At 34.3% G+C, this 57,671-nt stretch carries 57 protein-coding genes (2 of these 57 running past the window's edge); 19 read left to right on the top strand and 38 right to left on the bottom strand.

All coding sequences use genetic code 11. The features are described from left to right. The 5 genes from nqrE to ES675_RS10480 form a co-directional block, all read left to right on the top strand. Window positions 1-715: the 3' portion of an NADH:ubiquinone reductase (Na(+)-transporting) subunit E gene (gene nqrE, locus ES675_RS10500; protein WP_066254866.1), read on the top strand. The gene continues 23 nt to the left of window position 1, outside the view; only the last 715 of its 738 coding nucleotides appear in the window; its start codon lies beyond the left edge, outside the window; the stop codon is at window positions 713-715. A 1-nt stretch (window position 716) separates the two neighbouring features. Beyond that, the gene (gene nqrF / locus ES675_RS10495; RefSeq protein ID WP_066254860.1) at window positions 717-2,024 is read left to right on the top strand and encodes an NADH:ubiquinone reductase (Na(+)-transporting) subunit F; all 1,308 of its coding nucleotides are present in this window, start codon (window positions 717-719) and stop codon (window positions 2,022-2,024) included. A gap of 145 nt (window positions 2,025-2,169) precedes the next feature. Then, window positions 2,170-2,547 carry a Na(+)-translocating NADH-quinone reductase subunit F gene (locus ES675_RS10490; protein ID WP_066254856.1) on the top strand — a complete coding sequence of 126 codons (378 nt, stop codon included), beginning with the start codon at window positions 2,170-2,172 and terminating at the stop codon, window positions 2,545-2,547. Window positions 2,548-2,614: 67 nt separating this feature from the next. Continuing rightward, entirely contained in the window at window positions 2,615-3,598 is a 984-nt protein-coding gene (locus ES675_RS10485) for an FAD:protein FMN transferase (RefSeq protein ID WP_066254853.1), read from the top strand. Between the two features lie 207 nt (window positions 3,599-3,805). Next, window positions 3,806-3,997: a hypothetical protein gene (locus ES675_RS10480; protein ID WP_066254849.1), complete on the top strand. Its 192-nt coding sequence runs from the start codon at window positions 3,806-3,808 to the stop codon at window positions 3,995-3,997. A 301-nt stretch (window positions 3,998-4,298) separates the two neighbouring features. Here the strand turns inward: ES675_RS10480 and ES675_RS10475 are convergent, their stop codons facing one another. The 4 genes from ES675_RS10475 to map all read right to left on the bottom strand — a co-directional run bounded on the left by ES675_RS10475 (window position 4,299) and on the right by map (window position 6,907). After that, entirely contained in the window at window positions 4,299-4,679 is a 381-nt protein-coding gene (locus tag ES675_RS10475) for a DUF423 domain-containing protein (RefSeq protein ID WP_066254846.1), read from the bottom strand. Between the two features lie 125 nt (window positions 4,680-4,804). Next, complete coding sequence (locus tag ES675_RS10470; RefSeq protein ID WP_066254843.1) at window positions 4,805-5,572, bottom strand: class I SAM-dependent methyltransferase; 768 nt, start codon at window positions 5,570-5,572, stop codon at window positions 4,805-4,807. 26 nt (window positions 5,573-5,598) lie between these two features. Beyond that, entirely contained in the window at window positions 5,599-5,973 is a 375-nt protein-coding gene (locus tag ES675_RS10465; protein WP_066254923.1) for a GxxExxY protein, read from the bottom strand. A gap of 115 nt (window positions 5,974-6,088) precedes the next feature. Next, window positions 6,089-6,907, bottom strand: a complete 819-nt coding sequence (map, locus tag ES675_RS10460; protein ID WP_066254839.1) for a type I methionyl aminopeptidase — start codon at window positions 6,905-6,907, stop codon at window positions 6,089-6,091. 122 nt (window positions 6,908-7,029) lie between these two features. Between map and ES675_RS10455 the strand changes: the two genes are divergently transcribed. Next, window positions 7,030-8,301 (top strand): acetyl-CoA hydrolase/transferase family protein, encoded by a 1,272-nt coding sequence (locus ES675_RS10455; RefSeq protein WP_066254833.1) that lies wholly within the window; start codon window positions 7,030-7,032, stop codon window positions 8,299-8,301. A gap of 2 nt (window positions 8,302-8,303) precedes the next feature. Here the strand turns inward: ES675_RS10455 and ES675_RS10450 are convergent, their stop codons facing one another. From ES675_RS10450 to pepE, 4 genes are all read right to left on the bottom strand, one after another. Further along, window positions 8,304-8,717: a BT0820 family HAD-type phosphatase gene (locus ES675_RS10450; RefSeq protein WP_066254829.1), complete on the bottom strand. Its 414-nt coding sequence runs from the start codon at window positions 8,715-8,717 to the stop codon at window positions 8,304-8,306. Window positions 8,718-8,752: 35 nt separating this feature from the next. Beyond that, window positions 8,753-10,270 carry a 2,3-bisphosphoglycerate-independent phosphoglycerate mutase gene (gpmI, locus tag ES675_RS10445; RefSeq protein WP_066254825.1) on the bottom strand — a complete coding sequence of 506 codons (1,518 nt, stop codon included), beginning with the start codon at window positions 10,268-10,270 and terminating at the stop codon, window positions 8,753-8,755. Window positions 10,271-10,384: 114 nt separating this feature from the next. Beyond that, window positions 10,385-10,852: a GNAT family N-acetyltransferase gene (locus ES675_RS10440; RefSeq protein ID WP_066254821.1), complete on the bottom strand. Its 468-nt coding sequence runs from the start codon at window positions 10,850-10,852 to the stop codon at window positions 10,385-10,387. Window positions 10,853-10,854: 2 nt separating this feature from the next. After that, window positions 10,855-11,562, bottom strand: coding sequence for a dipeptidase PepE (pepE, locus tag ES675_RS10435; RefSeq protein ID WP_066254815.1), 708 nt, complete (start codon window positions 11,560-11,562; stop codon window positions 10,855-10,857). A 113-nt stretch (window positions 11,563-11,675) separates the two neighbouring features. Here pepE and ES675_RS10430 point away from each other — a divergent pair, with 113 nt between their 5' ends. From ES675_RS10430 to ES675_RS10400, 7 genes are all read left to right on the top strand, one after another. Further along, window positions 11,676-12,461: a hypothetical protein gene (locus ES675_RS10430; protein WP_066254812.1), complete on the top strand. Its 786-nt coding sequence runs from the start codon at window positions 11,676-11,678 to the stop codon at window positions 12,459-12,461. Beyond that, entirely contained in the window at window positions 12,448-13,227 is a 780-nt protein-coding gene (locus tag ES675_RS10425) for a peptidase associated/transthyretin-like domain-containing protein (RefSeq protein WP_066254808.1), read from the top strand. Before ES675_RS10430 ends, ES675_RS10425 begins: the two co-directional genes overlap by 14 nt. Continuing rightward, the gene (locus tag ES675_RS10420) at window positions 13,214-13,957 is read left to right on the top strand and encodes a hypothetical protein (RefSeq protein ID WP_066254805.1); all 744 of its coding nucleotides are present in this window, start codon (window positions 13,214-13,216) and stop codon (window positions 13,955-13,957) included. Before ES675_RS10425 ends, ES675_RS10420 begins: the two co-directional genes overlap by 14 nt. Before the next feature lie 7 nt (window positions 13,958-13,964). After that, entirely contained in the window at window positions 13,965-14,768 is an 804-nt protein-coding gene (locus tag ES675_RS10415; protein ID WP_066254801.1) for a peptidase associated/transthyretin-like domain-containing protein, read from the top strand. A gap of 66 nt (window positions 14,769-14,834) precedes the next feature. Further along, a complete protein-coding gene (locus ES675_RS10410; protein WP_066254798.1) occupies window positions 14,835-15,338 on the top strand; it encodes a DUF6702 family protein in 504 nt (167 codons plus the stop codon). Window positions 15,339-15,402: 64 nt separating this feature from the next. Continuing rightward, a complete protein-coding gene (locus tag ES675_RS10405; protein ID WP_066254791.1) occupies window positions 15,403-17,712 on the top strand; it encodes a M1 family metallopeptidase in 2,310 nt (769 codons plus the stop codon). 81 nt (window positions 17,713-17,793) lie between these two features. Next, complete coding sequence (locus ES675_RS10400) at window positions 17,794-18,081, top strand: Sec-independent protein translocase subunit TatA/TatB (protein WP_082985977.1); 288 nt, start codon at window positions 17,794-17,796, stop codon at window positions 18,079-18,081. 210 nt (window positions 18,082-18,291) lie between these two features. On the opposite strand, the gene ES675_RS10395 is transcribed toward ES675_RS10400, so the two are convergent. The 12 genes from ES675_RS10395 to ES675_RS10340 form a co-directional block, all read right to left on the bottom strand. Further along, window positions 18,292-18,849 (bottom strand): DUF2971 domain-containing protein, encoded by a 558-nt coding sequence (locus tag ES675_RS10395; RefSeq protein WP_148367427.1) that lies wholly within the window; start codon window positions 18,847-18,849, stop codon window positions 18,292-18,294. A 160-nt stretch (window positions 18,850-19,009) separates the two neighbouring features. Continuing rightward, window positions 19,010-19,234, bottom strand: a complete 225-nt coding sequence (locus ES675_RS10390; RefSeq protein WP_066251641.1) for a hypothetical protein — start codon at window positions 19,232-19,234, stop codon at window positions 19,010-19,012. 161 nt (window positions 19,235-19,395) lie between these two features. After that, window positions 19,396-20,040: an O-methyltransferase gene (locus ES675_RS10385; RefSeq protein WP_066251644.1), complete on the bottom strand. Its 645-nt coding sequence runs from the start codon at window positions 20,038-20,040 to the stop codon at window positions 19,396-19,398. Between the two features lie 63 nt (window positions 20,041-20,103). Further along, a complete protein-coding gene (locus ES675_RS10380) occupies window positions 20,104-21,186 on the bottom strand; it encodes an amidohydrolase family protein (RefSeq protein WP_197503488.1) in 1,083 nt (360 codons plus the stop codon). Window positions 21,187-21,189: 3 nt separating this feature from the next. Further along, window positions 21,190-21,726: a 3-hydroxyanthranilate 3,4-dioxygenase gene (locus tag ES675_RS10375; RefSeq protein ID WP_066251652.1), complete on the bottom strand. Its 537-nt coding sequence runs from the start codon at window positions 21,724-21,726 to the stop codon at window positions 21,190-21,192. A gap of 48 nt (window positions 21,727-21,774) precedes the next feature. Then, window positions 21,775-22,230 (bottom strand): hypothetical protein, encoded by a 456-nt coding sequence (locus ES675_RS10370; RefSeq protein ID WP_066251655.1) that lies wholly within the window; start codon window positions 22,228-22,230, stop codon window positions 21,775-21,777. Window positions 22,231-22,233: 3 nt separating this feature from the next. Continuing rightward, window positions 22,234-23,016 (bottom strand): SDR family oxidoreductase, encoded by a 783-nt coding sequence (locus ES675_RS10365; protein WP_066251659.1) that lies wholly within the window; start codon window positions 23,014-23,016, stop codon window positions 22,234-22,236. A 110-nt stretch (window positions 23,017-23,126) separates the two neighbouring features. After that, window positions 23,127-24,566: an aldehyde dehydrogenase gene (locus ES675_RS10360; protein ID WP_066251661.1), complete on the bottom strand. Its 1,440-nt coding sequence runs from the start codon at window positions 24,564-24,566 to the stop codon at window positions 23,127-23,129. A 73-nt stretch (window positions 24,567-24,639) separates the two neighbouring features. Further along, the gene (locus ES675_RS10355; protein WP_066251665.1) at window positions 24,640-25,041 is read right to left on the bottom strand and encodes a RidA family protein; all 402 of its coding nucleotides are present in this window, start codon (window positions 25,039-25,041) and stop codon (window positions 24,640-24,642) included. Between the two features lie 129 nt (window positions 25,042-25,170). Continuing rightward, window positions 25,171-26,586, bottom strand: a complete 1,416-nt coding sequence (locus ES675_RS10350) for an FAD-dependent oxidoreductase (RefSeq protein ID WP_066251670.1) — start codon at window positions 26,584-26,586, stop codon at window positions 25,171-25,173. 90 nt (window positions 26,587-26,676) lie between these two features. Continuing rightward, window positions 26,677-27,945 carry a kynureninase gene (kynU, locus tag ES675_RS10345; RefSeq protein WP_066251951.1) on the bottom strand — a complete coding sequence of 423 codons (1,269 nt, stop codon included), beginning with the start codon at window positions 27,943-27,945 and terminating at the stop codon, window positions 26,677-26,679. Between the two features lie 173 nt (window positions 27,946-28,118). Beyond that, a complete protein-coding gene (locus ES675_RS10340) occupies window positions 28,119-28,793 on the bottom strand; it encodes a hypothetical protein (RefSeq protein WP_066251673.1) in 675 nt (224 codons plus the stop codon). 59 nt (window positions 28,794-28,852) lie between these two features. On the opposite strand from ES675_RS10340, the gene ES675_RS10335 reads away from it, so the two are divergent. Beyond that, window positions 28,853-29,653, top strand: coding sequence for a class I SAM-dependent methyltransferase (locus tag ES675_RS10335; RefSeq protein ID WP_066251677.1), 801 nt, complete (start codon window positions 28,853-28,855; stop codon window positions 29,651-29,653). A 94-nt stretch (window positions 29,654-29,747) separates the two neighbouring features. On the opposite strand, the gene msrA is transcribed toward ES675_RS10335, so the two are convergent. From msrA to ES675_RS10320, 3 genes are all read right to left on the bottom strand, one after another. After that, complete coding sequence (gene msrA, locus ES675_RS10330; protein ID WP_066251681.1) at window positions 29,748-30,404, bottom strand: peptide-methionine (S)-S-oxide reductase MsrA; 657 nt, start codon at window positions 30,402-30,404, stop codon at window positions 29,748-29,750. Window positions 30,405-30,524: 120 nt separating this feature from the next. After that, the gene (locus ES675_RS10325) at window positions 30,525-31,304 is read right to left on the bottom strand and encodes a zinc ribbon domain-containing protein (protein ID WP_066251683.1); all 780 of its coding nucleotides are present in this window, start codon (window positions 31,302-31,304) and stop codon (window positions 30,525-30,527) included. A gap of 3 nt (window positions 31,305-31,307) precedes the next feature. Then, window positions 31,308-32,423, bottom strand: coding sequence for a Nif3-like dinuclear metal center hexameric protein (locus tag ES675_RS10320; RefSeq protein WP_066251686.1), 1,116 nt, complete (start codon window positions 32,421-32,423; stop codon window positions 31,308-31,310). 8 nt (window positions 32,424-32,431) lie between these two features. Between ES675_RS10320 and lpxK the strand changes: the two genes are divergently transcribed. Further along, entirely contained in the window at window positions 32,432-33,481 is a 1,050-nt protein-coding gene (gene lpxK, locus ES675_RS10315; protein ID WP_317130536.1) for a tetraacyldisaccharide 4'-kinase, read from the top strand. Here lpxK and ES675_RS10310 read toward each other — a convergent pair. The 10 genes from ES675_RS10310 to ES675_RS10265 all read right to left on the bottom strand — a co-directional run bounded on the left by ES675_RS10310 (window position 33,478) and on the right by ES675_RS10265 (window position 43,290). Continuing rightward, window positions 33,478-35,706, bottom strand: coding sequence for a tetratricopeptide repeat-containing hybrid sensor histidine kinase/response regulator (locus ES675_RS10310; protein WP_066251689.1), 2,229 nt, complete (start codon window positions 35,704-35,706; stop codon window positions 33,478-33,480). The two genes, lpxK and ES675_RS10310, sit on opposite strands and share 4 nt — an antisense overlap. Window positions 35,707-35,754: 48 nt before the next feature. Continuing rightward, a complete protein-coding gene (gene gap / locus ES675_RS10305; protein WP_066251691.1) occupies window positions 35,755-36,753 on the bottom strand; it encodes a type I glyceraldehyde-3-phosphate dehydrogenase in 999 nt (332 codons plus the stop codon). Next, window positions 36,753-37,631, bottom strand: coding sequence for a lipoyl synthase (lipA, locus tag ES675_RS10300; protein WP_066251695.1), 879 nt, complete (start codon window positions 37,629-37,631; stop codon window positions 36,753-36,755). Before lipA ends, gap begins: the two co-directional genes overlap by 1 nt. Before the next feature lie 84 nt (window positions 37,632-37,715). Further along, window positions 37,716-38,270 carry an RNA polymerase sigma factor gene (locus tag ES675_RS10295; RefSeq protein WP_066251700.1) on the bottom strand — a complete coding sequence of 185 codons (555 nt, stop codon included), beginning with the start codon at window positions 38,268-38,270 and terminating at the stop codon, window positions 37,716-37,718. After that, a complete protein-coding gene (locus ES675_RS10290) occupies window positions 38,261-39,373 on the bottom strand; it encodes a glycosyltransferase (protein WP_066251703.1) in 1,113 nt (370 codons plus the stop codon). Before ES675_RS10290 ends, ES675_RS10295 begins: the two co-directional genes overlap by 10 nt. Window positions 39,374-39,378: 5 nt before the next feature. Continuing rightward, on the bottom strand, window positions 39,379-39,582 hold the full coding sequence (locus ES675_RS10285) for a membrane or secreted protein (protein ID WP_066251705.1): 204 nt from the start codon (window positions 39,580-39,582) through the stop codon (window positions 39,379-39,381). A gap of 92 nt (window positions 39,583-39,674) precedes the next feature. Further along, on the bottom strand, window positions 39,675-40,469 hold the full coding sequence (locus tag ES675_RS10280) for an anti-sigma factor (RefSeq protein WP_066251708.1): 795 nt from the start codon (window positions 40,467-40,469) through the stop codon (window positions 39,675-39,677). A gap of 2 nt (window positions 40,470-40,471) precedes the next feature. Beyond that, a complete protein-coding gene (locus ES675_RS10275; RefSeq protein WP_066251713.1) occupies window positions 40,472-41,011 on the bottom strand; it encodes an RNA polymerase sigma factor in 540 nt (179 codons plus the stop codon). Between the two features lie 75 nt (window positions 41,012-41,086). Next, complete coding sequence (murB, locus tag ES675_RS10270) at window positions 41,087-42,100, bottom strand: UDP-N-acetylmuramate dehydrogenase (RefSeq protein ID WP_066251718.1); 1,014 nt, start codon at window positions 42,098-42,100, stop codon at window positions 41,087-41,089. Next, window positions 42,100-43,290 (bottom strand): pyridoxal phosphate-dependent aminotransferase, encoded by a 1,191-nt coding sequence (locus tag ES675_RS10265; RefSeq protein ID WP_066251721.1) that lies wholly within the window; start codon window positions 43,288-43,290, stop codon window positions 42,100-42,102. The genes murB and ES675_RS10265 overlap by 1 nt, the downstream gene beginning before the upstream one ends. Before the next feature lie 123 nt (window positions 43,291-43,413). Here ES675_RS10265 and ES675_RS10260 point away from each other — a divergent pair, with 123 nt between their 5' ends. Next, window positions 43,414-44,766: a PDZ domain-containing protein gene (locus ES675_RS10260; protein WP_066251723.1), complete on the top strand. Its 1,353-nt coding sequence runs from the start codon at window positions 43,414-43,416 to the stop codon at window positions 44,764-44,766. Window positions 44,767-44,817: 51 nt separating this feature from the next. On the opposite strand, the gene ES675_RS10255 is transcribed toward ES675_RS10260, so the two are convergent. Beyond that, the gene (locus tag ES675_RS10255) at window positions 44,818-45,243 is read right to left on the bottom strand and encodes a DUF1573 domain-containing protein (protein WP_066251729.1); all 426 of its coding nucleotides are present in this window, start codon (window positions 45,241-45,243) and stop codon (window positions 44,818-44,820) included. Between the two features lie 186 nt (window positions 45,244-45,429). Between ES675_RS10255 and ES675_RS10250 the strand changes: the two genes are divergently transcribed. The 3 genes from ES675_RS10250 (at window position 45,430) to ES675_RS10240 (ending at window position 52,085) form a co-directional block, all read left to right on the top strand. Then, window positions 45,430-48,066: a valine--tRNA ligase gene (locus ES675_RS10250; protein WP_066251732.1), complete on the top strand. Its 2,637-nt coding sequence runs from the start codon at window positions 45,430-45,432 to the stop codon at window positions 48,064-48,066. Further along, window positions 48,066-48,872, top strand: a complete 807-nt coding sequence (locus ES675_RS10245; protein WP_066251738.1) for a DNA/RNA non-specific endonuclease — start codon at window positions 48,066-48,068, stop codon at window positions 48,870-48,872. Before ES675_RS10250 ends, ES675_RS10245 begins: the two co-directional genes overlap by 1 nt. A gap of 228 nt (window positions 48,873-49,100) precedes the next feature. Then, the gene (locus ES675_RS10240; RefSeq protein WP_066251744.1) at window positions 49,101-52,085 is read left to right on the top strand and encodes a T9SS type A sorting domain-containing protein; all 2,985 of its coding nucleotides are present in this window, start codon (window positions 49,101-49,103) and stop codon (window positions 52,083-52,085) included. Between the two features lie 54 nt (window positions 52,086-52,139). Here ES675_RS10240 and ES675_RS10235 read toward each other — a convergent pair whose 3' ends face one another. The 4 genes from ES675_RS10235 to gcvP form a co-directional block, all read right to left on the bottom strand. Next, window positions 52,140-52,982, bottom strand: a complete 843-nt coding sequence (locus tag ES675_RS10235; RefSeq protein ID WP_066251746.1) for a glycosyltransferase family 2 protein — start codon at window positions 52,980-52,982, stop codon at window positions 52,140-52,142. Window positions 52,983-53,099: 117 nt separating this feature from the next. Beyond that, window positions 53,100-53,627 (bottom strand): methyltransferase, encoded by a 528-nt coding sequence (locus ES675_RS10230; RefSeq protein ID WP_066251751.1) that lies wholly within the window; start codon window positions 53,625-53,627, stop codon window positions 53,100-53,102. A gap of 54 nt (window positions 53,628-53,681) precedes the next feature. Further along, on the bottom strand, window positions 53,682-54,740 hold the full coding sequence (locus ES675_RS10225) for a 3-oxoacyl-ACP synthase III family protein (RefSeq protein WP_066251757.1): 1,059 nt from the start codon (window positions 54,738-54,740) through the stop codon (window positions 53,682-53,684). Between the two features lie 179 nt (window positions 54,741-54,919). Further along, window positions 54,920-57,671 carry the 3' portion of an aminomethyl-transferring glycine dehydrogenase gene (gene gcvP, locus ES675_RS10220; protein WP_066251760.1) on the bottom strand. The gene runs 98 nt beyond the window's last position, so the window shows 2,752 of its 2,850 coding nt (coding positions 99-2,850); its start codon lies beyond the right edge, outside the window; its stop codon occupies window positions 54,920-54,922.

Here is a 57,671-nt window from a genome sequence, read left to right as displayed (position 1 = left end):
TTTCAAGTCCATTTTTATAGATAACATGGTCTTTGCGGTATTCTTAGGTATGTGTTCATACTTAGCCGTATCTAAAAAAGTTGCAACAGCCGTAGGTCTTGGAGCAGCTGTAATATTTGTATTAGCTATAACAGTCCCTTTAAACTGGTTATTAGATCAGTATTTACTACAACCTGGAGCATTAGCTTGGATAGATGGAAGTGCCAACGGAGAAGGTTTCTCTGGAATGGATTTAGGCTTTCTTTCCTTTATTATGTTTATTGCAACTATTGCAACCATGGTGCAATTGGTAGAAATTATTGTTGAAAAGTTTTCACCATCATTATATAATTCACTAGGTATATTTTTGCCATTAATTGCGGTAAACTGTGCCATTTTAGGTGGTTCATTATTTATGCAGTCTCGTGAAATTGAAACCTTTGGTTTAGCGCTTAACTACGGAATATCTTCAGGTATTGGTTGGTTTTTAGCCATTTTAGCTATTGCAGCCATTCGTGAAAAAATTAGATATTCTAATGTGCCAGCTCCATTAAGAGGACTCGGAATTACATTTATAATTACAGGTTTAATGGGAATTGGATTTTTAAGTTTTGGTGGTATGTTAACAGGTGGAGATGAAGAAGGAGAACCATCAACAGAGCCAACAGCACAAGTACAAGAAATACAAACTGAAGACGCTAAAGAATTAGCTGCAAACACTAAAGTAATAGAGTAATATGATTTTAGCAACAGGAACATTAGGAACAGTAATAACAACAGTAATAGCGTTTTTAATCATAACCTTACTACTGGTAACTTTACTTTTAGTTGTCAAACAAAAATTATCTCCATCAGGTCCCGTAAAGATCTTAATCAACGGAGAAAGAGAAATTGAAGTAGCTTCTGGAGATACATTATTGTCTACCTTAAGCGCAAATAAAATATTCTTACCATCTGCATGTGGTGGAGGTGGAACGTGTATTCAATGTGAATGCCACGTACTAGATGGTGGTGGCGAAGCATTACCGACTGAAACACCACATTTTTCTAGAAAAGAATTAGCAGAGGGTGCACGTTTATCTTGTCAGGTAAAAGTGAAACAAGACATGGAAATTTCTATTCCAGAAGAAGTATTTGGTATTAAGAAATGGGAAGCTACCGTTGTTCGTAATTATAACGTGGCATCATTTATTAAGGAGTTTGTTGTTGAAATTCCTGAAGATATGGGTTACAAAGCTGGTGGTTATATCCAGATTGAAATTCCTAACTGTGAAATTAAATTTTCAGACATGGATATTACAGCACATCCAGAAGAGCATGAAACGCCTGATAAGTTTCAAGCAGAATGGGATAAATTTGCATTATGGCCATTAGTGATGAAAAACACAGAAACGGTTGAACGTGCTTATTCTATGGCTTCTTATCCAGCTGAAGGACGTGAAATTATGTTAAACGTACGTATTGCAACACCCCCTTTTGATCGTGCTAAAAACGGTTGGATGGATGTAAATCCAGGTATTGCTTCGTCTTATATTTTTGCTCAGAAACCAGGAGATAAAGTAATTATTTCTGGACCTTATGGTGAATTCTTCATCAACGAGTCTGAAGCAGAAATGTTGTATGTAGGTGGTGGAGCAGGAATGGCGCCAATGCGTTCACACTTATATCACTTATTCAAAACCCTAAAAACAGGTAGAAAAGTAACCTATTGGTATGGTGGACGTTCGAAACGTGAATTGTTTTATTTAGAGCATTTTAATGCATTAGAAAGAGAATTTCCGAACTTCAAGTTCTATTTAGCATTGTCTGAACCAATGGAAGAAGATAATTGGAAAGTAAAAGAAAATATTGATGCACCAGGTGATGGTTTCGTAGGATTCATTCACAACTGTGTAATTGATAATTACTTAAATCATCATGATGCACCAGAAGATATTGAATTATATTTCTGTGGACCACCTTTAATGAACCAAGCAGTTCAAAAAATGGGAGAGGATTTTGGTATTCCAGATGAGAACATTCGTTTTGATGACTTTGGAGGATAATCTGAATGTATTAATACAATTTAAAGCCGACTCTTCAGAGTTGGCTTTTTTATTGGGAATAATTGACACGGATTAAATCCGATAGTGAACTAATTTAAAATAAGATTATTCTCCTTGTTTTTTTAATAATTTGTAATTTTGCACTATGAAAAAAGAACTCACAGAACAAGAGCGTCATAATTTAGCCATGAACCATGTTGGTAAAGATTTGGAGCAGCGTGGTTTTGAATTTGTAGCCATTAATAGTAAACTAAAAAGACATCCGCAATTTGTGTGTATTGATAAAAATAGTCAGTATTTTTTTGTGATAATTCGGGCTGTTTTATTGCCTGATAATCCAAATAATTATGACATAGTTTGGATGGAAACTTTTAAAAAACACGCGGCTGAAAAAGATGCTAAAGTGCTTTATGCTGGCGTAGGATTAGGTAATCCTGATGGCGAAGATTTACCAATCTATTTAAACGAAGAATATCTTATAGAATACAACGGAATTCAAGTAATTGAAACCAACCTAAATTAAAAATAACGGTTAACTAAAATATTCTCGTATTTTGGTGAGATATCCGAAGAACTGAAATACTTTTAAAATGAAACTAAAACATATATTATTTACTTTTTCATTTGTTATATTTATGGTCTCTTGTAATCAAGAACCGACAAATACGAAGTTAACAGGTCCAGTTTTTGGAACCATGTATTCCGTTATTTACGATTCGGAAGTCAATTATCAACCACAATTTGATAGTCTGTTTGCGGTTATCAATACATCTATGTCTACTTATATTCCAGATTCTGATATTTCAAAATTAAACCGAAATGAAACTGTTTCCGTTGATGATCATTTTTTAAATGTATTCAACACTTCAAACACTATTTATCAAGCAACTAATGGTGCTTTCGACCCTACAATTGGAGCTGTTGTAAACGCTTGGGATTTTGGTCCTGAAGGAAAAATAGTAGCTTTAGATAGTCTTAAAATTGATAGCCTCATGCTCGGTGTTGGTTTTAATAAAGTTTCTATTAAGAATAATACGATTACTAAACCCACAAGTACATTTATTGATTTTAATGCTATTGCCAAAGGATATGGTGTGGATGTAATTGGTTTATTTTTGGAGTCAAAAAACGTTAAAAATTATTTAGTTGAAATTGGTGGTGAAATCCGAACGCGTGGTACCAATATAGAAAAACAAAGCAGTTGGAAAGTAGGTGTAGAAATGCCACATTTTGATGGTGAACAATCCATTTTAAATGCTATAAGCTTAAAAAATGAGTCTATGGCAACATCAGGAACCTACCGGAAGTTTAAAATTGATGACCAAGGAAATCGCTATTCTCACATTATCGATACCAAAACAGGTTATCCAAGCAAAACCAATTTGTTGAGTATTTCAGTCATTGCAGAAAATTGTATGATTGCTGATGCGTATGCTACCGCTTTTAAAGCCATGGGAATTGAAAAAGTTGAAGAATTTTTAGAAACACATCCTGAATTAAAAGTGTTTTTGATTTTTGAAAATGACCTCAATGAATTTGAAACGGTTTCTATAAATGGTTTTCCTGATAACTAGTGTTTTAGACTTCCAATCTTGTAATAATTAAGATTATAGCTTTAAAAAGTGTTTTTTATAATCTTAATTTAACATAGTAAGAAAAACTTCTGTTTACACATTTTTTCTTTTTTAAACTTCTTGCTCTTTTAGATTATAACATGTTGATATACATCTGCTCCGATATGTATCAAGTATATTTTATAATTAAATCTATTTTATAATTTTATGAAATTTCTATTTACTACTGCATTTCTGATGTTTTTTGTACTGCCTGTTTTATCACAATCTGATGCCGAAATTAGGGCTATAAATGTAGACAAGTCGGAAATAAGTTTGTTGGAAGGCGATTTAGATAGCGCATTAGAATATTTTAGTAAAGCAAGACGCTATATTAAAGATATTGAGACAGTAATGTAGCCAAAATAAATGCTTTGGTTAGTAATGATGTTCGGGATTATACAAAAGTTAAAATAATGTTTGAAATCTATTTTGATTTGAAACACTAGAAAATACCAGTGGTGCGTATTCAGGAAATTCGAAATTTGTAAAAAACACGAATGGTTCATTTCAGATTCTGCAAATGGTGCATTGTAGGCATCAACTTGTTTTTAAAGATAAAACGTTACCGGTATTGGAGGATTTTTTAATTAAAAATGATATTGGAAATTCAGGAGCTCAAAAATAAATAGCCCAAGCGCCATTTGTTTATCAAACAGTATTAAATTACTAATAAAAACGCATTCACCAATAATAAAAACCATCCAGCAACTAAAAGCAAGCCTCCAATAGGTGTAATGGGGCCTAAAAACCGCATTTTTTTTCCTTTAGCATCAGATAATACCAACCCATATATACTGAAAGAAAACAATACAATTCCAATAGTAAAACACCAATAGGTTGTGGAGGTAACATTATACGAGCTAAAACCTAAAGCTAATAAAACAATAGCATGATACATTTGGTATTTCACGCCAACTTCAAAACTTTGTAGTTGATCTGGAGATAAGATTTTCTTTAAAGCATGTGCGCCAAAAGCGCCAAAAATTACGGCTAACATTCCAAAAATAGCAGCTGTTGCAATTATAATTTGATGTGTCATTTTAGTAAGTTTTAGAAGGTCAGGTTAATTAATATTCAAATTGTTACATATAGTTTTCTAACTGTAAAAGCACTAAAAGTCGTTAAAAACGACAGATTTCTCTGTGTAGCTTTGCGAAACAACTTTTATTTATAAACTACCGGAATAATCTCACCTTTAGCCAAGCAATAGCGTTCTATTTCACCATCGGTAAGTTTAGCTGTGTAATCCATTTCTTCAGCTTTAAATCCAATATTACGGAGTTTATCAAAATAATCACGGCCATAAATTCGCACATGATCATATTGTCCAAAAATGGCAGCACGTTCTTTTTTATCGGTAATGCTATCATCTTCAAAAGTGCTATCGCGATTTAAATCTTGTGGAATCTGAAATATGCCATAACCACCTGGTTTCATCACTCTGTATAATTCTTGCATGGCTTTGGTGTCATCTGGAATATGCTCTAAAACATGATTGCATAAAATTATATCATAACTGTTATCTTCAAATGGAAGATTACAAATATCTGCTTTTACATCAGCAATTGGCGATTCTAAATCGGTTGTTGTATAGTTGAGGTTATTAAGTTTTTGGAAGCGTTTTAAAAAACATTGTTCTGGTGCAAAGTGAAGCACGCTTTTTTCAGCTGTAAAAAAATTGGTCTCATTTTGTAAATAAAGCCAAAGTAATCTATGACGTTCTAAAGAAAGGGTAGAAGGTGATAACACATTGTCACGCTGATTCCCGTAACCGTATGGTAGAAACGATTTAAAACTTTTGCCATCAATAGGATCTGTATAGGTATCGCCTTTCATAAAAAAAGCTAAAACAGGACGTGCTACATAACTCAATCGGATTAAGATTGGTCTTGGTATGGTGTTTAGGATTTTTTTGAATAGATTTTTAGACACAGATTTCACGGATTTTCACGAATCAGTTAGAGAACGATTCTTTTATATTTTAAACTTTCTTCACCAAAATTAATTAGTAAACCTAGCTTTAACTTGGAGACTGCTAAATAATTCAACGTTTGTTTCAAGTGCGCAGAATGCAAACATTCAACGGCTTTTAACTCCAGAACGATTTTGTCATCAATTATAAAATCTGCTTTATACTTGTGTCGAAGTAAATTCCCTTTATATAGAATTCCATATTTTTTTTCACGCGAATATGAAATATTATTATCCATCAATTCAATTTCTAACGCATCAGAATAAACTACTTCATTAAAACCTTTTCCAAGCTGATTATGCACTTCCATACATATGCCAATAATTTTATAAGCTTCTTCTTTATAAATTAGATTCGACATAGTTTTTTTGTTGAACATTATAGAATTGGATTCCAAACATTAGTGCAAATTAGTAAAATTCGTGTCAAAATAGTGTAAAAGCATTTATTCCAATTATTGAATCTCCGCACAATAGTTAAAGCACAATCGGTTCACGTCTAAACGCATCCTCCTCATCACTCACAATCCCTAAAGCATCATAAACATAAGCAAACGTAGAAAGCAATTCAGGTTTCCCATCTACAATAGCCACATCGTGCTCAAAATGTGCCGATGGTTTATTATCTAGAGTGGTAATGGTCCAACCATCACGATGTTGTTTTATTCTATGTGTTCCCATGTTTATCATAGGTTCAATAGCTACTACTTGGCCTTCAATAAACTTTTTACCACGACCGCGTTTGCCGTAATTTGGCATTTCGGGATCTTCATGCATTTTACGACCTATGCCATGACCTACTAATTCACGAACCACGCCATAACCTCTGTCTTCACAGTATTTTTGAATAGCATAACCAACATCTCCAACACGATTACCAACTTTAAATTCACGAATCCCTTCATATAAAGATTGCTTGGTAACATCTAAAAGCGTTTGAATTTCTGGATCTATTTCGCCAACAGCAAATGTATAGGCATGATCACCGTAGTAGTTGTTTTTTATAGCACCACAGTCTATAGAAATAATATCGCCTTCTTGCAAAGGTTCATTTGTTGGGAATCCATGGACAACTTGCGAGTTTGGACTCATACAAAGCGTATTTGGAAAATCATACAAACCTAAAAACCCAGGTATAGCAGCTTGTTCCCGAATAAAATCTTCAGCCAATTTATCTAATTGCAATGTGGTAACACCCGGCTTTACCTCTTTGGCAAGCATTCCTAAAGTTTTAGATACAATTAAAGCACTTTCACGCATTAATTCTATCTCTTCTCTTGTTTTTACTATAATCATATATTCAAAAATATGTGCAAAGATACTTAATTTATACAAGCTATGTAATCTTTAGGAATATGACTTTTGACAGGTTTTAGTTGATTCTTTTTCTCGAACTTTACACTTTAAAATTGGAACCTATGTATAAATCAGTTTCGGCAGAAGAGGCCGTAAAAGTCGTAAAATCAAATAGTAAAATTTATATTCAAGCAGCTGCTGCAGCGCCTCAAGTTTTGCTTCGCGCTTTAACAGATAGACATGAAGAATTACGCAATGTGGAAATTTGTCAATTACATACTGAAGGTGATGCGCCTTATGCGAACCCAGAATATCGCGATAGTTTTCATGTGAATTCCTTTTTTATAGGAAAAAATGTGCGTCATACCTTAAAAGCTGGAAACGGTTCATATACGCCTGTTTTTTTAAGTGAATTACCTTTGCTTTTTAAGCGCAATATTGTGGATTTACAATATGCCTTTATTCATGTGTCTGTGCCTGATAAACATGGTTATTGCTCTTTAGGTGTTTCTGTTGAAGCAACGTTAGCAGCTATTGATAATGCAGATGTTGTCATAGCACAAGTAAATGTCCAAATGCCAAGAACGCATGGCGCAGGTATTATTCACCATTCTGAAATTAATATTTTTGTAGATTGTGATGAAGCTTTACCAACACATGACATGGTAACACCTTCAGAAATTGAAAATAAAATAGGAATCCATGTAGCTGGTTTAATTGAAGATAGAAGCACGCTTCAAATGGGAATTGGCAATATTCCAAATGCGGTTTTAACACGCTTAACGAATCATAAAGATTTAGGCTTGCATACTGAAATGTTTTCCGATGGTGTTATTGATTTAATTTTAAACGATGTCATTAACGGAAACTATAAAGGCATTAATCGTGGTCGTGCTTTAACAACCTTTTTAATGGGTTCCAAGCGACTTTATGATTATGTAGACGATAATCCGTTTGTAGAAATGCGGGCTTCTAATTACACAAATGATGTATCCATAATAAAACGAAATCCTAAAATGGTCGCTATAAACTCGGCTATAGAGGTGGATGTCACCGGACAAGTTTGTGCAGATTCTATAGGAGCACACATGTACTCTGGTGTTGGTGGTCAAATGGATTTTATCCGGGGTGCCTCATTAAGTGAAGGCGGAAAAGCAATTATTGCCTTACCATCTACAACAAAGTCAGGAATTAGCAGAATTGTACCAAGTTTAAAACCTGGAGCTGGTGTGGTAACAACCAGATCACATGTGCACTATGTGGTAACGGAATATGGCATTGCCAATTTATACGGGAAAACTATTAAAGAACGCGTGAAAGCATTAGTAAATATAGCGCATCCTGATCATCAAGAGACTGTTGATAAAAGTTACTTCGAATTAATAAGAGGATAATTTTATCTTCTTAAAAAGGAAAATAATCCTTTCTTTTTTGGAAGTTTATGAGGATGGTATTTTGGGTTGGCAAGTAATTGATAAATTTCACCCCAACCCAAAAGACCACCTATATTTCTGTCATCTATAAAAATGTCCGCATGGATTTTTCGGCTTTTCGCATAATCGAATTGCTCTTCAGGAAAACTTTTATTTACAGCATAAAATTCCAAGCCATTTTCTTTACAAAACGCAACAGCTTCTGCTAAGCGAATATCGCTTCTATACGTCCAGAGAATTAATCTGTGACCTTCTTTTTGCAAGCGTTCAAGTGTTTCAAAAGCAAATAGTTTAGGCTTACCAATTTTTGGATAGGCATCTTCTACAATGGTTCCATCAAAATCGACGGCTATAATAAGTTTATCAGTGAAATTCATATACTATTTCTAATTCCTAAAATACAAAATTTAGCTTATATAATTGGATGTTGTGTCATGGCTTTCGGTTGCGGAATTCCCATGAGTTTTAAAATTGTTGGTGCTAAATCGGCTAAAACACCATCTTTAATAGACTTTAAATCGTTATCAATTAAAATTATTGGAACCGGATTTGTGGTATGTGCTGTATTTGGTGAACCATCAGGATTTATCATGGTTTCACAATTGCCATGATCGGCAATTAATAATGTGGTATAGCCATTTTCAAGCGCTGTTGTTACGACATCTTTTACGCACGTATCAACCACTTCACAAGCTTTGATAGCTGCAGCCATAACACCTGTATGTCCAACCATATCCCCATTTGCAAAATTTAAACACACGAAATCTACATCGCCTTTTTGCAATTCTGGAATTAAAGCATCACGCAATTCGTAGGCACTCATTTCGGGTTTTAAATCGTAAGTAGCTACTTTTGGCGAGTTTCTTAAAATACGGGTTTCGCCTTCAAACGGTGTTTCACGACCGCCAGAAAAGAAAAATGTTACGTGTGGATATTTTTCAGTTTCGGCAATCCGAATCTGTTTTTTATTGTGCGTTTCTAAAACTTCGCCAAGCGTATTATTTAGATTGTCTTTATGATACACGACGTGAATATTATTATAAGTGTCATCATAACTCGTCATGGTTACATAATATAAATTGAGCTTATGCATGTTTTGCTCATGAAAATTAGCCTGTGTTAATGCTTCCGTTAACTCGCGACCTCTATCTGTTCTGAAGTTAAAATAAATAATAACATCGCCATCCTTGATGGTTGCTTTTGGTTGATTTTGCGCATCAACCATGACGATAGGTTTTATAAATTCATCTGTAATATCAGCATCATAACTTTGCTGAATGGCGTCCGTAGCATTTTTTGAATGTACGCCAATGCCATTCACCAAAGCATCATAAGCTAACTTAATGCGTTCCCAGCGTTTATCGCGATCCATGGCATAATATCTACCTGTAATACTTGCTAATTCGGTTGGTGAATTAATTATAAAATTCCCAAGTTTGGAAATGAAGTCCAAACCAGAATGTGGGTCTACATCACGACCATCTGTGAAGGCATGAATATACGAATTGGTAACACCGGCCTGATTTGCTGCATCAATTAATCCGAATAAATGATTAATATGAGAATGTACACCGCCATCACTCACTAAACCTACAAAATGAACTGGTTTGTTATGGGTTTTTGCATAGTTAAAGGCATCAATTAACGTGTGTTCATCTTTGAGGGTATTATTCTTTACGGCCAAATTAATTTTCACCAAATCCTGATATACAATGCGTCCAGCGCCAAGATTCATGTGTCCCACTTCGCTATTTCCCATTTGACCTTCCGGAAGTCCAACATGCAAACCGTCAGTGCGTAAACTTGCATGTGGATATTTGGAATATAAGGAATCTATAAATGGTGTGTTAGCATGATCTATTGCAGAAACTTTAGGGTCAGGAGATTTCCCCCAACCGTCTAAAATCATTAATATCACTTTTTTATTCATAGTGAATGTGGTAAAAAATTTAAATTACAAAGATATACGTTTATTGCCTAGTTGAAAGTTATTTTGATTTGATATTAGTTATTCCGTTATTAATTAATAACTCAATAACATTAATCATTTATTAGTCATTAAAAAATGAATACCAATGCTTTCAATATTAAAGCTGTCTCCTTGAATTTTGTAGCCATGATTTGTATAGAATTTGGTGGCCACTTCGCGAGCATTAAACCATAATCTGTCAACCTTCATTTTTAATAATTCCGCTTCACCTGCCTGAATTAAAAGTGTTCCTAACCCTTTTTTTTGATGTTTTTTTAAAATAGCCATACCACGTAATTGATATTGTGATTCTTCAGGAAAAACAGCATTTTTATTCTTTATATAGGTTGCAACACCAATTAATGACGCTTTAAAATACAATCCTAAATGAAATGTTGATTCTAGCGTGTCGCCTTCAAAAACACAATCGTCAATGGGTCTGCCAGCTCTTAAAATGGATTGCCTAACAGCATACGTTTCTTCAGCAGAAATACGTTTAACACTATAATTAAAATGGTCTATTTTATGGGAATCACTTGTCATAATTATTTTAAATGCTGTAAAGTAGTATCACTTTTAATCTCATAAGGTTCTTTCTCATATTCAAAAATTCGCGCCTCTAAAGTTCCTTTTAATGTTATGGTTTTACCTTTTACTTCTAACCAACTACCTTCACGCAAGCCAATAACAGGAAATGTATTATAGGCATGAAATTCTTTAATTCGTGTTTCACGGGTTTCACCCATGTGTTTGGTATTGGGAATTGGATCTAGATAATGCGGATTAATATTAAAAGGAACAAATGCCAACGCTTTAAAACTTGGTGGATACACAATTGGCATGTCATTGGTGGTATTAATAGTTAATCCACAAATATTACTTCCTGCGCTAGTTCCTAAATAAGGTGTGCCGGAATGGATTGCATTCTTTAAAGCTTCAATACAATTGTTTTTATACAGTTGCGAAAGTAAAACAAAGGTATTGCCACCACCTGTAAAAATACCTTCAGCTTGATTTATAGCGTCTGCAGCCGATTCAAATTCATGAATACCGATAACATTTTTATTGATTTTCTGAAAAGCCTCTTGCGCTTTTTGGGTGTATGCGTCATGCGAAATACCGCCTGGTCGTGCATAAGGGATGAATAAAATAGTTTGGCAATTTTTGAAGAATACGTTTAAATCGTCCAATAAATAGTCTAAATATCCACTACCATGAATAGTTGATGTGCTTGCAATAAGTAATTGTTTCATAAGCCAATTTTTTGTAAATTTAAGTAAACATTGGATTTAACAAAAGTTTATCAGCTATTTGCATTTTAATTAAGATTTGAAATAGTTTCTTTATCACAACTAAACCTACCACTATGAAGCATCAATTACTCGGATTTCTTTTTTTATTTACAATTGGAACTGTTTTTTCTCAAAATACATCACGTGTTGAAGTGGAAGGAAAAATTATTGCGAATAGCGATGTAGAAGGTGTTACCATTTTTAATATATCATCTAATAAAGGAACCATTGCAGATATTGAAGGTAATTTCACCATGGAAGTGGCTATTAAAGATGTACTGGAAATTTCGGCATTACAATATGAAGCACGAACAGTTGTAATAACAAAAGATGTTATTGATTCTAAAAAACTGCGATTATTTTTAGTGGAAGCTATAAATACTTTAAGTGAAGTAATTTTGTTGCCTTCCAAATTAACAGGCGATTTGTTAGTTGATGTTAATAATGCAGAAACTCAAAAAGCAATTCTTATGAGTTTTGGTAATTTGAGTAATTTGGAATTTGGTGAAGACGAGTTTTCAAAACCACAGAATATAGCTACAGATCCTGGTGTTTTTTATAATGGGTTGAATTTCGCCAATATTTTTGGAATCAATAAAATATTGAATGGTCCATTAAAAAAGGAAACAATTCAAATGCTTCGTGACAATAGACCTTTGGATTTGGCCGATATTTATTCACCACAATACATTAATGAAACCTATAATATTCCTTTAAATCAGGTTGAGTCCTTTTTTGCATTCTGTGTCGAAAACGGATTTGAAGTAAGCATGTTGGGAGAAAAAAATGAAATGAATCGTATGGAATTCTTGCAAGAACAAAGCGAATTGTTTTTAAAACAAACCAATGGGCAGAATTAAATTATTTCTTTTATTGCTGTTGGTTACAGTTCAACAAAGTTACTCACAAACTATAGTGCTATCCGGGAAAGTGCAAAGTACAACAGACGTAGAGAACATTCACGTTATTAATAAAACTGCACAGAAATTCACGATTACCAATGCAGATGGTACGTTTCGGGTTTCTGCAACTTTAAATGATACGTTGATTTTTACATCTATTCAACATAAAATTACATCTATTTTAATGGATGCTGAGATTATCCAGAATAAAACCTTGGTGGTCACTTTAGAGGAGCAATTAAATGAATTGGATCAAGTAGTCGTTGGAAAAATATTAACAGGAAATATGGTGTTAGACGTTTCTAGTGTTGAAGATGAACCGATGACATCTCAAAAAGCCGGCGTTCCCAGTTATCAAGGACCACTAAAAACCCAAAGTGAACGTAAACTAAACGAAGCGACTACAGGAGGTGGGTTTATTCCGCTAAATCCTATTTTAAATGCTATTTCAGGCAGAACCAAAAAGTTGAAAAAGCAGGTGAAACTAGAAGAGAAAGACGATTTAATGTTTAGTATAAAGAACGAGCTTTCTAATGATTTGTTTACCGAAAACCCACTCCAAGAAGAATATGTTATGGAATATTTTTACTTTGCTTCTGAACAACCCGATTTTTTAGCGCGCTGCAAAAACAAATCATCTATTGAAATTCTAAATTATTTAATTGAAAAATTACAAATTTTCAAACAAAATCTAAAAATCGCTAATTCCCATGAAAGCGATTAGATTTGGATTCTTACTATTTATTTTCACCTCAAATATGTTTTCTCAAACTACAGATTTGGAAGGTCAGGTTATCACAAATTTAGATGCTGAAAATATTCATATTATTAATAAAACATCAAAAAAATTTACCATAACCAATGCTTCTGGCGGGTTTGTAATTCCGGGTAAGTTAAATGATATCATAATTATTTCATCTATTCAACATCAATTAGTTTCTTTGGTTGTAGATGCTGAAATGCTTGAAGAGACACAAATTCAGGTGTTTTTGGAGCCGTTAGTGAACATGCTGGATGAAGTCGTGGTAGGAAAAGTGCTTTCTGGTTATTTGCTTCAAGATGTTCAAGCTGTAGAAGGCCAACCCATGACAGCTAAAAAAGCAGGTATTCCTAGTTATCAAGGAAAAATGCCCACCCAAACCGAAAGACGTTTAAGCTATGCTAAAAATGGCATGATTGGGATGTTGGTAAACACCATTAATGGCAACATTAAACGTTATAAAATGCAAGCCGTATTGGAAGAGAAAGATGAGCTTTTACATGAAATCCGGGTAGCGCACGAAGCTGATTTATTTGCTAATTACCCATTAGAACCTGCTTCCCGTATGGATTATTTTTACTTTTGTTCTGAAGATTCGCAATTTTTAGAACGTTGTAAGAACAAAAATGGGATTGTTATTTTGCAGTTTTTAGTTGAAAAATTAGAGCTCTATAAGCAAGATATAAAAAAGTAAAAGTATTATGGGCAAGTTCGTATTCATCCTGTTTTTAGTTTGTAGCTTTTCGCAGGGTCATGTGGTTGCGCAAACTAAAATACTTCATGGTAAAGTGCTGACGTCTCAAGATGCCGAGAATGTTCATGTTATTAATAAATCATCAAAAAAGAATACTATTACTAATAGTTCTGGACTGTTTAAAGTTGAAGTTAAATTGCAAGATACTTTAATTTTTTCGTCTCTTCAGCATGAATTGCAAGTGCTCATTGTGGATCAAGAAACTTATAAAAACGGAACGGTAGTTATTACCTTATTGGAACACGTAAATAAACTAGATGAGGTAACCGTTGGAAAAGTCTTAACCGGAAATATGAATTCTGATGTTGCTAATGTGGAAGGCGAACCCATGACATCTAAAAAAGCAGGTATTCCTAGCTTTCAAGGGAAACCATTAACACAAGTCGAACGGCATTTAAAAGATGCTGGCGATTTAGACCCGAAGCTCGGTGGCTCATTAGGTGGTTTGGGTGCTTCAATTAGGTTGGTTCCGGTTATTAATGCTATCACTGGTAGAACAAAGGAAATGAAAACTTATGTGCAATTAGAGGAAAAGGAAGCGCTTATGTATCATTTAAAAACCCATATTTCGGAAACTGTTTTTGCCGACTATCCATTGGATGACGCTTATGTTATGGAGTTTCTCTATTTTGCTTCAGAACAACCGGACTTTCTGGAGCGCTGTAAAAACAAAACAGCGGTTAATCAATATGAATATCTTAAAGAAAAGCTGCTTATATATTATGATAATAAACATATAAAGTATCCGTAATTTTAAGATGGAATAATTTTTGAACCTATCAAATAACTACATTAGCATTTTAAAAATCACAAATAAATGAAATCATTTAAATATCTATTCATTTTAGCCATTATTCCACTTGTAGCTTTTGCTTCAGCACACAAATATTATGTAAGTATTACGCAAATTGAATACGTTAAGGAAAAGCAATCTGTTCAAATTATAACACGAATATTTGTTGATGATTTGGAACGTTTAATTCGCACGCGTTATGACGAAACCGTAACATTAGCAGCCAAGAGTGAGTCTAAAAATGTGGATCAGTATATTGAAAAATATCTAGGCGAAAAAATGGCAATTACCATTAATGGCAAGCACACTAACATGGTTTTTTTAGGAAAAGAATATGAAAATGATATTGTGTACTGTTATTTAGAAATTAAAAATGTGGCTTCAATCCAATCCTTTGAAATCAGTAATCACGTTTTATTCGATTTATTTTCTGATCAGAAAAATATTGTACGCACCAATATTAATGATGAGAATAATAGCTTTATACTGATAAAGCAAAATGATAAAGGAATGTTAAACTTTAAATAAATTAATTCATTACCTTAAAAAAGCGTTAATTTTCCAATCAATTATATAGTAATACAAACCAACTATGAAAAAACTAAAGTATCTTTTCTTATCTGCTTTATTTGTTTCTCTTGGAGCATTTGCTCAAGATGAGGAACAGAAACCAGAACGTAAACCCGGTCATACAAACAACAACAAATTTAAGCAATTGTATGATGAATTTTCAACACCGAACATGTTTCGTACAGCATCAGGAGCACCAGGTCCAGCTTATTATCAGCAGCAAGCAGATTATAAAATGGATTTGACTTTGGATGATGACAAAGCCACGATATCTGGTTTTGAAACTATTACATATACCAATAATTCACCCGATCAATTAAAGTATATCTGGGTGCAATTAGATCAAAATATGCGTGCTAAAGATTCGCAGTCGCCTTTAATTGAAGGTAGTGGTGTGGCTCCTGCACAACAAGCAGGAAGTTTTGCTTCAGCATACATGACAGATGGTTTTGATGGTGGTTTTAAAATTGAATCCGTTACCGATGCTAGCGGGAAAGCATTACCTCACATGATAAATCGTACCATGATGCGTGTTGAATTGCCAAAAGCAATGGGTACAGGTGATAAATTTGTATTCTCTATCAAATGGTGGTACAACATTAATGATTATGTAAATATGGGTGGACGTTCAGGTTATGAATTTTTCCCAGAAGATGGTAATAGAAACTATATAATTGCGCAATTCTTTCCAAGAATGGCTGTTTACAGTGATGTAGAAGGCTGGCAAAACTCGCAATTTTGGGGACGTGATGAATTTGCATTACCATTCGGTAATTATGAAGTGAACATTACCGTTCCTTCAGATCATATTATGGATGCAACAGGCGTTTTAACAAATCGTAAAGAGGTGTTTTCAAAAGATATGATGAAGCGTTATGAACAAGCGCAAAAATCGTATGATAAGCCTGTTTTTATTGTAACGCAAGAAGAAGCTGAAAAGGCTGAAAAAGGGCGCGCAACCGGAAGTAAAACATGGAAATATTCGGCTGAAAATGTTCGAGATTTTGCATTTGCAACCTCTAGAAAATACATTTGGGATATGATGGCAGTTAAAATTGGTGACAGAGATGTCATGGCTGTTTCTATGTACCCGAAAGAAGGAAACCCGTTATGGGAAGAGTGGTCAACGTATGCTGTTGCAAGTACACTTAAAACATACTCACGTATGACATTTGATTACCCGTACCACAAAGCTATTTCGGTTCATGCCAAGCAACAAGGTATGGAATACCCAATGATCTGCTTTAACTTTGGTCGTCCAGATAAAGATGGAAAATACAGCGATCGTACAAAATACGGTATGATTAGCGTTATTATTCACGAAGTAGGACATAACTTTTTCCCGATGATTGTAAATAGTGATGAGCGTCAGTGGACATGGATGGATGAAGGTTTAAATACCTTTGCTCAATATGTAGCAGAACAAGATTTTGGTGAGTGGTATCCAACTGCTTTATCTGAAGGTGATGCTAAATACCCTTCAAGTCGTGGGCCTGCTGCTAATATTGTACCTTATATGGGTGGCGATCAAGATTATATTGCACCAATTATGACCAAAGGTTTAAATACCTATCAGTTTGGAAATAACGCGTATGGAAAACCAGGAACAGCACTTAATATTTTAAGAGAAACCGTTATGGGTCGTGAGTTATTTGATTATGCATTTAAAGAATATGCGCACCGTTGGATGTTTAAGCACCCAACACCAGAAGATTTCTTTAGAACAATGGAAGATGCGTCTGCATTCGATTTAGATTGGTTTTGGAGAGGTTGGTTTTATACAACAGATTATGTAGATATTGGTGTTAAAGAAGTTAAAAAGTTCTATGTTTCAAGTGAGCCAAATGAATATGTGAAAAATATTGTGAAGCAACGTGGCATGAAAATGAGCGATTTGCCAGCTTTAGTATATATGGTAGAAGAAGGTAGTGACGAGTATAAAGACAGTATGAAAAACGGTACACTTTTAGAAAATTCACCAACTTTAAAGGAATATGTAATGGATAATTTTACGCCGGAAGAACGTGCTAAAATTAAACAACCAAAATATTTCTATAGCGTAACGTTTGAAAAGCCAGGCGGATTAGTAATGCCAATTATTGTAGAGTATACCTATGCTGATGGTACAACTAAATCAGAAAAATATCCAGCACAAATCTGGCGTTTAAATGATAAAGAAGTGAGCAAAGCAGTAGCGTCTGACAAGGAGATTGTTAAAATTACAGTCGATCCTAATTTAGAGACAGCTGATGTAGATACATCAAACAATTCGTGGCCACGAGAGATTAAGCAAAGTCAGTTTGATCAGTTCAAGGATAAGAAAAAAGACTAATTATTATAATATTTTATTAAAAGCCGACTTTTTACAGTCGGCTTTTTTTATTCGTATCAAACTACTTACTATATTTGCATCGTGATACAACAAGCAATATTCTTATTTATAGGCACAACCGAAATCATGTTTATACTATTTATAGTAGTCATGGTCTTTGGTGCCGATAAAATTCCCGAAATAGCGCGCGGAATGGGTAAAGGTATGCGCATGCTTAAAGATGCGTCCAACGACCTGAAATCTGAAATCACCAAAAGTGCCGAAAAAAATGGCATTGATACCAGCGTTACCAAAGATGTTCAAGACGAATTGAATAAAGTTAAAGACGAATTGGAGGATTTTACGGGGTCTGTGAGGCGGAAACTTTAAAAGAATATTGGGCCTTTACTTTATTAGATAAGTATTTCTTTATTTTAATTTTTTAGTTTCAGTTTCAGTTTCGTTTACGTGTTGTGTATCTTAAGTTAGCGTGATTTAGCAACTAATTTATTAAATAAAACACAGATAGAATATTCCGCAGGAATATTCGTAAGCAGGCTAGAACTAGCAATTAATTATACACGGTGTTACCAAAATTTTTTAACCCTTATAAGTTTCTATAATTATCCTATTATCAACTAATTCAACAAGTTTACTTATAATCTCTTTATCATGATTTTTAGTTTCCGCTCCAAAAATCACTTTTTTAATTTTAATTTTTATGTAATCTTGTTTTTCAGTAATTATTCGATACTCTTCTTCGTATTTCCATTCATTAAGTTTATTTAAAAATACTGATTTAAGTTCATCAACTTTTAGAGGAAGATTTTCAAAGGAACCTAATCCATTATATTCAACTTTATCAATTTTATATTCCGATTTATCTATTTCAAATCCTATGGCTATTCCTCTATGACCATTTGCATAATGCGACCACATTAAATGACTTTTGTAATTCTCAGAAAAAGAGCATATACTTATATGTTTTTCTTTATTAGGATTTAAACGGACTCTTTTTGATTCCCCAAAATTATTAGAAAAGAATTGTCCTTCGAAATTGTCATTCAAATTTATAAAACTTGATGAAAATAAGCGTTGATTTAAAAAAATGTCCAAAATATATTTATAATTTTTTAAATCTCTAAACTTATAGTACATATTGGATATTTTTGGTAACGTTATGATATGAAATCGTTTGAATGTTTTATATCATATGTATCTTGCCTTTCGGCAGACAGGAACGAAGTTCGTTATTATTTTTATGAAAGTCAATTTTAAACGTTTTCTGTTAATTGTCAAACCATCACGATTTATTACCTTATTCCAAAATCTCATAATCAATATCCAATTTTCGCAAGGCGCGTAAAGCGGAACCCGAGTTTTTATCGGATACGGCAATAGCAACAGCATCGCCTTCTAAAAGAATATCGGTGAGTTCATTGGCTAGGGAGTCACTTATATTAGCTGAAATTTCAACAATACATTTGGCTATCGCTCGTCTATCTGGTCTTGGAGCATCACATGATAATAAGTTTAATTTCATAATTATATAATTTATAAATGCAATATATTAGAATCGAGACGACACATCAACATAATATGAATATCGATTAATTAGTTTATTTGAGACAGAAACCAAGTTAGGTAAAATTAAATAAAGAGATTAGCTTCGCTGAACCTTCGGTTTCCTGCATTCGTAGGAATTTAGCGTTTTCTACTAATCGTTAACCCATCACGAATGGGTAATAAAACAGTTTCTACGCGTGGATCGTTTTTTAATAGTGTGTTATATGCAATTAATGCGGGTGTGGACGTATCGTCCTTTTTAAAGCTTGTATCGAGTATTTTACCACTCCAAAGTACATTATCTGACAAGATGATGCCTCCAGGATTTAAACGCTCTACAATCAGTTCAAAATACGCAGAGTAGTTTTCCTTATCGGCATCTATAAAAACCAAATCGTAGGTTTTATTGAGTGTTGGAATAATATCCAAGGCGTTCCCTAAATGCTGATGAATCTGCTTTCCAAACCCAGATTTATTAAAATAGTTGCGCTGAAAATCTACAAGCTCTTCGTTAATATCAATGGTATGAAGTTCGCCTACTGTTTGCATACCTTCAGCCAAACACAAAGCAGAATACCCCGTGTAGGTGCCTATTTCCAAAATGTTTTTTGGGTTGACTAATTTAGAAATCATACTCAACACACGACCTTGATAATGCCCGCTCAACATGCGTGGTTGCAATATTTTCTGGTAGGTTTCTCGTGTTAACTGTTGTAGTAATTCGGGTTCGTCTTCCGAATGGTTTACCACATAGGTATCTAAATCTTCTGAAAGGAAATGCATGTTTTATTGTTAACTGTTGCGAGTTGTTTGTTGTTGAGCTGCTTGCCTGTTTATAGTAGCATTTTATCCTAAAATCCGATTAACTAATTTCTGTTTCGCTACTTCATCATCACCGCATAACCACTGGATAACGTTGTCTTCCCAAATGGCATCGCGTTCGGTTTCTGAAATTATTTTTTGTTCCATGGCTAAATCCAAAATCTTCCCGGGATAGGATGATTGTTTTTCACTTTCCATTTCGCCTAAAGGATATGGATCATCAAGTCCCATCAATACTTGTTTGGAGCCTTGATTTTTTATTAATAATTGCAAGCCACCAGTGTCATGAACCAAAGTGTCAAAAAAGATATTTTTATGTCCAACGGCTTTTCTCGGGTGACTTTTGCCTTCAAATAAATCAGGTCTGCCATCAAATCCTTGAATTCGGCGGCCTAAATTAATTTGTGCTAATTGGCCTCCATGTGCAAAACAGGTTCGCATATTTGGAAACTTATCTTGGTACCCATTTAAGGTTAAAAAATGATAGGCATCCGCACATTGCGCCAACATCCAAATTAAGTGAAAACGCCAAGAGGTGTTTTCTAACTTAATGAACTTTTCACCATCATAAGGATGAATTTCTACGGCTAAATTATATTTATTGGCCAATTCAAAAATGGGCTCATTTTCTTCATCAAAAATACAACGCCACGTACCAATGGTATCCATATAGTGCGTTGGTAAGCAAAGCAATTGCATGCCTAATTCTTCCACACAACGTTCAATTTCCCAACAGGCACCTTCTACAAAACCAGGGTGAACAACAAAACCACAAGTAAATTTACTTGGGTTTTCGCGTTGTGCTTTTGCATTAAAATCATTTTGAAAACGCAAAGCTTTTCGCATTTCTTCCACACGTAAACCATTTCCGTACAACTGCGATAAATTTAAAACTACGGCGTGGTCAATATTAAAACGCTCCATCCATGCTAACTTTTCATCTAAAAAGAAACTAGAATCCGTAATGGGTCTGTTCCAATCTTTCTGAAGCATAAATTTCCGGTCTTTATCTACCCAGAAAATACCCTTGTCTTGCATAAACTGGGGAATTTCCTCTGGATAGGGAAGTAGGTGTGAGTGGCCGTTAATTCGAAGTTTTCGTTTCATAATTTAGTCTTCTATCTGTACTTTTTTAGGTGGCTCCATGGTTTCGCCACAATTAGGACATGTTCGTTTGGCTTGATCGCCATAATATTTATCAAAAATTACAGGCATATCCGTTTCAATATTTTCAACTGTAAAATCCTCTTCGTATAATTTAGTGGTGCAGTTTTCGCAGAACCAAAGTAAGGCATCTTGAACACCTTTTTCTCGTGGATATTCAATTACTAATCCAACGGTGTTGGCACCTCGTTGTGGAGAATGCGGCACTTTTGGTGGTAGTAAGAAAATGTCTCCTTCATTTATATGAATATCTTTTGGTTCGCCATTTTCTATAACCTTTAAAACCATGTCACCTTCTATTTGATAAAAGAATTCAGGTGTTTCGTTATAATGGTAGTCCTTTCGGTTATTTGGACCGCCAACAACCATCACAATAAAATCGCCATCCTTCCAAACAACTTTATTGCCAACTGGTGGTTTTAAAAGATGTCTGTTTTCTTCAATCCATGCTTTAAAATTAATAGGTGGAAATATGGTGCTCATTTTGTATTTTTTTAAGAAATGAATGATATAAAGTTACAAACTTTGGTATCAATTTGTATCATATTCACTCGTGTTTATTTTTTTCTTCTTGCCAAACCGAAGGTCAATTATTCTATAAGAGTCGTTGATAAATTCTACGGTAAAGTAAATTTGATAGCGTGGTTTTAATTTCGACTTGCTGTTTTTATAAAAGTTGCGTTCATACCAAACAATGTTACGATCATCTACTACTGTGGTATGTGTATTGGAATCAATTCGATCTCTTGTATACTCAAGGGATAAAAATGTTGTTTCTGAATCCAAATACGTTTGATCAATAACATTTTTATTGGCTAATAAAGGTATAACGTAATCAATTTGATTATACTGAATCCAATTAGCAATTTCTTTAACTATTGGCAGTTTATCAATTTCTGCATTGGAATAGTTTTTCAGCGTATATTGGGCATGACCTATTCCTGAAAAAAGCATGAAAACAATTGTGATATATAAGGTCTTAATCATTTTTTAAAGACTTTTAGTTCGTCCGCCATCAACAGGAAGATTAATACCATTAATATAACTAGCGCGCTCGCTAGCCAAGAAGGTAATAGCATCAGCTAACTCTTCAGGTTTCGCAAAACGTTTAGCTGGAACGGCTTGTTTCATAGCGTTGGCAGCTTCTTCTTCGCTATTTCCGGATTTAGCCGATTTGTTTTTAATAATCTCTGTCAATCTTTCAGTTCCAGTCGCACCAGGAAGCACGTTATTCACCGTAATTCCAAATTGTCCTAACTCATTGGCAAGGGTTTTACTCCAATTGGCAACAGCGCCACGAATGGTGTTGCTGACACCTAGACCATCAAGTGGTTGCTTAACGGATGTAGAAATAACATTTACAATTCTACCATAACCAACTTCCTTCATAAAGGGAACAACCGTTTGCGCTAACACATGATTACATTTTAAATGTTGTGTGAATGCCTTTTGAAATTCGTCCAAATCTGCCATAAAAACTGGGCCTCCCGCTGGTCCACCTGTGTTATTTACCAAAATATGAAATCCGTGATTATTTGAAATATATTCGGAAACTTTCGACTTCAATTCGTCTGGGTTTGAAAAATCCGCTACAATATAATCGTGGTTTCTTTGTTGTGATAAGTCTGCTAAAGTCGCTTTTAGCTTGTCTTCGTTTCTAGCAATTAAGGTAACTTGAACACCTTCATTGGCAAGTGCCATGGCTGTTGCTTTTCCTATTCCTGCTGTGCTACCGCAGACGAGTGCGTATTTATTATTTAGTTCTAGATTCATATAAGCCTATCTTAACCTTCCCAATGGGAAGGCGTTTTATTTAAGTTAATATTATTCTGTTTTACTCGCCATCTGGTATCTTCCCTTTGGGAAGACGGAAGATGGGATTTTTAGTATTTAATACACACATTTTTCGCTTCCGTAAAAAAGCGCAAGGCTTCAAAGCCACCTTCACGACCAACACCAGATGCTTTTACACCTCCAAAAGGAGTTCGTAAATCACGCATCATCCACGTATTTACCCAAACAATACCAGCTTGCAATTCATTGCTCATGCGCATGGTGCGTTTCAAGTTATTTGTCCACAGTGTCGCTGATAAACCGTATTTAACTTTGTTTGCCATTTGTAAAACGGCATCTTCCGTTTCGAAAGGCATGATTGTAACAACTGGACCGAAAATTTCTTCTTGATTTACGCGACATTCGTCGGTTGGTACTTCAATAACAGTAGGCTCTAAATAGTAGCCATTTTCAAAACCGGCAACAGTGACTTGATTGCCACCACAAAGAATTTTACCCTTTTCGTCTTTGGCAATTTGGATGTATTCCATCACTTTTTCAAGATGCGATTTGGAAACCAAAGCACCAATATTTGTTGAGGCTTCTGATGGATGTCCAACTTTTAAAGCTTGTATTCTAGCAACGAAATCAGATTTAAATTTTTCGTAAATAGACGCTTCTACAAAAATTCTGCTACCACATAAACAAATCTGACCTTGATTGGCAAATGAGGACCGAACAGTTGTGTCCAGCATATCATCATAATCACAATCTGCGAATATAATATTGGGGTTTTTCCCGCCTAATTCCAAAGATAATTTTTTAAACATAGGAGCCGCTACTTTGGCAATATGCGCGCCTGTTGCGGTGCCTCCAGTAAATGAAATGGCCTTAATATCTGGATGTTCAATAATAGCTTGACCTGTTGAACCACCCAAACCATGAACAATGTTCAACACGCCTTTAGGTAAACCTGCTTCGTTGCAAATTTCTCCTAATAAATAAGCTGTCATGGGTGTGACTTCACTTGGTTTGGCAACCACACAATTTCCAGCAGCTAAAGCTGGTGCAATTTTCCATGTAAATAAATACAAAGGTAAATTCCATGGCGAAATACAACCCACAACACCAATTGGTTGACGTAAGGTGTAATTTATAGCATCTTGACCAACGCTTTCATGGCTTTCACTTGCGAATTGCGTAATGGCATTTCCAAAGAAACGAAAGTTACTGGCTGCTCGAGGAATATCCACGGCTTTGGCTAAAGAAATAGGTTTGCCATTGTCTTTACTTTCAGCTTCTGCAAATTGTTGTAAATGGGCTTCTAGTAATTCTGAAATTCTAATGAGAATGCGACTACGTTCGTCTAGTGTAGTTTGAGACCAACTAGGGAAAGCTGATTTTGCAGCTATATAAGCGTTTTCTATATCTTCTTTTGATGAATTTGGAATTTGTCCGTAAATCTCACCATTAGAAGGATTGTAATTGTCAATCCACTCATTAGAAATGGGAGGTATGAATTTTCCGTTTATGTAGTTTTGAATGTTCATTTGATTTCAAGATGATAGACAAAAGTTAAAAGAATAGAGATCTATTCGGTCTTTATTCTTTTGTCTTAATTCTTTATTCCTCTTTTCTGTAAGCCGTTACCTTAATTTCCACTACTAAATCTGGATGTGGTAATTGGTGTACGGCAACGGTTGTTCTTGTTGGTCCCGTTTCTTTATCGAAAAATTCAGCATAGGCTTTATTGTAGCCCGCAAAATCGTTCATGTTTACTAAAAACGTAGAAACATCCACTACATCTTTTATAGATGCTCCAATAGTTTGTAAGTTTCTATCAATATTTTTTAAAACCTCACGTGTTTGAACTTCGGAATTTAGGTGTTTCGTTCCCATTTCGTCAATAATATCAACGCCTGCAATGGTATTGTCAGCTCTTCGGGAACTGGTGCCTGAAACGAATATAAAATCGCCAACACGTTTTACGTGTGGATAGGCTCCTCTTGGTGTTACTTTAGTCATAATAAAAAGCCCTTCCTAACCTTCCCAAGGGGAAGGAACTCTTATTCGGGCGAAAACAAGAATACTTTATTAATACTAATTTTAAACTTACAATTCCCTTCCTTTGGAAGGGTTAGGGTAGGCTTTTAGTTATTTCAATCCAGCAATTCTATCATCTTCAAGAATGGCTTCGGTTTCGGCTTTTACGTTTTCTAAAATAGTTTTTAGTTTTTCGTTTGATAAATTTTCTACTTCTGTAATTGCACCATCAGCCAACATGTTCAAAATGGCTTTATCTTGCGCACGACCTCGTGTCATGGCATCGTGATAACTAACATTTTCATTAAATGTCACCAATGAATATTTGGATGAATAGTGATCGGGAAATGTTTTTTCAAAAGCCATTTCTAATGTACGCTTTTCTCTGAAATTAGCATGATTGACATGGCCTTTCATTTCGTGGAAATTATCGATAGCTAAATCGGCAATAGCATCGGTATCTTTTTTACGAGAGGTTTCATATTGACTAAAAATAGTTTCCCAATCAGCATGACCTGCATCTAAAATTTTATCAAATTCTACCACATCTTCAAAAGACGCATTCATACCTTGTCCGTAAAACGGTACAATAGCATGAGCGGCATCACCCATGAGCAATGTGTTTCCCTTATAATGCCAAGGCGAACATTTTACAGTTCCTAAAGGTGCGGTGGGGTTCTCAAAGAAATCTTCAACCAAATTGGGCATCAACTCTAATGCATCTTTAAAGTATTTTGTAAAGAATTCTAAAACACGCTCTTTGGTGATTAAATTATTGAAATTGTATTCACCTTCATCAAAACTTAAAAATAAAGTAACCGTAAAACTGCCATCTAAATTTGGTAATGCAATAAGCATAAATGCTTCGCGACCCCATATATGTAAGGCATTTTTATAGGTTTTATAGCTGCCATTTTCGCCAGGGAGAATACTTAATTCTTTGTAGCCATGGGTTAAATAGTCTTGTGAAAAGCTAAACAAAAATTTATGTCCTAAATAGTAACTTTGGCGCATGGCTGAACCAGCACCATCGGTTGCAATAATAATATCGGCATCCTCTATAAATTCCTTTTCGGTATTGAATTCTGTAAAACGAGCTGTGGTATTTTCAAAATCAACAGATTCACATTTTCTATTGAAATAGATATCCACGTTATCATGTTTTTCAGCTTCATCTAATAAAAGCGCATTTAGTTGTCCTCGAGATATGGAGTTGATGTATTCATGATCACGACCACTGTATGGCGCCAAGGTAGTATTGCCTTCCGTGTCATGTAACATACGACCATTCATGGGAATACAAAGCGGTTCTACTTTATCTTGAATACCTACTAAATTCATAGCTTTAATTCCACGATCTGACAATGCCAAATTTATGGAGCGACCTGCGCTGATATCTACTTTTCGCAAATCGGGACGCATTTCCATAAGGGTTACTTTATAACCGCGCTGTCCCATACGCAAAGCTAAAAGGCTACCGCAAAGTCCAGCACCGATAATGAGTATGTTTTGTTGTTTGTTTTTCATATTAATGTATCACAACTGTGATGTTTATTGTTATTTAGAGTGTTTTGAAGGATCTTTAATAAGATTTTTCACGACGTTCTGAATGACATTTTATTTTAATATACTTTTTAATTTCTCCACCATCTCATAAACATCTTGATAGGAGTTGTATAATGGAATAGGCGCACAACGAATAACGTCTGGTTCCCGCCAATCGCTAATAACGCCAGCTTGAGTAAGTTTGTCATATAAATTCCTGTCGGCAGTTTTTACTTGAATGGATAATTGACAACCGCGTTCATCTGGGTTTTCAGGGGTTATAATCCGAATAACATCTTCACCCAATTGTTTCAATAGGAATTCGAAGTAAGCTGTTAAGTTTCTCGATTTTTCATTGAGTTTTTTTATGCCAACTTCTTCAAATATATCCAAAGACGCTTTAATAGCTGCCATAGATAGAATTGGTGGATTACTTAATTGCCAACCTTCGGCACCTGGAATAACATCAAATTCATCGCGCATTTTAAAACGTGTTTCTTTGTTATGACTCCACCAACCTGTAAAGCGATTTAATGTTTTATCATGTGCATGACGCTCATGAACAAAGCAACCACCTAAACTTCCTGGTCCAGAATTTAAATATTTATAAGTACACCAAACGGCAAAATCGGCTCCAGAATCATGTAAATTAAGTTCTACATTTCCAGCACCATGCGCACAGTCAAAACCTACCATACAACCGTGTTTGTGCCCGAGTTTTGTAATGCGTTTTAAATCGAAAAATTGTCCTGTGTAATAATTGACACCGCCAATCATAACGAGTGCCACTTCATCACCATGTTCATTAAGAATAGCTTCTAAATCTTCATAACGGAGTAATTCTTCCCCTTCACGTGCTTTCCACAGTAATAAACCTTCTTTATCATCATACCCATGATGACGCAATTGGGATTCTACTGCATATTTATCAGATGGAAAGGCATCCGCTTCAATAACAATTTTGTAACGTTTAGCTGTTGGCTTGTAAAACGACACCATCATGAAATGTAAATTGGCCGTTAAGGTATTCATAACAACCACTTCTATTGGTTTGGCTCCCACCACATTTGCCATGCTTTCTGTTAGAAATTCATGATATGGTAACCAGGGGTTTTTAGCATCTGTATGACCTTCAACGCCTAAATTAGCCCAATCTTCTAATTCTTGATTAATATAGCTTTTAGTTGATTTTGGTTGTAGTCCTAGCGAATTACCGCAAAGATAAATTAGCGCATTACCGTGTTTATCTTTTGGAATATGAAATTGCTCGCGATAGCTTGCTAATGGGTCTTTTTGGTCTAGTTCTTTTGCGAATTCTAAACCCGTTTTATAGTTGGACAAGGTGTTGTGTTTTTCGGTTTCCCACAAAAATAAGAATTATAAATTTAGGAATGAAGCGAAAAGGAAAAAGGGCTTCAACCAATGATTGAAGCCCTTTTTGAATATATATAGACGCTTAAAGCGGGATATTTACTATATATACGTTGAGATTGGTAGTTTTGGATGTTTTAATTTTAATCTATTGAAACATCATCAAAAAATAATTCCCAATTATCATCTGTTTTTTTATGACTTAAAGATACTAAAACACCTTTAAAGTCTTTATTGTTTTCCCAAGTGGACATCATGGAGGGCTCTTTTGCATTCCCTTTTCTATAAACCCATTCTTCGATTAAGTAGTTATTGTTATAATAAAAATCATAAGCATCGCCTGGTGTGTAGCCACCATCATTAGAATAGGTTGTGGTAATTTTATTTAACATTTTTTTACTGATTGGCGCCATTTCTTCTATAGGTTCAGAGATTGTTGTTCCTGAATCCCACACGAGATTAAAAGGTGCCAGTAACCAAAATTTATCATTTATAAAAGCTTTATCCGCATTTACGAATGTGCTATCCATTTGATTTCTGTTGTAACGTATTGTGTCATTTGCCGTTATTAATGTAATATCGTTGGTTTTTGGCGACCATTTCCAAGAACGTTTAAAAAGTGTGCTGTCTTTTTGTACATTAAAAGCGAAAGTAATGGTATTAACGGAATCCCAGTTTTCAACCCCATAAGCCTGTGCTATTTTTTCTGAAGTTGTAAGTGTTTTTTCATCAATTGCTTCAGTACTTTCCGTATTCTTATCTGGTTTGCAAGATTGAATAAAAAGTAGGACACTGAATATAAGTATATACTGTTTCATAGTTTAATTTTTAAGAAGTTACAAAGTTATAGTAAATTAGGCAGATAAATTTAGAGAATATGGATTTAGAAAAAAACTATTTTGACACTAATAAAGCGACTTGGAATGCCAAAGTAAACGTGCATGCAGAAAGTGATATGTATAATATGAAGGCTTTTAAAGAAGGCAAGACGTCATTAATGCCATATGAATTGAAGGCTTTGGGCAATGTTTCAGGAAAGTCCTTGTTGCATTTGCAATGTCATTTTGGACAGGACACATTAAGTTGGAGTAGAATGGGAGCAACATGTGTAGGTGTCGATTTAAGTGATGAAGGCATCAAATTAGCCAAAAGCCTAAATGAAGAATTAAAACTTGATGCTAAATTTGTTTGCTGCAATGTTTTGGACACTTCAGAACACATAAAAGAAAAATTTGATATTGTTTTTACCAGTTATGGTGTTATTGGTTGGCTACCTGATTTAAAACCTTGGGGAGTTATGATTGCGGAGCGCTTAAAAAATGGTGGCACCTTTTTTATGGCGGAATTTCATCCAATAGTTTGGATGTTCGATTATTTAGAAGGTAAGCCTATTATGGAATATGGTTATATGCAAGATGACGTAATCTTTGAAGAATACGAAGGAACCTATGCCAATCAAGATTCTAAAATAATTAGTAAAGAATACGGTTGGAATCACGGTTTAAGTGAAGTTGTAAATGCATTAACGGAAGCTGGTTTACATATAGAATACTTAAACGAGTATCATGAAAGTCCTTATAATGTTTTACCAGATTTGGTTGAAACAGAAAATGGGATGTTCAAAACAGCCGATAATTTATATCCATTAATTTTTACTATAAAGGCAACGAAGCCATAAAAATCAGTGTTTTATACGTATTTAATTTATCAACTTGAAACATTTCAACTGCGCTCAATCTGACCGTTTTATGGATTTAGATTGTCCTCTTTTTTTAATGATTGGCCTTTAAAGCGCCTGGCATTTTTCGTTTAAAACGATTTAATCTTGGAACGGATACATTCTGGATGTAAGGATTGTCAGGATTTAAACGTTCATAGTCTTGATGGTAATCTTCAGCTATCCAAAATTTCTGAAATGGATAAACTTCAGCAGCTACTTTTTCTCCTAACTGCTTCTCCAACGCTTGGATTTTGTTGGAAATAATTGTTTTTTGTTCCGCATTTTGATAAAAAATAATAGAACGGTATTGAGATCCTTTATCGCCTCCTTGTCCATTAATTTGCGTTGGGTTTTGAGATGAAAAATACACATCTACTAACGTTTCAAAACTAACTACTTTTGGGTCGTATAGTATTTCTACAGCTTCCGCATGACCTGTTCTACCTGTGTTGCTAGATTCGTATGTTGGATTTTTAGTATGTCCTCCTGCGTACCCTGAAATGGATTCATCAACACCTTTTACACTTTCGTAAATAGCTTCAACACACCAAAAACAACCGCTAGCAAAATAGGCTTTGGCTTTACCATTTTGCATAGCCACTTCTATAGGCTCTGCATTAATAACATCTTGTTGTTTTGGGCTGACTTGTGCGTGGTTATTACAACTAAATAACATGGCAGTAAATAGCATTACGAGTAACTTATTCATAGCTTTCTTTTTTTATTTAGACGTAATGCATTTAATTACCTTATAAATAAAATGCTAAAATTATACTAAAAAAAAAGCCTTCAACGAATTGAAGGCTTTTAATATATGTTTTGAAATAGCTTATAATTTAGAGAAAAGCTTTTCCATTTTTGCACGTTCTTCGTCTGCTAACGCAGCATCAACTAGAATACGTCCACTATGTTCATCTGTAATGATTTTCTTGCGAGCTGCAATTTCCATTTGAACTTGTGGTGGAATAGTAAAGAAAGAACCTCCTGCTGCACCTCTTTCAATTGGTACAACCGCTAGGCCATTTTTTACATTCGTTCTAATTCTGGTATAAGCAGCTACTAAACGTTCTTCGATAGATTTTTTGAAATCATCCGATTTTTTAATTAGCGCTTGTTCTTCTTTTTCAGTTTCAGCTAAAATATCATCTAATTCACTTTTTTTGTGTTTTAGGTGCAATTGGCGTTCTTTTAAGCGTTCTTTAGTCTGTGCAATCACATCCTTTTTCTGCTCAATCTGAACTTTATGCTCATTGATATTTTTTTCAGCTAATTGAATTTCTAATTCTTGAAATTCAATTTCTTTTGAAATCGAGTTGTATTCTCTATTGTTACGAACATTTTTTTGTTGTTCGTTGTATTTTTTGATAAGCGCTTTAGCCTCTTCAATCAGGTTCTTTTTAGAACTGATATCTGTTTTTATAACATCTAAGCTGTCTTCAAGCTTTTCAAATCTGGTATTCATTCCAGCAACTTCATCTTCTAAATCGCGTACTTCTAAAGGAAGTTCTCCACGAACATTTCTAATTTCATCGATACGAGAATCTACAAGTTGTAAATCATACAAGGCTCTTAAACGCTCTTCTACCGTTGCTTCTTTCTTTTTTGCCATACTCTAATAATACTTAACAGGATTTGTACTGGTCTTTGATAAAATAAGCCTACCTACCGGTAAGGCAGGTGCAAAATTAGTAATTTTTTTGTTAAGAAATGCTACTAAAAGGTTTTTTGTGAACTGCTCACTTTCATAATGACCAATATCAGCTAGAATTATGTTGTTTTCGGCTTGAAAGAAATCGTGGTATTTTAAGTCGGCCGTGATAAATATGTCAGCGCCAGCACGTTTAGCAGCAGAAATAGCAAAACTTCCGGAGCCTCCTAAAACAGCAATTTTCTGAATGGGTTTATTTAAAAAAGCCGAATGCCTAATCGTATTTGTTTCCATTTCTACTTTCAAATAGTTAAAAAAATCAGATTCCGTCATCGGTTTATCTAAAGAGCCAATCATTCCCATTCCAATATGCTGATTGGTATTGTCAATATTTACTATTTCATAAGCTACTTCTTCATAAGAATGTGTAGAAAAAAGTGCTTCTAGTATTTGAGATTCTAAATGCTTCGGAAACGTGACCGATATTTTAGTTTCCGGTTCGGAATGAATTTCCATTTTTTTGCCTTTTGTAGGATTTGATGTTTCACCACCTCTAAAAGTGCCAATGCCTTCCATATTAAAACTACAATGATCATAATTGCCAATGCTTCCAGCGCCAGCGGTAAATAACGCCTCCCGAATGGTAGCCGCTTCAGCATGTGGTGCATAGGTTGTTAGTTTTTTGATGGTTCCTGATTGTGGAATTAGGATTTTGCGATTTGTAAGGTTGAGTTTTTCACAAATCATATCATTCACACCATGAAAGGCATTATCTAAAGCCGTGTGAATAGCAAAAATAGCTATGTTATTTTGGATGGCTTTTATTACCACGCGTTCTACATAACTTTGTCCTGTAATTTTTTTTAAGCCTTTAAAAACAATCGGGTGAAAACTGATGATGAGGTTGCAATTGGTTGCTATGGCTTCATCAATAACGGCTTCTGTTGTATCTAAAGTCACCAAAATTCCAGTTACGTTTTCTTGGGTATTCCCAACTAATAAACCCACATTATCAAAATCTTCTGCATAGGAAGTTGGTGCAAAATTTTCTAAACAATTTATAACGTCTTGAACAATCATTTCTATTTATGTTTAACTTCAAAGATAAAATAATTACTTTCGTTGTTATGAAGCTTCTTCGAAAAATATTATTTCCTATTGTTCCAATTTACTATGTGGTGACTTGGATGCGCAATTGGTTTTACGATTTGGGGGTTTTTAAAAGTAAATCCTATAATCTACCTGTTATTTGTGTTGGAAATTTGAGTACAGGTGGAACGGGGAAATCGCCTATGATTGAACTTTTAATCCGTGTTTTAAAGGATTCCTATCAAGTGGCAACTTTAAGTCGTGGTTATAAAAGGGAAACACAAGGATTTCGTTTGGCGGATAATTCGGATACTGCTAAAACCTTGGGTGATGAGCCGTTTCAGTTTTTTAGTAAGTTTTATAATGATGTTCAAATAGCTGTTGATTCTAATAGGCAACGTGGTATTGAAAACTTAATAAGTTTACCCAAAAAACCTGATGTAATTTTGTTGGATGATGCTTTTCAACATCGGAAGGTAGCGGCTGGTTTTAATATTTTGCTTACAACATATCACGATTTATATGCTGATGATTGGGTTTTGCCTACGGGTAATTTGCGTGAACCAAAACAAGGTGCTAAACGTGCTCAACTAATTGTGGTAACTAAATGTCCAAATGATATTTCGGATTCAGAAAAAGAGCAGATTATTTTAAAATTGAAACCAGAGGCGAATCAAAACGTTTTTTTTAGTTCTATAGATTATTCTGAAGTTGTTTTTTCAGAAGATACCTCTCGTGATTTATTGAGTCTTGAAAATTTTACTTTAGTAACTGGAATTGCGAATGCGAGTCCGTTGGTGTTGCATTTAAAAAATAATGGATTGCAATTTGAACATTTGAATTTTCCCGATCACCATGCGTTTACAGATGCGGATATATCCCGATTGGGACAACAAAAATTATTGCTAACAACAGAAAAGGATTTTATGCGCTTAAAAGGATTTGAGAATCTGCGTGAAAAATTATTCTACTTACCAATAAAGGCCGTCGTTCATGAACATGAAGTTTTTAAACAACATGTTTTGAATTATGTAAAATCAGGTAATTAAACAGATTTCGTTTCTTTATTTTCTATTAACGTTTCATAAAGCTTTTTCTCAAAATCTTCTTGTTTGAAAGGTTTTGAAATAATATCTGTAAATCCAGCTTCATCAAATTCATGCATTTTATCTTCAATAGTTACAGCCGTTAGCGCAAAAATTGTTAGATCTGGATTGAATTTTCTGATGCGCTTGGTTGCTTCAAGTCCGCTAATTCCTGGCATGTGAATATCCATTAAAACAACATCAAACGCTTCAGTTCGTACTTTTTCAACAGCTTCTTCGCCATTATCTACTATTTCACAATTTAGTTTCATTTTGTTAAGGATTTTTTTCGTGATCATTTGGTTGATCTTATTATCCTCAACAACTAATATTTTTATGTTTTCCAAATCAATTTCTGTAACATTATTGAAATACTCTATTTTTTTAGGTTTGGCAACAGGAGCTGCATATTTCATAGGAACTTCAAAAATAAAATTAGAACCTTTTCCAATTTCACTTTTTAAATAAATATTTCCTTTTAAAATATCAATAAGCCCTTTTACAATAGATAAACCTAAACCAGTTCCGCCATATTTTCTATTAATTTGTATGGAACCTTGAGAGAAGCTTTCAAAAAGACGTTCTTGCTTTTCTTTGCTAATACCTATTCCATTATCTTCTACTTCAAAACGAATGGTATAATAATCACCATCTTGCTTGAGTTTTTTAGCACGAATCCAGATATCACCATCTTTAGTAAACTTGATGGAATTGCCTATTAAATTAATCAGGATTTGCGAAATTTTAAGCTGATCTGCATTATAGGTTTCAGGAATATCCATATCGTATTCCAAATGTAATTGGGTGTTATTGTCGCTTGCCGAATTATTTAAGGCTGCAATAACATTGGTCATTTTCTTTTTAAGGTTGAAATTCTCGGGCTCAACATCCACTTTATTGGCTTCAATTTTATTAATCTGAAGAATATCGTTAATAAAGGTCAGTAAGTATTCCCCTGAAAATTTTAGCGATTTTAAATGCTGAATTTGATTTGGTTTTGGATCTTCATCCAATAGCATATTCGTTAAACCTGTTACAGCGTATAATGGTGTTCGTAATTCATGTGTTACAGTAGATAGAAAGTTGGCCTTGGTTTTGGATGCCAATTCGGCTTTTTCCATGGCAACAATAAGTTCACTGTTTTTAATGTGAAGCATGTTGTTGGTTTTCAGTCTAATATTATTGTTTTTATATAAGGATAGCGTAAGTAAAGAAAGAATGGTGATTAAGGCAATACTTAAAATGGTAGTAAGTTTACTTAAATTGTTTTCTTTGATTTTCTCTTCTAAATTTGCGGCTTGTTCTTTTTGGAATTCCGTTTGGTTGTTCAGTAGAATTTTAATGCGCTTTTCTGGTGATAAATTTGCCCGTTTTACTTGAAGCAAAGAATCAGACAGCTTCATGTATTTTTTCAAATATTCTGAAGACGTTTGATAGTCGCCATTTATTTCATTTAAATCGCTTAAAATTAAATACCCATTTGTAAGTACGGTGTTAAACTTATATTCTTTTGCTAATTGAACACCTTTTAAAGTAGATTCTAATCCAGCTTGTTTTTTATCTAAATACGTTAGCGCTAATCCGTTGTGAATCATAGCGCTACTCTGTATTTTGTCTAATTCGTAGCGATTGGCTAATGCTATAGATTTTTCTAATTGCTTATTTGCTTTTTTGTAGTCCTTTAATTTAATAAGGGTTTTACCTTCGTTGAGGAGTACTTCAGCTACAAAATCATCAAGCCCTTCTTGGTCAAAAAGTGTGTTTGCTGATACATAATAATCTAAAGCTTGTCGGTAATCTTTTTTACTGTTATAAACGTTACCAATTGTTTTGTAAGTTTCGGCACGATTCACATCGTCCTTTATAATTCGTTGGATTTCGTTGGCTTTAAATAAGCTAATAAGAGCGTCATCTGGCTCTTCAATTATATATTGTAGTTTGCCTAGTTTGGCATATATAATTCCAATGCTTTTTTTGCTGCTAATTTTTTCGGCAAGAACTAGGGCTTCTTCTAGTTTTTTTTGTGACTCAAAAAAATTGCTGTTTTCAATGTCCTGTTGAGCTTGGTTTATTTTATAATCAATATTAATTTGAATAGATTCTTCATCTTCACTAATATCAACTTGTGCTGAAAGACTAAAGCTTAACAGCATGAAAATAAGGTATATATATTTATATATCTGGGACATAATTTGAGTAACTATTATGAACAAATATAATTTTTTTTTCGATAAAGGTTATTTTTTTATCGACAAAAAGCGGATTAAATCAATAATTCTTTGGGAATAGGCTGTTTCATTATCATACCATCCAATTATTTTAACCATATTCCCGATGACAGAAGTCATTTGAGAATCGAACACACACGAGTATGGATTTCCAACTATATCAATGGATACAATAGGATCTTCAGTATAGGCTAGTACATTTTTTAAATACCCTTCCGATGCCTTTTTAAAAGCATTATTAACCATGTCAATACTCACGGTTTTTTCAACATTTAGAGTCACGTCTGTTAAGGAACCATTAGCTACCGGAACGCGAATGCCACAGCCACCAATAACATCTGATAGCTCTGGGAAAATACGTGTTAATGCTTTGGCTGCACCTGTTGTTGTTGGTACTATGGATTGTCCAGCTGCACGTGCGCGACGTAAATCGCGATGTGGCTGATCATGTAAACTTTGGTCTGTAGTATAGGAATGAACCGTTGTTATGTACGCTTGTTTTATACCACATAATTTATGGATCACATCTATCATTGGCGCTGCATTATTTGTGGTGCATGATGCATTTGAAATAATGGTTTCTGTACCGTCAATAGTAGATTCATTGATGCCTAAAACAATGGTTTTTATAGAGTCGTCTTCTGAAGGAACACTTAAAATAACGCGCTTGGCACCATTTTTAATATGAAATTCTAAAGCGTCTTTTGTTTTGAATTTCCCAGTAGATTCAATAACATAATCAACTTGAGAGGCTTTCCAATCAATATCTTTCGGATGGTTTTGGTGTGATAAAACTATTTTTTTATCATTGATGATTATATGCTGCTCGTCATGAGAGATGTTTTCATGAAAAATGCCATGAATACTATCGTATTTTAATAGGTGACTTAACGTTTTCGAGTCGGCTAAATCATTTATTGCAACCACTTCCAGCTCTGGATGATTATGAATCAACCGCAATACACGTCTGCCTATTCTCCCGAAACCATTAATACCAATACGAATCATTAATTAATATGTTTTTGAGCTTTGTAAGATGAGCGCACTAATGCGCTACTTTCCACATGTCTGAAACCTAATTCTAGTCCAATTTCTCTATATTCTTCAAATTGATCTGGCATAATAAAACGCTTAACAGGTAAGTGTTTTTTACTAGGCTGTAAATATTGACCAATAGTTACAACATCCACATCATTTGCGCGTAAATCATGAAGTGTTTCAATAACTTCTTCACGTTCTTCACCAAGACCAAGCATAATACCAGATTTAGTACGTCGTTGCCCTTGGGATTTTAAATATTTTAAAACACCTAAACTACGGTCGTATTTAGCTTGAATTCGTACTTCGCGTGTTAAACGACGAACGGTTTCAATATTATGAGATACCACTTCTGGTGCCACATCAATAATTCTATCTATATGTTGTTCCACACCTTGGAAGTCTGGAATTAGTGTTTCTAGTGTCGTTTCAGGATTCATACGTCTAACAGATTTTACAGTTTCGGCCCACATAATACTACCCATGTCTTTTAAATCATCACGATCTACACTTGTTAAAACGGCATGCTTAATTTGCATGAGTTTAATGGAGCGCGCTACTTTTTCAGGTTCGTCCCAATCTACCGTTTCTGGTCTACCGGTTTTTACACCACAAAAACCGCAAGAACGTGTACAGACATTTCCTAAAATCATGAAGGTTGCGGTACCTTCACCCCAACATTCACCCATATTTGGGCAACTTCCAGAGGCACAGATGGTGTTTAAGCTGTATTTGTCTACTAAACTTCGTAATTCCGTGTATTTTTTGCCAGTAGGCAATTTCACACGCAACCATTTGGGTTTAGCTTGTCTTTCGGGTAAAATATTTGAAACTGTTTCTGTTTTCATACACTAAATTTTCCGTTGCAAAGATACAAAGTATTATGGAAAATGAATGGTGAATTCGTTAAAGTACAAATCTCGGTAATAGGCTTATGCTCGGGTGGTTTGAATAATTTCAGCCAATAATTTCTTGGCACGTAGCAATTTAACTTTCACGTTATTAATAGGTTCGTTAATCTCTACTGAAATTTCTTTATAACTCAACTCTTGAAAGTATCTTAAATTAATCACTTTCTGATAATGTGGTTTCAGTTTTTTAATATCGCGAAGTAGTTTGGCTAGATTTTGTTCGGTGATTAATTTGTCCTCAGGTGAAGGCGAATCATCTAAAATATACTGATAACCATCTTCATCACTACGGGCTATGTTTTGTGAAATGGAATTTTTTTGCTTCCGAATTAAATCAATATGAATATTTTTTGAAATGGCAATAAGCCAGGTTTTAAAATTGTAGTCGCTATTATAGGTGTCAATTTTATCGAATGCTTTTGAGAATGTTTGGATGGTAATATCTTCCGCATCATTTTCATTTTGTACACGCTTTAATTGAAACCCATAGACATTATCCCAAAACGAATCCAATAAAAAATTAAAGGCTTTTTGGTCATTGTTTTTTGCGCGTTCTATGGCTTGGGTTATTTCCAATGTTTAGGTTTTGATATCAGGTTGGATATAAATATAGTCAATTGAAAAATAACTAAAAAGAATTCTAAAAAAGGAAAGAATGGCAATAGATCCTGTTCGTCTAATTTTTTTGATATAAACGATACGATAACAAATTGACTTATAAAGCGCAAACTTATAAATACCAAAACCACTTCCCATTTAAATAAAAAGCTTAAAAGCACAATTCCTGAAAGCCAAAATAATAATTGTGATGCATAAAAAGAAGCTAGCAACATTTGGTGACTGATTTTATAGTGGCTGGCAGTTGTAATATGCCGTTTTTTTTGGGTTACCCAAGATTTAAATGTTGTTTTTGGATTAGACATCGTGAAGCTTTCTCTGGATACACAGACACTTGTATTAGTAGCTGTTGCAATTTCATTAATGAATAAATCATCATCACCAGAACGTATATACATGTGTTTCATAAATCCACTGGCCTTGAAAAAATCGTCCTTGGTGTATGCTAAATTTCTCCCGACTCCCATGTATGGTAAACCCATTCTGGCAAATGAGAGGTACTGAATTGCGGTGAGCAGGGTTTCAAATCGGATAATCTTATTAAGTAAAGAGTTTTTTATTTTGTAATAACCACCATAACCTAAAACAATGGATTTCTCCGCGCTGAAATGTGCGCTCATTTGTGAAATCCAATTGTTGGAAACAGGTGTGCAATCTGCGTCTGTAAATAATAAATGATTGTTTTTAGCGGATTTAATACCTAACGTTAAAGCATATTTTTTGTTGGCCCAAAAGGCTTCATTATTTTTAACATCTACAATTTTAATATTTGGATGGTTCTCGGCAAAAGCTTCCATGACATCTAATGTATCATCATAAGATGCATCATTAATTAAAACAATTTCAAAATTAGGGTAGTTTTGAGCAATGACGGTTGGAAGAAATTTCTTGAGATTTTCGGCTTCGTTTTTAGCACAGATTATAACCGAAATCGGTATGTTTTTAGTTGATGGATTGCTTTCTTTTTGAAATGCAAAGGGACTAAAAAAAAAGAGAAAATAACAAACCTGAAAACATGCTACTATTATAAAAACATAGTAGAGAATATCTAATATGAGCATTAAGTTTACGAGTGTTGAGGTTCGTTACAATTTTCATATTGGTCTGGTGTTTTACCGCAAAATCCGCAAGATTCACCTGTTGTGTTTATCATGGGATTTTGACTAGCGCAAGTGCCTGCAAATTTCCCATCCTTTTTGGCCCATATTTTAATGGCAATTCCTGCAACAGCAATTCCTAATAATACTAATGTTATTAAAAAAAGTTTCATAAAATTTGTTTTTGCAAAGATACGGATTTCCAGAAATAAACAGACCTCGATTTTCAAAGAAAACCGAGGTCTGTTTTAAGTTTTAATACCGATTATTTATTCAGAGTAATTTCTGCAACCGAATTTTCTTTAGTAGCACTTAATTTACTGCCTCTTTGTTCTATGGTAATACTTAAAGCTAAAGCATCTTCCGTGTATGGAATAGATTTTAATTGTCTATCGCCTTCATTTAATATACCTAAATTAACCATTTTGTCTTCCAATTCTGCCCAAATCTGATAACATTGTTCTTCTGGTAATTGTGGTAAAGAAACCACATCTAACATAGATGTTTTTTCTCTTGGATTTATGTAGGCAACGGTTTTTAAGTTTTTAGCACGATTATTACCGTTTATAATATACTTTTCAGTTTCTGGATTGTTTAGTTGATTCATTTGACGCATGATTTCATCTAAACGCATGTTTTTCTGGTCTAAATCATCCAATCTGTCATATATTTCATCGGCAATTTTCTGATTTTCAATTTTTAACAACTGATTTTGTTGAAAGAAAATATACGTCGTACTTGCAAACATAATGGCAATAACACTAGCAGCAATACTTAATTGGAACCATTTTTTACGTGTTCTTGGTTTATTAAGCGGAATAACTGGAGTTTCTTCATCCAAGGTATTCAAAATAGAATTCAGAATAGCATTTGGTGCTTCAACAGCTTGACTTTGCGCTACCAATTCTAACTGGTTTTGCATGGTGTTGTAAGCTTGTTCTACTTCAGGATATTTAGAAATATAGGATTCTACGGTTTCTGTTTCCACTGAAGTCGTTTGGCCTATTAGATATTTTTCTAGTAGGTCAGAATTTAAAAATGTAGTTATTTTATCATTCATGACTATTTTATTTCTGGATCGTAAATTTTTTTAAGTTCACGTAGTCCAATTTTTAATCTCGATTTAATGGTGCCAAGTGGAATTTCCAACTCGTCACTAGCTTCTTGTTGTGTCATGCCCTCAAAAAAGAGCGCATTTATAACAATTTGATACTTTTCATCTATAGAACTTAAGTGCTTTTGAATGTCTAGCACGTCTTGATTTAAACTATCACCTGTTAATGTATATACGTCTGAAGCGTCTATTTGGATTTCCTTACTCGCTTTATTATTGTACGAGCGGACTTTGTCAATAGCTGTGTTATAAGCAATTCTATATAACCAAGTAAATAGTTTGGCTTTTTTAGAATCGTATGTTTTTGCTTTTTTCCAAACTTTAATAAACGTTTCTTGCAAAGCGTCTTGCGCCAAATCTGAATCAGTAAGCACTTTGGATATGACACCAAAAAGGGCATCGCCATAGTTTTCATATAATAATGAAATGGCTCTTTTGTCGCCTTTTTTTAATAAGCCAACTATTTCGTCTTCTATAGGTGTACTCAAAATTTGTTTTTGGTTGTGGTTAGTTCTCGTTTCTTAAATTCTTAAGAAAAGTTAAAGTTATATAATTCTAATCAATTAAATAATATTTACTTCAGCTTCAATTTCAATATTAAATAAGCGATGGACGGTTAGTTGAATTAATTCGGCTAATTTAAGAATATCTAAACCTTTGGCATTACCATAATTCACCAATACAAGGGCTTGTTTTTTATGAACACCATAATCACCAAAGCGTTTGCCTTTAAAACCTGCTTTTTCTATTAGCCAACCTGCAGGAACTTTGACTTCTAAATCTGAAATAACGTAACCTGGAGCATCTGGAAATTGTAATTTTAAAGCCTGATAAGATTCGGTTGAAACAATAGGGTTTTTAAAAAAGCTTCCACTATTTCCAATTTCTTTGGGATCGGGCAATTTACTTTGTCTAATAGCAATTACGGCTTTTGAAATATCTTGAATTGTTGGGTTTTCAATTCCCATTTCAGTTAATTGACCAGAAATGGCACCATAATTAGTATGTAATTGATGCGCAATTTTTGTTAGCTGGAATGTTACATTACAAATAACAAATTGTCCTTTCGCTTCTTGTTTAAATATAGAGTTTCTATAATCGAACTGACAATCGGCTTTATTGAAGGTTTTAATTTTGTTTGAAGCAATTTCTAAAGCATCACAAGACACAAAACTATCTTTTAATTCAATGCCATAAGCGCCAATATTTTGAATAGGTGCTGTTCCCACATTGCCAGGAATGAGTGATAAATTTTCCAAACCACCAAAGTCATGATCCAAACACCATAAAACAAATTCGTGCCAGTTTTCGCCAGCATTGGCTTTTATTATTACCGAATTTTCATTTTCTGAAACAACTGTAATACCTTTCAAATTCACATGAACAACCAAAGCATCCATGTTTTTTGTTAGAAGCATATTGCTGCCGCCTCCTAATATAAATTTTTCAGGATAGTTAGGCAAAGCTAAAACACTTTGTAATTCTGCAATTGTATTTACAGACACAAAGTGTTTGGCTGTTGCGTTCAGTCCAAATGTATTGAACGGTTTTAAGGATATGTTATGTGATATTTGCACTAATCTTTATAGACTTTTAGGGCTTCTTTTAAAATGTGTACTGCTTTTACTAAACTTTCTTTGTTTAGTACATAAGCAATACGAATTTGGTTTAATCCAACACCTGGTGTTGAATAAAAACCTGCAGCTGGTGCAACCATAATAGTTTCGCCATCTATATCAAAATCTTCTAATAACCATTGGGCAAAAGCATCGGAATTTTTAATAGGCAATTCAACAATACAATAAAAAGCACCTTTTGGTTTGGCAACTTTTACACCATCGATTTTTTCTAATTCAGCAATTAAAATATCACGACGCGACACGTATTCCGTTTTTACTTCATCAAAATAACTTTGCGGTGTTTCTAGAGCTGCTTCACTTGCAATTTGGGCAAGAGTAGGAGGGCTTAATCGGGCTTGAGCAAATTTTAATGCCGTAGCTATAACATCTTTATTTTTAGAAACCAAGCATCCAATTCGTGCGCCACACATACTGTAGCGTTTAGAAACTGAATCAATCATAATGGCATGATCTTTTAAATTCTCTTCCTGCATTATGGAGTAATGGGTAATGCCATCATAAGCGAATTCGCGATATACTTCATCAGCAATTAAGAATAAATCATGTTTAATAACAATTTCTGCTAATTTTTTAATTTCTTCTTTCGTGTATAAGTAACCTGTAGGATTTCCTGGATTACATATTAAGATAGCTTTTGTTTTTGGTGTGATGAGTTTTTCAAACTCTTCAATAGGAGGTAAGGCAAAATTATCTTCAATTTTTGAAATTACGGGAACAATGTTCACGCCAGAAGCGGTTGAAAATCCATTGTAATTGGCATAAAAAGGTTCTGGAATAATAACTTCATCATCCACATCCATAATGCTGCCAAAAGCGAATAGTAAAGCTTCACTACCACCAGTTGTAACAATAATATCCTCCTTGGCTACTATTATATCATGTTTGCTATAATAGTTAGCAATTTTGTTTCTGTATTCGTCCGATCCTTCAGATCTGGTATAGGCTAAAATTTCTAATGAATTAATTTTAACAGCATCCAGAGCTACTTCAGGTGTTTTTATGTCTGGTTGACCAATATTTAAATGATATACTGTTTTTCCTTTTTTGTATGCTGCTTCAGCAAAAGGAACCAGTTTTCTAATTGGCGATTGAGGCATTAATGCGCCTTTTTGAGATATTTTTGGCATAAGCTTATAGTATTAAAAGCGTAAAGTTCTGAAAATTATATTGATTTAATTGTTAAAAGAAGGTTGTAATTAGAGATTAATCGGGAAATTGTTGTAATTTATAACGTCTTTCACTTATAACAGATGAAACGTTCTAAATTTATTTTCGTTGTATTAGCACTCTTGGTTGGTTTTAACATACAATCGCAGGAGCAAACGTTTCAATTTATTGATGGTAAAACTTCTGATAAAATTCATTTCCAATTAATTAATAATCTGATTGTTATTCCAATCGTTGTAAACGATATGACATTGTCTTTTATTTTAGACAGTGGCGTTACCAAACCTATCCTGTTTGATAATTTGAACGGTTTGGAAGTTTTGAATTCGGAAAACAAAGAATCTATTTTTTTAAAAGGATTGGGAGATGGTTTAGTAGTTGAAGCAGCAAAATCCACTCAAAATAAAATTGAAATTGGGAAAACTGTAAAATACCAACAGACCATTTTTGCAATTTATAATGGAAGTATGAATTATACGCCAAAACTAGGCGTTCCTATTCATGGTATTATTGGTTATGATGTATTTAAGGATTTTGTGGTGGAAATTAATTACCGTTCAAAATATATTAAGTTATCAAAACCAGAGCTCCAAAACGATGACTTATGCAGAAAATGCGAAAAATTGCCTTTAAAGTTTCATAACTCTAAACCATATATTATTGCTGAAGTGACTATTGAAGGTAAACAAATTCCAGTAAAAATGTTAATAGATACAGGTGCTAGTGATGCGCTTTGGTTGTTTGAAGATGCCTCAAAAGACATTGTTTCAACAGATAATTACTTTCAAGATTTTTTAGGTTATGGTTTAAGTGGTGGGCTTTATGGGAAACGATCAAAAGTTGAGGCGTTAACTATTAATTCATTTGTTTTGAACGAATCGTTGGTTGCTTTTCCCACAGGTGAATCTATTGAAACACTTAAAAAAATTAAAGATAGGAATGGCACTATTGGAGCCGAAGTTTTAAAGCGCTTTCATGTTACTTTCAACTATAAAGAATCTTACTTAATATTAAAGAAGAATGCCAATTTTAGTAAAGCCTTTAGCTACAATAAAAGTGGGATTGATATTGAGCAACGTGGTGTAAGACTCATTAAAGACTATCAGTATACATTAAGTAATGGCAGGCTAACCTATGGGGAAAATAATAATGTAATTAACGTTAATAATCATACAAACATTAATGATGATTATCGGTTAAACGCTGCTCCTGCATTTCAAATCGTCAAGTTAAGACCTGATAGTCCAGCGCAATTAATTGGGTTGCAGTTAGGAGATGTTATTTTGGAAGTGAATGGTGCGGATGTTGAGAAATATTCACTTCAAGAGGTTATTCAACTATTTAAAGGTCATGACGGCCAAAAAATCAGGATGCGTATTGAGCGTCAAGGAAAACCTTTTCTTTATGAATTTCATTTACAAGATTTATTAAACTAAAAACAGCCTTGATTTCTCAAGGCTGTTTTTAAAATAATGTAAAATCACTATTTACTGATTCATTACACTACTACTTTTCTTTTCTAAAACACTTGTTTTACTAGGATCAATAACTTCACCTTTAATTTTAAGTGCTACAGTAGGTGTGCTAGCATTTGATAGTACCGTAATCGTTTTACGAATAGGGTTCACACGGTTTGTGTCATACTTAACTGAAATTTCACCTGTTTTTCCTGGTGCTATTGGACCTTCTGGTTTTTTTGGAACCGTACAGCCACAGCTAGACTTCACGTCTGTAATAATTAATGGCGCATCACCTGTATTGGTGAATTCAAAAACACGTACACCATCAGCGCCTTTTTCAATAACGCCGTAATCAATTGTTGTTTCTTTAAATTCGATTTTTGCAACTTTTTCTTGAGCGTTAACAGCAAAGCTAATAAGCCCAACAAATAGTATAGTAATTAAATTTTTCATAATATATATGTTTAATATGGTTGTAAACTTACTCACTTTTTCAGCATAAAACAAAAAAAATAGATGTATGGCAACGTTATAAATATGTTAAACTTGATTTGTTGCACAATAACACGTCTTTTAATTTTACTTAAAAAAGAAATATAAGTACTTTTGTGTGTTATATTTCAAAAACTATTCCAAAGTATGCAAATTCCATCAAAATATGATGCAAGTCAAGTAGAGAGTAAGTGGTATGATTACTGGATGAAACACAATTATTTTCATTCCAAGCCAGATCATAGAGAGCCATATACCATTGTTATTCCACCTCCAAACGTTACTGGTGTGCTTCACATGGGGCATATGCTTAACAATACCATTCAGGATGTCTTGATTCGTCGTGCGCGTTTACAAGGAAAAAATGCGTGTTGGGTTCCTGGAACCGATCACGCATCCATTGCTACTGAAGCCAAAGTAGTTGCCAGATTAAAGGAACAAGGAATTGATAAAAATGACTTAACACGCGATGAGTTTTTAGCGCACGCTTGGGATTGGACACATGAATATGGCGGTGTTATTCTAGAACAATTAAAAAAACTAGGGTGTTCTTGTGATTGGGATAGAACCAAATTTACAATGGATGATGATATGTCTGAATCCGTAATAAAAGTATTTGTTGACCTTTATAGCAAAGGCTTAATTTACCGAGGTTACCGTATGGTAAACTGGGATCCAGAAGCTAAAACAACCTTGTCTGACGAGGAAGTTATTCATGTGGAACAACAAGGGAATTTATATTACCTTAATTATAAAATTGAAGGTAGTGATGAGACATTAACTATTGCTACCACGCGTCCAGAAACTATTTTTGGTGATACCGCAATATGTATCAATCCAAATGATGAACGTTTTACTCATTTAAAAGGTAAAAAAGCAATTGTGCCTATTTGTAATCGGGTTATTCCTATTATTGAGGATGAATACGTAGATATTGAATTTGGAACCGGTTGCTTAAAGGTTACACCTGCTCACGATGAAAACGATAAGAATTTAGGCGATAAACACAATTTAGAAGTTGTTGATATATTTAATGATGATGCGACGCTGAATAGTTTTGGATTACATTATGAAGGAAAAGATCGTTTTGTTGTGCGTAAAGAGGTTGTAAACGAACTTACTGCAAGTAATATTCTGATAAAAACGGAGCAGCACTTAAATAAAGTAGGAACATCTGAACGTACCAAAGCCGTAATAGAACCGCGATTATCTGATCAGTGGTTCTTGAAAATGGAAGATTTAGTAAAACCAGCAATTGAAGCCGTATTAGGTGAAGATGCTGAAATTAAATTATTCCCGAAGAAATTTGAAAACACCTACAGACACTGGCTGGAGAATATTCGCGATTGGAATATTTCCAGACAATTACTTTGGGGACAGCAAATTCCAGCTTATTTCTATGGCGACGGCAAAGAAGATTTTGTGGTTGCTGAAAGTATGGAGCAGGCTCTGGAATTAGCGAAAACTAAAACCAACAACCAACAACTAACAACTAACGACTTACGTCAAGATAAAGATGCTTTAGATACATGGTTCTCATCATGGTTATGGCCAATGAGTGTTTTTGATGGGATTAGAAACCCAGAAAATGAAGAAATTAAATATTATTATCCAACCAACGATTTAGTAACAGGGCCAGATATTTTATTCTTCTGGGTCGCACGTATGATTATTGCTGGTTATGAATATAAGGATGAAAAGCCGTTTCAAAACGTTTATTTAACAGGTTTGGTACGTGATAAGCAACGTCGTAAAATGAGTAAATCATTAGGGAATTCTCCTGATGCCTTAAAATTAATTGATGATTATGGTGCTGATGGTGTTCGTGTTGGTTTATTATTAAGTTCAGCCGCTGGGAACGATTTAATGTTTGATGAAGCGCTTTGCCAACAAGGAAAAGGTTTTGCCAATAAAATTTGGAATGCCTTCCGTTTAGTAAAAGGTTGGGAGGTAAGTGATACGATACCACAACCAGAATCTAGCAAGATTGCTTTGGAATGGTTTGATGCAAAATTTCAGGAAACACTTGTTGACATTGAAGATCATTTCAGCAAATACCGTTTGTCTGATGCTCTAATGTCTACATATAAACTTATTTGGGATGATTTTGCCTCTTGGTTATTAGAAATTATAAAACCAGCTTACCAGCAACCAATTGATGCCAAAACACTGCAGGAGGTTAATGAGCAATTTGAAAACATATTAAAAATATTACATCCATTTATGCCATTTCTTACAGAGGATATCTGGCAATATATGGAAGATCGTACACCTGAAAATGCGTTAATTGTAACGGCTTGGCCAGAGCAAAAAGCCATTAATACGGAGTTGATTTCCGAATTTAGTTTTATGCAAGATGTGGTTTCGGGAATCCGAAATATCCGAAAGGATAAAAATATTCCATTTAAAGATGCCGTTGGATTTTCTGTAATTAATAATGACGCAGTTTCTAAATCCTTGGATGCCGTTATTATGAAACTCGGAAATTTAGAAACTATAGAATATGTAGATGGTGCTGTTGATGGAGCTTTGACGTTCCGTGTAAAATCTAACGAATATTTTATTCCAATTGCAGGCGCAATAAACGTGGAAGAAGAAATTAAAAAGCTTGAAGACGAATTACAATATACCGAAGGCTTTTTAAAATCGGTTCAAAAGAAATTAGCGAATGAACGTTTTGTTGCTGGAGCACCAGAACAGGTAATTACAAACGAACGTAATAAAGAGGCTGATGCTTTAGCTAAAATAGAAACGTTGAAAAGTAGTTTAGGAAGTTTAAAATAATGACGAAACGAACCGTATATTCCATACTAGCCATTGTATTAGTTTTTGGTGTTTACGGTTATGAGTTTTTTTTAAATAAAAAAGAAGAACAAGCAATTGTGGATTCAGGTCGAGAGATCAAGACGCCTACAGTTGCTTTTTTTTTACCATCCAGTACCACGGGTCAAGTGGTGCATCATGAAGGTTATTCCTTAAGTTATAGTGAACCACATGAACAAGCGGAATGGGTTGCCTACGAATTAAAAAAAGAACACCTATCTCAAACTAATTTTGAGCGTCCCTATTTTGAGGTTGATAAAGCCGTAAAAACGGGTGCTGCGAGTTGGCGGAATTATAAAAATTCAGGTTATGATCGTGGGCATTTATGTCCTGCTGCTGATAGACGTTATAGTAAAGAAGCACATGATGAAACTTTTTTAACCAGTAATATTAGTCCACAAAATCATGCCTTTAATTCTGGGATTTGGAACTCACTTGAACAAAAAACACGCTATTGGGCTTCAAAGTACCATGGTGTTTATGTGGTTACAGGTGGTGTTTTGGGAAGCGATTTAAAAACTATTGGAAGCGAAAAAGTAGCAGTTCCAAAGCAGTTTTATAAAATTATTTTAGACTATAATGAAGGTGATCCAAAAGTGTTAGCGTTTTTAATGCCTCATGTAAATTCTAAACAACCATTATATAATTTTGTGGTTTCGGTAGATGCTGTTGAAGAACTTACAGGAATAGACTTTTTCCCAGAATTAGATGATGCTGTTGAAGCTAGAATTGAATCTTCTTCTGATTATAAAAAATGGCGATTTTAAATTAGAAATATCAGTCTTTCTAAATTAAAACTTCGATTCTTAGGTTTTAAGAGGTTTTTTATCTTCAAAAAACAGTAACGCATGCATTTATTTAACACAAATTTTTGGGCTTGGAGCAAAGATGTCGATAATATTTGCACTTGGGCTAAATTCTTACAAAAGCAGGTTTAATAGCATTGTTTAGGGGTATTTTTGCTTGTTGAATTAAAAACGCCCAAATAAATCGACATGAAAACCTTACAAATATTTGCACTTTCTGCACTCTGTTTCTTTACGAATTCATTATTTTCTCAAACCGGTCCTGGAGGAGTAGGAAATACTACAGGAAATTCTGATGTTACTTTGTGGTTAGATGCTAACACAATTAATCAAACAAACAATTCTAGAGTGTCAAATTGGAATGATAATTCTGGATATGGAAATACAGCTTTGGCACCTGCAAGTACTTCTCCTGTGTTTATTTCAAACCAAATTAATGGATATCCCAAAGTGCATTTTAATATAAATAATACAGAGTATTTAGGTGTTGCTGATGATGTATCATTAAAGCCAAATACCATTTCTATTTTTGTTGTTGGAAACCTTACCGATAGAACAGATCGATGGGGAGCGTTTGTTAGTAAAGGTACTGGTGATAATTGGAATAAAGGCTATGCATTATATAGAGACAATGGCCGTGAATCTATTGGTGGTTACGTTAGTAATTGGAATTCAAATAATGTTACAACCGCTATTACGTATAATACGAACCAAATTTTGAATTTGAATTATGGTAATTCGAAAGTCTCTTTGGTTGTAAATGAAAGGGAAGAAGATGCTTCCAGACAAAACGGTAATACTAGTAATAGTAATTCAGAATTATGGCTCGGTTGGGCTGGTGGAGCTGGAGGAGGGCACTATTTGGATGGTGATATTGCCGAAACTATCCTATTAAAAAGACATGTAAATGATGCAGAACGCATCATTATCCATAATTATTTATCCGCCAAATATAATATTCCTCTTGCCGATAATGATTTATTTAAACAGGATGATTCGGACAAAGGTAACTTTGATCATCATGTAGCTGGTATCGGTAAAACTAGGGGTGCTAATAGTCATGCGGATTCTCAAGGAACTGGAATTGTAAGAATAAATAATCCATCTAATCTTTCAAACAATTCGTTCTTATTTTGGGGTGAAGAAACCAAAAATGCGACCTATAATTTTTCAGCGAATGCTACTAATTATTCTGAACACCTTAATTCGAACTGGCGTGTTAGTAAGTCTGGAGATTTAGGGACAGTAGATGTTATGTTTGATATATCTGCAATGAATTTATCATTTTGGAATGGATGTAAAGATTTACAATTAGTAATTGCAAATAATTCTAATTTTACGTCGCCTAGAGTTTATCCTTTATCAGTTGCTGCGGGTGTTGCGAAGACTATAAATGTGACTTTTAACGATAATGATTATTTCACCATTCGTTATATTGATAAAATTGTATGGAATGGAACTAGATATTTTAATGGGTCTCTTCCTAATCAAGCACCAAATAACACGACTGATAAATGCTTAAAATTATTGGTGAAAAATGGAGACAAAGCCATACTAAACCAAAATGCATATGTTAAAGATATTGAATTGGAAATAGGAGCTTTTTTAGAAATAGCTGATGGTGTCGAGTTAACTGTTGAAAATGGAATAATTAATAATGGAAATATTGATTTGTTAGGTGAAGCACAATTAATTCAAAAGCATGCTGGATTTAATTTGAATTCTGGAAATGGAAATTTGAAGATTAGACAACAAGGATCTACAAACTTATTTAACTATAATTATTGGAGTTCACCAGTAGCAAGAAATAATAATTGGCAAATTGGATATTTGGAACAGAATAATGGTGCAGTTACTTTTAATTCGGCTCAAAATGCAAATCCTAACACAACACCTATTTCATTAAGCAGTCGCTGGTTATATACCTATAATGCATCAGCCGCATTAGGATATTATGGTTGGAACCGAATAAATGCAGGATCGCCTATTAAGCCTGGAATTGGGTACACCATGAAAGGGTCAGGTTCTGAAGCTTCGGAGGAGACTTATGTTTTTTCTGGACAAGCTAATTCTGGAAACTACACATATTCAGTAGAAGTTGGTAACGACTTTTTAGTTGGAAATCCTTATGCTTCGGCTTTAAATGCGGATCAATTTATTAGAGACAATTTAGAAGTGACAAATGGTACCTTATATTTTTATGAACAGTTTGAATCTAACAATACGCATGTAACCAGAGCTTATCAAGGTGGTTATGCAACTTTTAATTTGCTAGCAGGCGTAGCAGCCGTTTCGCAATTGGAAAATGGCGGATTAACATCTAAAGGAGCACCTACTAAAAATATAGCAGTAGGTCAAGGCTTCTATATAACTATCGTTCAAAATGGATTCTTGAATTTTTCAAATGCTCAACGTGTATTTGCAAAAGAATCTAGCGTTGGACCTAACGGATCTATCTTCTATAGACAAGATGATACCAATGAAAATAGTGAATCTGATACCAGAACCAAATTTTGGTTAAACTTTACGGATCCTTCAGGTAGGTCCAGAGAAATTGTTTTAGGTTATGATGATAATGCATCTGAAGGTTTTGATCGCGGTTATGATGCTATAGATTATAGTGAATATTCAGATAATATGGTGTGGTACACACCTGATAATTTATTGGTTATTCAAGGTTTAAAAACATTGAATTTAGAAGACGAAATGGCTTTGTCCATAAAAGTTGCAAATCCAGGAAATTATACCATCGGGTTAGGGCGCACTTTAAATTTTCCTGATAGCACGCCGATTTATTTAAAAGATAATCAAGAAAATCGATTTTATGATTTAAAAACAGAAACGGCATCTATAGCTTTTGAAGCTGGAACGATCAATACTAGATATTCTATAGTTTATCAACGAGATACGTTAGGTGTTTCTAGTCTAGAGAATAATTCATCCGTGTATGTCAAGTTTGATAAAAACAACGATACCGTTCAGTTGTACGGCATTGACAACTTAAATACGGTTAAAGGTGTTTATATTTATTCAGTTGATGGTAAGCAGGTCCATTATAGCCAAAGATTGGATTCAAATAACATTAACGTGTCTAATTGTAATGGTGGTATTTATATATTGAAATTAGAGATGCTATCTGGTGCTGCTCAAAACATCCGATTTGTGAAGTATTAAACATGTATACCAATATATCTTTATAAATAAGCTTGTTTTTTATAAAAAACAGGCTTATTTATTTAACATGCCTTTCCAACGCAATTTTCTAATAAAAACGCCTTGTTCTTCAGTTACTAACGGTTCAGTTTTATTGTTTATCGCTTTAAAATAACCCGATATATAATCTTTAAATAAACTGAAGTTTCCCTTTTTATAAGCTAATTTTATGGCTGATATCAACGTAATTAAAAACCCATAACGCATTTTGTACATGGCTTCACCTTGTAAATATTTAGACGCTTTATTGTAGCTTTTACCGGTTGGTTTTAGATGATTCACGTGTAAATTTTCATCCGTTAAAATTTCCCAACTATAAAATTTGGCGAGCAACTCATCAACGGTGTCCCAACCCATGGATGGTTTCAATTTGCCAATTTCTAAAAAGCAGTTTTTTCTATATGCTTTTAGCGCACCACGAATATGATCTTTTCGCGTAAGGTTTTCAAGAACCCATTCATTGTTTTGTTCAATATAACAGAATCCAGAAGCCATTCCTAGCTTGTCATTCGCTTGAAAATGTTTGACCAATTCTTCCAAGTAATTTTCAGGAAATATCAAATCAGCATCAAATTTACATATCACGTCATAGTTGCTATCCAATGTTTCATAACCTTTATAAAAGGCATTGATAATCTTACTACCAGGTAAATGTTTATCAGAAGATATGGTGTTTACTAATGAAATCCAATGATATTTTGAGGTGAAACCTTCAACAAGTCGCTGGGTGTTATCGGTAGAATTATCATTCACAACAACTACCTGTTTTGGTAAAAGGGTTTGGGTTGCAAGAGACACTAAAGTTTGTTTAATGTAAATCTCTTCGTTGTGTGCTGGAATGATGATATAGAAATTCAAAAGTTATGATTTAAGGTTTAAAGTTACAGCAATTCAAATTTGGGAACTATTAATCGCTTATTTTCAGCTGTGAAATTTATGATATCCTATTTTTAGAAATTTGAAATAGAACAATTATTATTCGCTTATTCTTTCCGCATAAACAATATAATATCGATGCGTAAACCAACGTAAAACGGGTCTGATGCCTATTTTTTTTGTAGGATTGGTCCATTTCTCACGCGCAATAATTTTCCAACCTGCTTTTTCTAAAAGCCAATCAAATTGCCAATCCTCAAATTCATGGTAATGTCTGTCCCACATGTCGGTTTTACTTCTATAGGCAGGAGAAAACCATAAACGCAAGGGAATACTAGCGACTAATTTATTGGCTTTAATACTCTGTAATACGGTAAAAGGGGATAGTAAATGTTCAAATATTTCAAAAGCAGTTACGACTTCAGCTTTTGAGTTTTCAATAGCACGCGTATTCACATCTAAATCTTCACCAGAGGTGTTATCAACTTGATAACCAATGTTTTTCATGATAGGTGTAAATGGATTTTCCACACCTAAATCTAAAATACTTGAATTGGTTGAAATATGCTTTTGAAGAAATTCAGCAGTATGTTTAAAACGTTTATTTGGATAACTTTTTTCGTACATTATTTGTCCTTCAAAAACGGGAATATTATTTATAAAATTAAATTGAAACGTCAGTTAAAACTTATAAACGATGGCATTAATATTCATTCCGGCACCAACACTGGCAAACATGATAATATCGCCTTCATTAATAGTATGTCCCGTCAATTCATTTTTTAAAATTAAATCCAATAAAGTAGGGATGGTTGCAACACTAGAATTCCCAAGATTATTAATAGTCATGGGCATAATGCTATCTGGCATCTCCATATCATAAAGCTTATAAAAACGCTGAACTATGGCTTCATCCATTTTTTCATTAGCTTGATGAATAAGAATTTTCTTTAAATCTGTTATTTGATAACCGCTCTTATCCAAACAAGATTTCATTGCGGTTGGTACATTTTTTAAGGCAAATTCGTAAATTTTGCGACCATACATTTTTATATACTTACGTTGGTCGGTAATAGCCGAATTATTAGTTTCTCCAAAATAAATGAAATGGGCTTCATCTAGCGCATACGTGGCGCTTTCGTGAGAAATTATCCCTCCTGTACCATCGGTTTCCTCAACAATTACTGCTCCAGCACCATCACTATAAATCATTGAATCGCGATCGTGTTTATCAACCACACGTGATAAGGCTTCAGCTCCTATAACTAAACATTTTTTTGCAATTCCTGCTTTAATAAAGGCATTGGCTTGAATTACACCTTCAATCCAACCAGGACAGCCAAAGAGCAAATCGTAAGCCACACACTTCGGGTTTTTAATTCCTAATAAGTGTTTGACTCTAGAGCCTAAACTTGGAACCGTATCACTTTGTTCCGTGTTGTGTTTAACATCACCATAATTATGGCCAACAATTATATAATCGAGTTCTTCTTGATTAATTTGTGCGTCCTTAATAGCGTCTTTAGCAGCAAAAAAAGCCAAATCTGATGTGGTTAGATTTTTGTCTGCATAACGACGTTCATTAATTCCAGTAATCGCTTTAAACTTTTCAATTATAACCTCATTGTTCTGCATTAATGACGATCCGTCCGTGTTGAGAAATTCATGCCGATTGAAGTCCGAGTTGCGTTCAATACTACTCGGTATATAACTACCAGTTCCTGTAATTTTTATTGCCATATTTTTGCATTCAATTTAGTTGGGCATGCACTAAATTAGTTAATATATTATTGTTTTAACTATTGGCTATTGTATTTGTTCCATTTTTTACGAAAATGATAAAAAAATGGACAATAATCCTATATATATTAAAATAATAAGGCCTTCTTAACGGAAGGCCTTATTTTAATTAGTGTGTTTTACGCATCCATGTAGTCTTCAATAGGCGCACATGTACAAATTAAATTACGGTCGCCATAAGCGTCATCAACACGTCTTACAGTTGGCCAAAATTTATTATCACGTACATAATCTAATGGAAATGCAGCTTGCTCTCTAGTGTATGGCATAAGCCATTCATCAGCAGTTACCATATCTAAAGTATGAGGTGCATTTTTAAGCACATTATTGGTGTCGTCTTTAGATGTTGCTTCAATTTCTTTTCTAATAGAAATCATGGCATCACAAAAACGATCCATTTCTGCCTTACTTTCACTTTCTGTTGGTTCAATCATTAAAGTTCCAGCAACAGGAAATGAAACTGTTGGTGCATGGAATCCATAATCCATTAAACGCTTCGCAATATCTGATACTTCAATACCATTTTCTTTAAAGGCACGACAATCTACAATCATTTCGTGAGCTGCTCTACCGCGTTCACCAGAATATAGTGTATCAAACTGACCTTGTAAACGTTGCTTGATATAATTGGCATTCAGAATAGCAACTTTAGTAGCTTCCGTTAAACCTTTTGCACCTAACATTTTTATATAACCGTAAGATATTAAACAAACCAATGATGAGCCAAATGGCGCACCAGAAATTGCTGAAATAGCATTGGTTCCTCCGGTTTTAATAATGGGATTACTTGGTAAAAATGGCGCTAATTGTTTAGCCACACAAATTGGTCCAACACCAGGTCCGCCACCACCATGAGGGATAGCAAATGTTTTATGAAGGTTTAAGTGACAAACGTCTGCACCAATATTTCCAGGGTTTGTTAGTCCTACTTGCGCGTTCATATTGGCACCATCCATATAAACTTGACCACCATTATCATGAATAATTTTGGTGATTTCTTTTATAGCCGACTCATAAACACCATGTGTTGATGGATAGGTAACCATAATACATGATAAATTATCTTTGTGTAATTCAGCTTTTTCACGTAAATCTTCTACATCAATATTTCCTTTATCAGTAGATTTTGTTACCACCACTTTCATGCCAGCCATAACAGCACTCGCTGGATTGGTACCATGTGCTGATGATGGAATTAAACAAATATTTCTATGATGATCACCACGAGATTCATGATATGCTTTTATAACCATTAGTCCGGCAAATTCACCTTGAGCACCCGAATTTGGCTGTAAAGATGTCGCTGCAAAACCAGTAATTTCAGTAAGTTGATCTTCTAGTTCTTTTAAAATTGTTAAATATCCTTCAGCCTGATCTGCTGGAACAAATGGGTGAATAGTTCCCCAGTTTGGTGAACTTAATGGTAACATTTCAGCTGCAGCATTTAATTTCATGGTGCATGAGCCTAAAGCAATCATGGAGTGATTTAAAGATAGATCCTTTCGTTCTAATTTTTTGATATAGCGCATTAATTCTGTTTCCGAATGGTGCGAATTAAATACATCAAGTGTTAAAAAATCAGACGTTCTTTGTAACGATTCCATAACCATATTGGTTTCAGAAAGCGCTTCAATTTTTATGATTTCTTTATTGGCAACACCTGCAAAAATTGAAACGATTTGATTCGCATCCTTAAGTGTTGTTGTTTCATTTATTGATATTGTGACTGTATCGGCATCTGGATAATAAAAATTAACTCCTACTTTTTCAGCTGCTGATTTAATATTATTAGCGTTTGCTTTAACTTTAATCGTATCGAAATACGCTGTGTTTAACTGGCTAAAGCCTAGTTTATCTAAAGCATTAGCAACAGAAACAGCTGTATTATGAACACGATTAGCAATAAACTCTAATCCTTTTGGGCCATGATAAACGGCGTACATTCCCGCCATAACAGCTAAAAGTACTTGAGCTGTACAAATATTTGATGTTGCTTTATCACGTTTAATATGTTGCTCTCGGGTTTGTAATGCCATACGTAAAGCACGATTTCCATTCATATCTTTGGTTACACCAATAATACGGCCAGGAATATCACGCTTATACATTTCTTTTGTTGCAAAGTAAGCTGCGTGAGGTCCACCATATCCCATAGGAACACCAAAACGTTGTGTGGTTCCAACAACTACATCAGCGCCAAATTTCCCAGGAGCCTCTAATTTTACTAAACTTAAAATATCCGCAGCAACGGCCACTTTAATATCGTTATCATTTGCTTTAGAAATGAATGTTTTTATATCTGTAATTTGTCCGTCCTTACCTGGATATTGTAATAATGCACCATAGAATTCCGAAGAAAAATCGAATGTATCTTCATTTCCAACAACTAATTCAATGCCAATAGGATTAGAACGTGTTTCTAAAAGAGATAAGGTTTGTGGCAAAATATTTTCTGAAACGAAAAATTTATTCACATTCGCTTTTTTCTGATCACGTGATCTAACAGCAAATAATAAGCCCATTGCTTCTGCAGCAGCCGTACTCTCGTCTAATAGCGATGCGTTGGCTAACTCCATCCCAGTTAAATCTGAAATCATGGTTTGGAAGTTTAAAAGTGCTTCCAATCTTCCTTGAGCAATTTCTGCTTGGTAAGGCGTGTATGCTGTGTACCAACCTGGGTTTTCCAAAATATTACGTTGAATAACCGCTGGCAATATGGTTGGGTGATACCCTAAACCAATATAGGTTTTGTAAGTTTTGTTAAGTTTTGATAATTCATGAATATGTGTCAAGTATTCTTGCTCACTCATGGCTTCATCAAGATTTAAGTCCTTTTTTAATCGGATATCATCTGGAACAGTCTCGTAAATT

This window comes from Algorimicrobium algoritergicola (genome assembly GCF_008086165.1).
GTDB classification, from domain to species: domain Bacteria; phylum Bacteroidota; class Bacteroidia; order Flavobacteriales; family Flavobacteriaceae; genus Algorimicrobium; species Algorimicrobium algoritergicola.
The sequence above is the reverse complement of the archived record's forward strand: the minus strand, read 5'-3'. Positions and strand labels throughout refer to the sequence as shown.

Bases quoted from the DNA above. Each gene is read 5' to 3' on its own strand.
- nqrF (WP_066254860.1), top strand. From the start codon at position 717: ATGATTTTAGCAACAGGAACATTAGGAACAGTAATAACAACAGTAATA.
- ES675_RS10490 (WP_066254856.1), top strand. From the start codon at position 2,170: ATGAAAAAAGAACTCACAGAACAAGAGCGTCATAATTTAGCCATGAAC.
- ES675_RS10485 (WP_066254853.1), top strand. From the start codon at position 2,615: ATGAAACTAAAACATATATTATTTACTTTTTCATTTGTTATATTTATG.
- ES675_RS10480 (WP_066254849.1), top strand. From the start codon at position 3,806: ATGAAATTTCTATTTACTACTGCATTTCTGATGTTTTTTGTACTGCCT.
- ES675_RS10475 (WP_066254846.1), bottom strand. From the start codon at position 4,679: ATGACACATCAAATTATAATTGCAACAGCTGCTATTTTTGGAATGTTA.
- ES675_RS10465 (WP_066254923.1), bottom strand. From the start codon at position 5,973: ATGTCGAATCTAATTTATAAAGAAGAAGCTTATAAAATTATTGGCATA.
- map (WP_066254839.1), bottom strand. From the start codon at position 6,907: ATGATTATAGTAAAAACAAGAGAAGAGATAGAATTAATGCGTGAAAGT.
- ES675_RS10455 (WP_066254833.1), top strand. From the start codon at position 7,030: ATGTATAAATCAGTTTCGGCAGAAGAGGCCGTAAAAGTCGTAAAATCA.
- ES675_RS10450 (WP_066254829.1), bottom strand. From the start codon at position 8,717: ATGAATTTCACTGATAAACTTATTATAGCCGTCGATTTTGATGGAACC.
- gpmI (WP_066254825.1), bottom strand. From the start codon at position 10,270: ATGAATAAAAAAGTGATATTAATGATTTTAGACGGTTGGGGGAAATCT.
- ES675_RS10440 (WP_066254821.1), bottom strand. From the start codon at position 10,852: ATGACAAGTGATTCCCATAAAATAGACCATTTTAATTATAGTGTTAAA.
- pepE (WP_066254815.1), bottom strand. From the start codon at position 11,562: ATGAAACAATTACTTATTGCAAGCACATCAACTATTCATGGTAGTGGA.
- ES675_RS10430 (WP_066254812.1), top strand. From the start codon at position 11,676: ATGAAGCATCAATTACTCGGATTTCTTTTTTTATTTACAATTGGAACT.
- ES675_RS10425 (WP_066254808.1), top strand. From the start codon at position 12,448: ATGGGCAGAATTAAATTATTTCTTTTATTGCTGTTGGTTACAGTTCAA.
- ES675_RS10420 (WP_066254805.1), top strand. From the start codon at position 13,214: ATGAAAGCGATTAGATTTGGATTCTTACTATTTATTTTCACCTCAAAT.
- ES675_RS10415 (WP_066254801.1), top strand. From the start codon at position 13,965: ATGGGCAAGTTCGTATTCATCCTGTTTTTAGTTTGTAGCTTTTCGCAG.
- ES675_RS10410 (WP_066254798.1), top strand. From the start codon at position 14,835: ATGAAATCATTTAAATATCTATTCATTTTAGCCATTATTCCACTTGTA.
- ES675_RS10405 (WP_066254791.1), top strand. From the start codon at position 15,403: ATGAAAAAACTAAAGTATCTTTTCTTATCTGCTTTATTTGTTTCTCTT.
- ES675_RS10395 (WP_148367427.1), bottom strand. From the start codon at position 18,849: ATGTACTATAAGTTTAGAGATTTAAAAAATTATAAATATATTTTGGAC.
- ES675_RS10390 (WP_066251641.1), bottom strand. From the start codon at position 19,234: ATGAAATTAAACTTATTATCATGTGATGCTCCAAGACCAGATAGACGA.
- ES675_RS10385 (WP_066251644.1), bottom strand. From the start codon at position 20,040: ATGCATTTCCTTTCAGAAGATTTAGATACCTATGTGGTAAACCATTCG.
- ES675_RS10380 (WP_197503488.1), bottom strand. From the start codon at position 21,186: ATGAAACGAAAACTTCGAATTAACGGCCACTCACACCTACTTCCCTAT.
- ES675_RS10375 (WP_066251652.1), bottom strand. From the start codon at position 21,726: ATGAGCACCATATTTCCACCTATTAATTTTAAAGCATGGATTGAAGAA.
- ES675_RS10370 (WP_066251655.1), bottom strand. From the start codon at position 22,230: ATGATTAAGACCTTATATATCACAATTGTTTTCATGCTTTTTTCAGGA.
- ES675_RS10365 (WP_066251659.1), bottom strand. From the start codon at position 23,016: ATGAATCTAGAACTAAATAATAAATACGCACTCGTCTGCGGTAGCACA.
- ES675_RS10360 (WP_066251661.1), bottom strand. From the start codon at position 24,566: ATGAACATTCAAAACTACATAAACGGAAAATTCATACCTCCCATTTCT.
- ES675_RS10355 (WP_066251665.1), bottom strand. From the start codon at position 25,041: ATGACTAAAGTAACACCAAGAGGAGCCTATCCACACGTAAAACGTGTT.
- ES675_RS10350 (WP_066251670.1), bottom strand. From the start codon at position 26,586: ATGAAAAACAAACAACAAAACATACTCATTATCGGTGCTGGACTTTGC.
- ES675_RS10340 (WP_066251673.1), bottom strand. From the start codon at position 28,793: ATGAAACAGTATATACTTATATTCAGTGTCCTACTTTTTATTCAATCT.
- ES675_RS10335 (WP_066251677.1), top strand. From the start codon at position 28,853: ATGGATTTAGAAAAAAACTATTTTGACACTAATAAAGCGACTTGGAAT.
- msrA (WP_066251681.1), bottom strand. From the start codon at position 30,404: ATGAATAAGTTACTCGTAATGCTATTTACTGCCATGTTATTTAGTTGT.
- ES675_RS10325 (WP_066251683.1), bottom strand. From the start codon at position 31,304: ATGGCAAAAAAGAAAGAAGCAACGGTAGAAGAGCGTTTAAGAGCCTTG.
- ES675_RS10320 (WP_066251686.1), bottom strand. From the start codon at position 32,423: ATGATTGTTCAAGACGTTATAAATTGTTTAGAAAATTTTGCACCAACT.
- lpxK (WP_317130536.1), top strand. From the start codon at position 32,432: ATGTTTAACTTCAAAGATAAAATAATTACTTTCGTTGTTATGAAGCTT.
- ES675_RS10310 (WP_066251689.1), bottom strand. From the start codon at position 35,706: ATGTCCCAGATATATAAATATATATACCTTATTTTCATGCTGTTAAGC.
- gap (WP_066251691.1), bottom strand. From the start codon at position 36,753: ATGATTCGTATTGGTATTAATGGTTTCGGGAGAATAGGCAGACGTGTA.
- lipA (WP_066251695.1), bottom strand. From the start codon at position 37,631: ATGAAAACAGAAACAGTTTCAAATATTTTACCCGAAAGACAAGCTAAA.
- ES675_RS10290 (WP_066251703.1), bottom strand. From the start codon at position 39,373: ATGCTCATATTAGATATTCTCTACTATGTTTTTATAATAGTAGCATGT.
- ES675_RS10285 (WP_066251705.1), bottom strand. From the start codon at position 39,582: ATGAAACTTTTTTTAATAACATTAGTATTATTAGGAATTGCTGTTGCA.
- ES675_RS10280 (WP_066251708.1), bottom strand. From the start codon at position 40,469: ATGAATGATAAAATAACTACATTTTTAAATTCTGACCTACTAGAAAAA.
- ES675_RS10265 (WP_066251721.1), bottom strand. From the start codon at position 43,290: ATGCCAAAAATATCTCAAAAAGGCGCATTAATGCCTCAATCGCCAATT.
- ES675_RS10260 (WP_066251723.1), top strand. From the start codon at position 43,414: ATGAAACGTTCTAAATTTATTTTCGTTGTATTAGCACTCTTGGTTGGT.
- ES675_RS10255 (WP_066251729.1), bottom strand. From the start codon at position 45,243: ATGAAAAATTTAATTACTATACTATTTGTTGGGCTTATTAGCTTTGCT.
- ES675_RS10250 (WP_066251732.1), top strand. From the start codon at position 45,430: ATGCAAATTCCATCAAAATATGATGCAAGTCAAGTAGAGAGTAAGTGG.
- ES675_RS10245 (WP_066251738.1), top strand. From the start codon at position 48,066: ATGACGAAACGAACCGTATATTCCATACTAGCCATTGTATTAGTTTTT.
- ES675_RS10240 (WP_066251744.1), top strand. From the start codon at position 49,101: ATGAAAACCTTACAAATATTTGCACTTTCTGCACTCTGTTTCTTTACG.
- ES675_RS10230 (WP_066251751.1), bottom strand. From the start codon at position 53,627: ATGTACGAAAAAAGTTATCCAAATAAACGTTTTAAACATACTGCTGAA.
- ES675_RS10225 (WP_066251757.1), bottom strand. From the start codon at position 54,740: ATGGCAATAAAAATTACAGGAACTGGTAGTTATATACCGAGTAGTATT.